36 protein-coding genes and 4 pseudogenes (2 of these 40 running past the window's edge) are annotated in these 57,671 nt (G+C 42.6%); 19 read left to right on the top strand and 21 right to left on the bottom strand.

Annotated elements, in window-relative coordinates:
- The 13 genes and pseudogenes from DXA05_RS01045 to DXA05_RS00990 all read right to left on the bottom strand — a co-directional run.
- Positions 1-16, bottom strand: the beginning of a protein-coding gene (locus DXA05_RS01045) for a RagB/SusD family nutrient uptake outer membrane protein (RefSeq protein ID WP_004313827.1). The gene continues 1,520 nt to the left of window position 1, outside the view; 16 of the gene's 1,536 nt are visible here — the first part of the coding sequence; the start codon lies at positions 14-16; the stop codon falls past the left edge of the window.
- On the bottom strand, positions 16-3,021 hold the full coding sequence (locus tag DXA05_RS01040; RefSeq protein WP_049701557.1) for a TonB-dependent receptor: 3,006 nt from the start codon (positions 3,019-3,021) through the stop codon (positions 16-18). The genes DXA05_RS01045 and DXA05_RS01040 overlap by 1 nt, the downstream gene beginning before the upstream one ends.
- A gap of 210 nt (positions 3,022-3,231) precedes the next feature.
- On the bottom strand, positions 3,232-4,875 hold the full coding sequence (locus DXA05_RS01035; protein WP_128858653.1) for a DUF6377 domain-containing protein: 1,644 nt from the start codon (positions 4,873-4,875) through the stop codon (positions 3,232-3,234).
- Between the two features lie 123 nt (positions 4,876-4,998).
- Positions 4,999-7,506, bottom strand: coding sequence for a family 20 glycosylhydrolase (locus DXA05_RS01030; RefSeq protein ID WP_128858652.1), 2,508 nt, complete (start codon positions 7,504-7,506; stop codon positions 4,999-5,001).
- A gap of 17 nt (positions 7,507-7,523) precedes the next feature.
- The gene (locus DXA05_RS01025; RefSeq protein WP_165861458.1) at positions 7,524-8,426 is read right to left on the bottom strand and encodes a glycerophosphodiester phosphodiesterase family protein; all 903 of its coding nucleotides are present in this window, start codon (positions 8,424-8,426) and stop codon (positions 7,524-7,526) included.
- 57 nt (positions 8,427-8,483) lie between these two features.
- Positions 8,484-9,392, bottom strand: coding sequence for a hypothetical protein (locus DXA05_RS26785; protein ID WP_284515335.1), 909 nt, complete (start codon positions 9,390-9,392; stop codon positions 8,484-8,486).
- Positions 9,311-10,633: a fimbrillin family protein gene (locus tag DXA05_RS26780; RefSeq protein WP_284515334.1), complete on the bottom strand. Its 1,323-nt coding sequence runs from the start codon at positions 10,631-10,633 to the stop codon at positions 9,311-9,313. The genes DXA05_RS26785 and DXA05_RS26780 overlap by 82 nt, the downstream gene beginning before the upstream one ends.
- A gap of 18 nt (positions 10,634-10,651) precedes the next feature.
- Positions 10,652-11,545, bottom strand: a complete 894-nt coding sequence (locus tag DXA05_RS01015) for a fimbrillin family protein (protein ID WP_128858650.1) — start codon at positions 11,543-11,545, stop codon at positions 10,652-10,654.
- Between the two features lie 19 nt (positions 11,546-11,564).
- A pseudogene (locus tag DXA05_RS01010) lies at positions 11,565-13,015 on the bottom strand (right-handed parallel beta-helix repeat-containing protein).
- 55 nt (positions 13,016-13,070) lie between these two features.
- Entirely contained in the window at positions 13,071-14,846 is a 1,776-nt protein-coding gene (locus DXA05_RS01005; RefSeq protein WP_128858649.1) for a RagB/SusD family nutrient uptake outer membrane protein, read from the bottom strand.
- Positions 14,847-14,859: 13 nt separating this feature from the next.
- Positions 14,860-17,854: pseudogene (locus DXA05_RS01000) on the bottom strand (SusC/RagA family TonB-linked outer membrane protein).
- Positions 17,855-17,885: 31 nt separating this feature from the next.
- Positions 17,886-19,058: a glycerophosphodiester phosphodiesterase family protein gene (locus DXA05_RS00995; protein WP_118195100.1), complete on the bottom strand. Its 1,173-nt coding sequence runs from the start codon at positions 19,056-19,058 to the stop codon at positions 17,886-17,888.
- 219 nt (positions 19,059-19,277) lie between these two features.
- Positions 19,278-20,926 (bottom strand): annotated as a pseudogene (locus DXA05_RS00990) (DUF6377 domain-containing protein).
- A gap of 278 nt (positions 20,927-21,204) precedes the next feature.
- Between DXA05_RS00990 and DXA05_RS00985 the strand changes: the two are divergent.
- The gene (locus tag DXA05_RS00985) at positions 21,205-21,993 is read left to right on the top strand and encodes an aspartate dehydrogenase domain-containing protein (RefSeq protein WP_128858648.1); all 789 of its coding nucleotides are present in this window, start codon (positions 21,205-21,207) and stop codon (positions 21,991-21,993) included.
- On the opposite strand, the gene DXA05_RS00980 is transcribed toward DXA05_RS00985, so the two are convergent.
- Positions 21,976-22,860, bottom strand: a complete 885-nt coding sequence (locus DXA05_RS00980) for a D-isomer specific 2-hydroxyacid dehydrogenase family protein (RefSeq protein WP_118218523.1) — start codon at positions 22,858-22,860, stop codon at positions 21,976-21,978. The two genes, DXA05_RS00985 and DXA05_RS00980, sit on opposite strands and share 18 nt — an antisense overlap.
- A 170-nt stretch (positions 22,861-23,030) precedes the next feature.
- Positions 23,031-23,654: an HU family DNA-binding protein gene (locus DXA05_RS00975; RefSeq protein ID WP_118218525.1), complete on the bottom strand. Its 624-nt coding sequence runs from the start codon at positions 23,652-23,654 to the stop codon at positions 23,031-23,033.
- Between the two features lie 393 nt (positions 23,655-24,047).
- Between DXA05_RS00975 and DXA05_RS00970 the strand changes: the two genes are divergently transcribed.
- From DXA05_RS00970 to DXA05_RS00935, 8 genes are all read left to right on the top strand, one after another.
- The gene (locus DXA05_RS00970; RefSeq protein WP_118218526.1) at positions 24,048-24,614 is read left to right on the top strand and encodes a sigma-70 family RNA polymerase sigma factor; all 567 of its coding nucleotides are present in this window, start codon (positions 24,048-24,050) and stop codon (positions 24,612-24,614) included.
- Positions 24,615-24,762: 148 nt separating this feature from the next.
- Positions 24,763-25,710, top strand: coding sequence for a FecR domain-containing protein (locus DXA05_RS00965; RefSeq protein WP_118218528.1), 948 nt, complete (start codon positions 24,763-24,765; stop codon positions 25,708-25,710).
- A 222-nt stretch (positions 25,711-25,932) separates the two neighbouring features.
- Positions 25,933-29,187, top strand: coding sequence for a TonB-dependent receptor (locus DXA05_RS00960; RefSeq protein WP_182019548.1), 3,255 nt, complete (start codon positions 25,933-25,935; stop codon positions 29,185-29,187).
- 5 nt (positions 29,188-29,192) lie between these two features.
- Positions 29,193-30,479: a RagB/SusD family nutrient uptake outer membrane protein gene (locus DXA05_RS00955; protein ID WP_004313820.1), complete on the top strand. Its 1,287-nt coding sequence runs from the start codon at positions 29,193-29,195 to the stop codon at positions 30,477-30,479.
- 10 nt (positions 30,480-30,489) lie between these two features.
- Positions 30,490-31,431, top strand: a complete 942-nt coding sequence (locus DXA05_RS00950; RefSeq protein WP_225450118.1) for a phosphodiester glycosidase family protein — start codon at positions 30,490-30,492, stop codon at positions 31,429-31,431.
- Positions 31,432-31,443: 12 nt separating this feature from the next.
- A complete protein-coding gene (locus DXA05_RS00945; protein WP_008023853.1) occupies positions 31,444-33,225 on the top strand; it encodes an IPT/TIG domain-containing protein in 1,782 nt (593 codons plus the stop codon).
- A 6-nt stretch (positions 33,226-33,231) separates the two neighbouring features.
- Positions 33,232-34,491: an IPT/TIG domain-containing protein gene (locus DXA05_RS00940; RefSeq protein WP_008023851.1), complete on the top strand. Its 1,260-nt coding sequence runs from the start codon at positions 33,232-33,234 to the stop codon at positions 34,489-34,491.
- A 63-nt stretch (positions 34,492-34,554) separates the two neighbouring features.
- Positions 34,555-35,457, top strand: coding sequence for a glycerophosphodiester phosphodiesterase family protein (locus tag DXA05_RS00935; RefSeq protein ID WP_008641676.1), 903 nt, complete (start codon positions 34,555-34,557; stop codon positions 35,455-35,457).
- Positions 35,458-35,598: 141 nt separating this feature from the next.
- Here DXA05_RS00935 and DXA05_RS00930 read toward each other — a convergent pair.
- Both DXA05_RS00930 and DXA05_RS00925 read right to left on the bottom strand, forming a co-directional pair.
- Positions 35,599-36,695, bottom strand: a pseudogene (locus DXA05_RS00930) (SGNH/GDSL hydrolase family protein).
- Positions 36,696-36,753: 58 nt separating this feature from the next.
- Positions 36,754-37,974 (bottom strand): pitrilysin family protein, encoded by a 1,221-nt coding sequence (locus DXA05_RS00925; RefSeq protein ID WP_009040953.1) that lies wholly within the window; start codon positions 37,972-37,974, stop codon positions 36,754-36,756.
- 105 nt (positions 37,975-38,079) lie between these two features.
- Here DXA05_RS00925 and DXA05_RS00920 point away from each other — a divergent pair, with 105 nt between their 5' ends.
- The 4 genes from DXA05_RS00920 (at position 38,080) to DXA05_RS00905 (ending at position 41,932) form a co-directional block, all read left to right on the top strand.
- Positions 38,080-38,613, top strand: a complete 534-nt coding sequence (locus tag DXA05_RS00920) for a TIGR00730 family Rossman fold protein (protein ID WP_004313813.1) — start codon at positions 38,080-38,082, stop codon at positions 38,611-38,613.
- Positions 38,614-38,617: 4 nt separating this feature from the next.
- Positions 38,618-39,223 (top strand): SIS domain-containing protein, encoded by a 606-nt coding sequence (locus DXA05_RS00915; protein WP_004313812.1) that lies wholly within the window; start codon positions 38,618-38,620, stop codon positions 39,221-39,223.
- Positions 39,211-40,131: a carbohydrate kinase gene (locus tag DXA05_RS00910; protein ID WP_008023844.1), complete on the top strand. Its 921-nt coding sequence runs from the start codon at positions 39,211-39,213 to the stop codon at positions 40,129-40,131. The genes DXA05_RS00915 and DXA05_RS00910 overlap by 13 nt, the downstream gene beginning before the upstream one ends.
- A gap of 199 nt (positions 40,132-40,330) precedes the next feature.
- Complete coding sequence (locus tag DXA05_RS00905) at positions 40,331-41,932, top strand: DUF6377 domain-containing protein (RefSeq protein ID WP_008023843.1); 1,602 nt, start codon at positions 40,331-40,333, stop codon at positions 41,930-41,932.
- Positions 41,933-42,034: 102 nt separating this feature from the next.
- On the opposite strand, the gene DXA05_RS00900 is transcribed toward DXA05_RS00905, so the two are convergent.
- The 4 genes from DXA05_RS00900 to DXA05_RS26765 are packed head-to-tail and all read right to left on the bottom strand — an operon-like array spanning position 42,035 to position 46,352.
- Positions 42,035-43,564 (bottom strand): sulfatase-like hydrolase/transferase, encoded by a 1,530-nt coding sequence (locus DXA05_RS00900; protein ID WP_008023842.1) that lies wholly within the window; start codon positions 43,562-43,564, stop codon positions 42,035-42,037.
- Between the two features lie 27 nt (positions 43,565-43,591).
- Entirely contained in the window at positions 43,592-43,729 is a 138-nt protein-coding gene (locus DXA05_RS26775; RefSeq protein ID WP_284515332.1) for a hypothetical protein, read from the bottom strand.
- 50 nt (positions 43,730-43,779) lie between these two features.
- Positions 43,780-44,046 (bottom strand): hypothetical protein, encoded by a 267-nt coding sequence (locus DXA05_RS26770; RefSeq protein ID WP_284515331.1) that lies wholly within the window; start codon positions 44,044-44,046, stop codon positions 43,780-43,782.
- A complete protein-coding gene (locus DXA05_RS26765) occupies positions 44,010-46,352 on the bottom strand; it encodes a sulfatase-like hydrolase/transferase (protein ID WP_284515330.1) in 2,343 nt (780 codons plus the stop codon). Before DXA05_RS26765 ends, DXA05_RS26770 begins: the two co-directional genes overlap by 37 nt.
- 409 nt (positions 46,353-46,761) lie before the next feature.
- Between DXA05_RS26765 and DXA05_RS00885 the strand changes: the two genes are divergently transcribed.
- The 6 genes from DXA05_RS00885 to DXA05_RS00860 all read left to right on the top strand — a co-directional run.
- Positions 46,762-49,917 (top strand): TonB-dependent receptor, encoded by a 3,156-nt coding sequence (locus DXA05_RS00885; RefSeq protein WP_008023837.1) that lies wholly within the window; start codon positions 46,762-46,764, stop codon positions 49,915-49,917.
- A gap of 21 nt (positions 49,918-49,938) precedes the next feature.
- Positions 49,939-51,792, top strand: a complete 1,854-nt coding sequence (locus DXA05_RS00880; protein ID WP_008023835.1) for a RagB/SusD family nutrient uptake outer membrane protein — start codon at positions 49,939-49,941, stop codon at positions 51,790-51,792.
- Positions 51,793-51,824: 32 nt separating this feature from the next.
- Entirely contained in the window at positions 51,825-53,492 is a 1,668-nt protein-coding gene (locus DXA05_RS00875; RefSeq protein WP_225450114.1) for a hypothetical protein, read from the top strand.
- Positions 53,493-53,606: 114 nt separating this feature from the next.
- On the top strand, positions 53,607-55,115 hold the full coding sequence (locus DXA05_RS00870) for a sulfatase-like hydrolase/transferase (RefSeq protein WP_118218534.1): 1,509 nt from the start codon (positions 53,607-53,609) through the stop codon (positions 55,113-55,115).
- A gap of 44 nt (positions 55,116-55,159) precedes the next feature.
- Positions 55,160-56,548, top strand: a complete 1,389-nt coding sequence (locus DXA05_RS00865) for a sulfatase-like hydrolase/transferase (RefSeq protein ID WP_118218536.1) — start codon at positions 55,160-55,162, stop codon at positions 56,546-56,548.
- Between the two features lie 8 nt (positions 56,549-56,556).
- Positions 56,557-57,671: the 5' portion of an arylsulfatase gene (locus DXA05_RS00860; protein ID WP_008023830.1), read on the top strand. It continues 391 nt past the right edge of the window; the window shows 1,115 of its 1,506 coding nt (coding positions 1-1,115); the start codon lies at positions 56,557-56,559; the stop codon falls past the right edge of the window.

Raw genomic sequence — 57,671 nt, 5'->3', positions numbered from 1 at the left:
TAATCTTTCCTTTCATTAGAATTCAACATTAATACCAAACACGTATGATCTGCAATGCGGGTAAGTACCCCAATCGATACCTTGTACCGTACCGCTGTTACCCCATTGGTTTACTTCCGGGTCCATTCCCGAATAGCTGGTCCATGTCAGCAGGTTAGTAGCCGTGAAGTAAGGTTGCAAACGGGTAATTCCCCATTTCTTCAATAGTTTACCTTTAACGTTGTAGGACAAGGAAACATCCTTCAATCTTAGATAACTGCCATCTTCTACAAAATAGGTAGAATTGAGCAATTTGAAATTAGCCTTAGGCACGTCTGTTATCTGTCCGGGTATTTTCCAACGATTCAGTACACGGGCCGACTGATTCTTACCATCATACATGCCTTCCGTTTCAATACGTGAAGCATTATAAATATCGTTTCCATAAGAACCTTGGATAAAGATACTCAAATTAAAGCCTTTCCATGAAAAGGTATTAGTCATACCATAGGTGAAATCCGGATTCGGATCACCGATATAGGTACGGTCGGAAGATGATATTTTACCGTCATTGTTCAAATCACGATACATCAATTCACCGGTTTCAGGATCTACCCCATCACTTATATAACCGTAGAAACCTCCCAAAGCACGGCCCGGCTCATTACGTACCACATAGTCATTCACCACATCCGCAGTTTTAGCATCGTAATAAACTTTCTGTAATTCCAGTTTTGTCAATTTATTCCGGTTAAAAGAGATATTGAAGTCTGTATCCCATGTAAATGCTCCTCCACGAAGATTTTTCGAACTAATAGAAAGCTCAAAACCCTTATTTACCATTTCACCCTCGTTACGGGCAATAGACGTAGCAGCTGCGGCACCGGCAGGTAATGACACATTCATCAACATGTTTTTGGTCTTCTTATAATAATAGTCGGCATTAAACGTCAACCGTCCATTCAATATGGTCAGATCCAGACCTATATTGGTCTGTGTCGTGGTTTCCCATGTTAAATCAGATGTACGCAAGTTGGCCTGGCTAATGGTAGGAACAGCATTTGCATAATCAGTAGAATCACCTTCGCCGCCTTTCTTAAACCATTCGATACGACCGATATTGTAACGCTGCAAATATGCATAGTCACCAATACCCGACTGGTTACCGGTTTGTCCCCAGCCACCGCGCAATTTTAAATCGTCAATCCATGTCAGGTTCTCCATGAACTTCTCCGAAGAAATACGCCAGGCTGCAGAGAATGAAGGAAATACGCCCCAACGATGATCGGGATGCAATTTAGAAGAACCATCGGCACGAAGATTAGCCGTTACCAGGTATTTACTGTCGAAGTTATAAGCTACACGTCCGAAGAATGACATAATCCCCCATTGAGATGCACCCGTACCTGTATTATCCCAAGATATTTTATTGGCAGCATTCAATGTTTGAATCTGATCGCTACGATAGTGTGAACCGTTGATCCAGCTATTTGAATAGTCTGAATCCGTCCATGACGAACCGGCCATTACTTCCAAGCCATGTTTCTTGAAGTTTTTATTATAAGTCAATACATTATCAAATGTCAGCACCGTGTTCATATTCCGATTGTCCGAAGCCTCACCGTACTGATTGCGGCCCCAAGCAGTAGAAATCGGATCAAGAAAAGTGGTATTAACGGCGTTGCGACGGTCAAGAGTAAGAGTAGACTTAAACTTCAGTTCCGGAAATGGAGTCAGCAATATATTACCCGATGCCAACAAGCGGTTTTCTTTGTCTTTGTTATTTTTCGCGCGGGCCATATTTTCTAATGGATTGGTGATATTACCCACTCCATAGAAGTTATTGTAATACTGATTAGGGTTCAAAGCATCCCACACCGGTGCATAAGTCGGTGTATTGATAACAGCCAGAATAACACCACCCCGATTCGAGCCTGTTCCCATTGCTCCGCCTCCATTGCTTGTATAATCTGAATAAGAGATATTAGCACTTACTGTCAGCCATTTACGAACCTGATTTTCCAAATTCACCCGGAAATTGTAACGCTTGTAATAAGAGATGTCTAACACTCCCTGTTCTTTGAGGTAACCCGCAGAAAGGTAATATTTCATTTTCTCATTACCATTGGATACAGCTACCTGATAATTTTGAGTCTTTCCGGTCGTATACGTTTCATCAAACCAGTCGGTGCGATCGGGTAATCCGTCCGGCAAAGACACTAGTCCGATTTCATCCTGCAATTCTTTATATTGTGCTGCATTCAGGGATTCTACTTTATCGGCCACTTTGTTCAAACCGAACTGGGCTGTCAAAGAAACTTTGGCATTACCGGCTGCACCGGCCTTCGTAGTAATTAGAATGACTCCGTTAGCAGCACGCGAACCGTAGATAGATGCCGATGAAGCATCTTTCAATATCTGCATACTCTCAATATCATTCGGAGAAAGGAACTTGATATTGTCTACAGGCACTCCATCTACTACATACAACGGATCATTACTACCATTCATTGAAGTAGTACCACGAACACGGATAGACATTTCACCGCCCGGCGTACCGTTAGGCTGAATCACCGAGACACCGGCTGCCTTACCTTGAATGGCCTGCCCTGCCGAAACGATAGGCCGCATATCCAAATCCTTGGTAGATACGGAAGAGATAGCGGTAGTCACATCTTTCCGTTTCACCGAACCATAACCGATGACCACCACTTCATCAAGCACTTCATTATCTTCCTGAAGTGTGATCTTCATCTGGTGGGCTGCCTTTACCTCCTGCGACTTATAACCCACATAAGAGAATATCAAAATGGCGTTTTGCTTAACGTTTAATGTGAAGTTGCCATCTAAATCGGTAATTGCTCCGTTAGACGTACCTTTCTCTTGTACACTAACACCGATTAGCGGTTCTTTTTGAGCATCCAGGACCTGACCGGATGCAGTAATTTGCTGTGCGGATGCACTCAAAGATAAAAACATTGCCAAGATAGCAAAGAAAATCTTGCGACTCCCCGAAAGGATTTTTCGCCTGTTTTTTTTCATGCGTACTAAGTTTTAAAGTTAATAATAAGACGCTCGTCAGCAATGGGCTACTCTCATTACTTTCGAAGCACAGGTCAAAAGTATAAAGAAATTAAAGTGAGCTAACAAGGAGGGGGCAATAAGTGGATCATACAAAACGATAATCCGCTAATTACCATGCATTTACATTCAGAACGTATACCTAAAAAAGTGGTTGTTTTACAGTCCGAATTAGCGAATTTTTCGCACTAAATCGTCAAAATCCTCTCTCGATCCACGGGCTTTATTCCTTACTTTCGCCCGATAATTATAAATTGTATTCACCGAATAACGAAGAAACTCCGCAATTTGTGAACTATCTTCAATACCCAGACGTATCAAAGCAAAGATGCGCAGTTCAGTATTCAATAACTCGCCTTTCTTCGGCAAAATCTGTTCATTTTCCTGTAATAAGTCATTGAATTTTCCCACGAAGTTAGGGAAGAGATGCAAAAAGGCTGTATCAAAGTTTGCATACAATTCTTCCAGTTCTTCATCAAGAGCATCTTGGGAACGCGTTATCTTTAATAACTCCGCAATTTGTCCGGCAGACACTTTCTTATTCACCATCCGCCGGTAAGCATCTAAACGGTTGATATAAGTAGAACACAACTTGATGAAACGGGCAATATACTCTTCCTTGATCTGATTGGACTCCGAGAGTTCGATATTGGTAGAAGACAGGCAACTATTCATTTGCCTCAACTCCTCATTCAATCCGTTTAACTGCTTATTAGCTACCTGAAGATGATTTCTTGCATCTGCCAGCTTTTTCATCTGACGGTAGATATATCCCAAAGCTACAATCAACAACACCAACAGTGCAGTGATAAGCAGCAGGTTCTGTTGAAGACGGTCGTTCTGCTTTTCAATCATTGCCTGATAGGTTTTATCAATCAATGAAAGCACGTCAGCACTCTGCCAACTACGCAGACGAGCATTGTAGAACTTGGTCGCATTCCACGAAAAGCGCATATATTGGTACGCACGTTCCATATCACCATCTTCGTAAAGTAGCTGGGCAAGCATCCACAACGAAGCATGGTCCTTAATGGCAGAACGAATATCCGATATAGCAGAAAGACAAAGATTCCGTTTCTCTCCCAGACTATCATTACTGTACTTGTAAATCAAAGAACGATGATAAGTAGCCATCGCATATTGGGGAGTATATGGTGCTATTTTCATCAACCGGAGATCATTCACTTTCAGGGCATCCTCATACTGGCGTTGATCGCGAAATGATGCTTCTCGCATCAGTAGGTATTCTTCCGATTCCGGAGGCAATATAGCATATAATGAATCTCTATATGCCTGTGAAATACTCCAATAACGTCCCGAAAGGGTTTTATCCTGTGTATAAACGCCCAACTCGCCATACACATGGTCAAAGCAGGTGTAATAATCGGCTATTAAACGAGGAATGATTTTCCGACGGTCTACCGATTCCAGCACATCAAGAGACTCTTTATACATTCCAGTTGATGATAATAATAGCGAAAGCTGCAACTGACTTTCTATCTTCCGGTCCGTATCACGCAAGCGCTCTGCAATCTGGATATTTTCATTCAAGTAGTGAATTGCAGAGTCGCAGATAAAGGCTTTATATTCTTTGTATATCTGACTGTTCAGATTGTACTGTTCCGCGGAATTAGCTTCTATTCCGTGTGTCAGTTCTTTAAGGTGCTTGATACGTGATTCACGTTGAACCACATAAATTTCATGTTCTTGAATCGTCAAATCAAGCACATTCAACAGTGAGTCCAAGGTCTTATCAGCCCGGGTATATAGTGAAAAAGAGAGAAGTAGGAGAAACAACAAATACCTTTTTTTCATCGGAGTATTAAACTTTAATAGAAGATTACAAGACTAATAAAGACAAATGTAGAGAAAATCTTCGTATTTTAAAGAATAAAACGGCTAGAAATTAAAAGTACATCTATTCTACTATTCCACTAATTACTGCCAATAACAGCTGGTTACACTTTGCTTATCCCTATAAAACAACTTTGCTTTTACAACAGCAGCCTGACAGGCTACGGGAGTCTCCCATAGCTCCGAATCAACCGTCGGTTCAGTCCCATCCGTCGTATAGCGTATCTGTGCTCCTTCGATAGAAGTATTCGCATACAGAAGTCCATCCCGTATGGTGAGTCCGGGATGAGATAAACGGAAGTTTACTCCCATCCGGCTCCAGCAAGGCATTTCCTTTACACTGATTTTTTCATAGAACAGTGCCAGATCCCGGTCAAAGGCTTGCTGCTCGGCCACACCGAAAAGGGTTTCCCAATCCGGATGCGCATTCCAGCCACGCTCAACCAGTCCCATCACTTTAGGGAACATATAATATTCTACCCATTGAAATCCTCGAATTGTTTCGGCAAACAGTTGTGCCTGTACCCCTTTTATTTGTTTCCTGCCGGATGCGGTCAATGTCGTTTTTCCTTTTCCTGCGGAACCAATTTCCACCGGATTGCCCGCCATATCCGTACGTGAAGAACGATAGACATCGAACGGAAGCATGGAGAATGCTTTGGATTCATCCACATATCCTCCCCAGAAATGTCCCGGTTCATCGGGATGAGCATCATAAGCCAAATCCAGATAGAAGTTATTCACATTACAGAGGATGACCGGATAACCGTTATTGGCTATCTGATAAGGTATTTCATCCTCTTTCCATTCCGGAACAGTTTTCCACGAATTGATACCGGCTGCCCGCTGGGATAAATAAGTATGCGTATCTCTCTTATGCCCCAAAGCTACTTCCTGCCAGCCATTAAAAAATAAATGATGCTGTTGCAGGCAATCAACTACCCGGGTGATGAAATATTCGGCCAGGTCATGCGCTTTTTCCATGCCTTGCTCTTCCATTAACGCCCTGCATAAAGGGGAACCCATCCATGCGCCCTTAGCCACTTCATCACCTCCCAAATGGATGGTAGTCAGCGGTACACCGGCTTCCTTATACATAGCCACTATTTCCTGAATCACCTTTTCCATAAAACGATAAGTGGAGGGCAAGGCTACATTCATAACATTATCCGTATAGGCTTGTGCCGAAACATACCGGGAAGTATCCTGCAAATCACTCAAAAGATATTCTTTCGCTTTCTCCGGATCGGTATCGATGTATTTCTTATAACGTACATTCATTGCCACAATCGCCGCACGTGCATGGCCAGGAGATTCTATTTCCGGGATGACCTGCACATGTCTGTCCGCCGCATATCGTAATAAATCAATGAATTCCTCCCGGGTATAATAACCATTTCCCGATGTTGCGGCATACGGATCATATCCGCCATCATAAGCCGGATACAACCAGTCCTTTTCATCGGTTGTATGTCCCCGCTGCGAACCGATTGCAGTCAGCTCCTCCAATCCCGGAATTTCCAGCCGCCAGCCTTCATCATCCGAGAAATGGAACTGGAGCACATTCAGTTTGTAAGAAGAGAGTATATCAATCAGCTTCTTTAAGTGATCCACCGTTGTATAATTCCGGGCAATATCAAGCATCTGTCCCCGGTATAATAAGTCAGGATAATCCTGTATAGACATTGCTTCCAACCGGAACGGGCTTTCCTGCCCTTTCAGCAATCCTAACAGGGTCTGTGTACCGTTAAAAACTCCATGTGGAGTAGCGGCACTAATCCTTATTTGCTGACCGTCAATGCACAGTTCATAATATTCCTCATTGACTGCTTTTTTCCTGTCAGAGAGATAATCCAAGACAATGGTTACCGAGGCTTCCGGCACAACTTCCAATCCATGCCATGCGGTGAGCTTCTCTTTCAACAGTTTTCCTTCATTGGCAAAATCCTCATGGAAAGTCAAAGCAAGTTGTTTCTCCAACACCGTTTCCCCTCCGGTAACAAATACCTTTTTTACGGAAGGTATGATATCCGTCGTCCGGAACTCCGGAGTATCTGCATTTAGTAAACGAAGGTTGGTTTCGTACGTCTTCCGTGCAGCCGTCCTTTGCCATTCCGTAACAGGCAATGGAACGGTATGCAGCGTCACAGGCAGCGGTTTACCTTTTGATACCCCCGACTGACTTACCCAATAGCTCCCTTCGGGCGCATGTGAATTCTTCGGCACCTCCCCGTCACACTGGAATATCACTTTCAATGAATCTCCCGGAGCCAGTGAAAGAAATCCTTCTCCCGGATATATTTTAAATAGAGTCGCATTTACTTCCTCTACCCTAACCGGCGACGAAGCATCCTGCCGGATCGAACGGGGAAACTGCGAATAATAAATCTCCCAGTCCTTTCCAATAGGAGCATCCGAAACATTCTTCAGTACAAAAGAATTCTCATAATATTTACCATTTCCATCGTAGCTTCCCATTTCCCAGGTTAAAGCAACCGGAGCTCTCGACTCATTCGCCGACTTACAACTGCCTGCAAGGAGCAGGATGAACAACCATCCCGCTGCCCATAAAGAAAACTTTATATCATTCATAAATTTAGTCTTAGTGATTAGTCATGCCATCCTTTACTTCTCAAATAATCGAGCATAAAAGCCGGACTGTCTGTTTGGAGGATTCTTGCCCCCAACTTGTTTATCAGATACCCATAACTTGCATCCGGATCTTTCCTAGCAGCCTCATCATCATGTCCTCCTGCCAGAGAAGCCCACAAAGTGTTATACCAAATCAGACTTTTCCCTGCCAGCCTGCGTTCCATCTGGGCAGGCACCGGACTTGCAACATTCCGGTAACACAACTCAAAAGCAACCGGATGCAACTGTTCCATATAGTCCTCGACCACCTTCATCGATTTCTCCTCATCAATCGTTACGACGGGCATATAGATTACCTTATCCAGATAAGAACCGAACTCCCGCTTCACCGTCTCCACCGGTTGGGCACCTTTCATTATCACTAAATCGGCAGTATCGGTTTTCTTCAATATCACATATACATCATCAAAAATGCTGTAAGCCTTATCCAGATTAACCATTATCTGGCCTTTGGCAGCCAGCAAAGCTTCTTCCAAAGTAGGGACAGTATGTTCCGTGAGCCGGCCGTCTTTATCTTTCAACCGAAGTTGCTTTATTTCAGCCAATGTCTTATCTTTCACTTTTCCTGTACCATTGGTGGTGCGATCTACCGTATCATCATGCATCAGCACCAGCTGACCATCTTTCGTCTTACGGATGTCAATCTCTACAATGTCCACTTTCATCCGAATCGCACTATCGATAGCCGCCAGGGAGTTTTCGGGGGCAATACTCCAATTTCCACGGTGCGCCACCACCAATACTTTGTCCAGGTGCGGATTCAATACATCCTTGCGGATGGCCTCCGCCCGTTGTGCAGCCAGGAAACCTGGCTGCAAACAGAAAAGTAACAAAAGCACTATAAACCTGCTTTTCTTCATATCTTTCATTAGTTAATCTTTCTACTCAATTATATTCAACTACCTATTGCTTCACTGTTACAACCCGGCATCATAAGCACCAGCCTGCATCTTGTTGACATTACGGGCAACTCCCCGTTGGTCTACTGCAAAGCCGTTTTCACCCACCCAATTGATAAATTGCTGTCCCACAGTTGCATCGAAAGATTTCACCGCATCAATTACAGCCTGTTTCGTTGCAAATTCATCAATAGTACCGGTTACCGTCCATTGGTAAACACCATCGGTCAAAATTGCGGCGGGAAGAGTTTGGGATGAATAGTCCGTGTCCGTAGCAATAGCTCCCCAGCCTGCATCCGCAGCCTGATATACATTATATCCGCCGGAAGTGATATTACCTGCATAAATCGTCCTGTTTCCGGCTCCTTTAGCAAACAATGAATTTACCACTGTAGAAGCCCTGCCCCCTGCACGGAAGACTCCATTTGGGTTGCCGGCATTACCGACAATGGTAGTATTGGCAAGCATAAAGTAGGCATCTCCATTGACTGTTACACTGGTTCCAGCCGTACCCGGCGTGCCAAGCACAGTTACATTATTCATACAGACATATCCGTTTCCGGCATGAATGGCAGTTCCCCAGGCTGCCGGTGCATAATTTTCATGCAATAAGCAATTATTCATGAATAGTAGTGGAGCATTGTTATTACTGACTAAGATGGCTCCCCCCCGATTAGCTGCTCGGTTATTCACAAGTTCTACACGTTCCAAGAAAACATTCCCTTTGGTTATCTTAATAGCCGGACCTGCGTCAGAAGCACTTTCACGATTAAAGTTCTTCACAACACAATTCTTCAACTGCAAAATGGCATTACCCGATTGACCTGCCGCTACATAAAATCCATTTACATTTCCTTTTTCACCTTGTCCATATTGTCCGTCGAAAGTACAACCTCGAAAGTTATATTTATCTGATTTCCAAGGCAAAACATTCCATCTGTTGTAGCAGATGCATTACTGTCAGTATTCCGAACCAAAGCAGTCGTATATTTACCAATGTCACGCTTCGTCAAGTCCGTTCCCGTGCTTGAAGGATCATATCCGCCTTCAATCGTTATTTCCACTTGCTTGCTATAACCGCTATATTCTATCTTCACGCCGGAATTTTCTTTCGCCATCTCATAAGAGCCTGCAGCTACATAAATCTTCTTGCCATCCAGTTTGACTGCATTGGCGTTGGAGATGTCACTGTTACCGTTCGTCTGTAACAAGTTGCGTAGCGCATCCACTCCCATAGCATTATCCCAATCCATACCGGTTGCGTTTCCGGCGGGCTGTTCTTTTACGTAGTAAGCTGCAAGCTGCAGTTCTTCCGCATCTCCTCCCGGCAAAGTACCGCTATCCCACGGAGACACAATGGGTTCACTAATACTTATAATCGAACCTTCCACTTTCAGCGTGAATTCATAACACTTTGCGGGCTTCAATTCCGGAATACCGGGTAATACCAAATCTTCTCCCAAATAATTCAAAGAGACAAAGGTAGCGGTGGTTCCGGCTTTTCCGGGAGCTACGATGGCAGTATAAGTGCAACCGTTCTGTCCTGCCTTACCACCTTCGGGAACTGTAATGAACGGTGATATCAAAGAAGTGCCCGATACCACTTCGCCATTTGTGTATCCCTGGTAAGAACCGATCTTTACTCCCTGCACCTTGCCTTGTCCGCCTACATCTGCAAGCGTCATAATCACTTTTGCCATTTTCCGGTTCATACCCAAACGAAGAATACGGGAACCATCATCCGTTGCATTCTCCACAGTGCATGTCATATAGTCGGCTTTAGCCAGGTTTTCCAGACGTTGCTGGTTGGTGGGAAGTGTAAAGTTGGCCGTACTGGCTCCGCTCACCACCGGATAGAAAGCCGAGTAAGTCACCGGCTCCACACCCCACCTTAAATAATAGTTATCCGTCGGTATCCATTTTCCTTCCGAGAGTACATAGCTCAAATACCCATCCTCACAACTTAACTGAATCTCATCACCCTCATTAAATTGTTTCTGCTGATCTCCCGCCGCACCGGGATTACTGCGGGTAAAGGCAGTATTAATAGCGGCTTCAATCCGGATAGCACCGGAATCTTCACCGTACATAGCTATATTCTTATCTGTATCACAGGCCGCCATACTCGTCAGTAAATACGCAGCCAATATCAGTTTTGTAATCTTCATCGTTTATCTCCTCCTTCTTTAATTCCGGTCGATAAGTTGCCCGGTTGCCCAATTTCTGGCCATTTTAGCAGCCAGTCGGACTGTTGTGTTTACATTGAGAGTTAAGGTATGTTCCACTCCTTTTTCCAGTTCAATGGCCTCTTTTGCAGTCCAGATATACAGTTTCCCGTCATAACTGAAATTGACAGAGAAGCCCTCTGCTATTTTTTGAGGAGGCAGGATACATTCGCAAGATTCCGTCCCTTTATAGGGAGCCACAGTTGCCACTACCGCATCCGCCGCAGGAACAACTGCCGGAGCCGCTGCCGACAAATCACAAGTGGCATTGACAACAGCCCCATTGATAGCCATATCTCCTAACTTACTCATAGAAGCATCCGTCGTACCATTGACCGTGATTTTTATAATCAACTTACTCATGGCATGATTCAAAGAGATTTTCAGTTTCCCATCTGCCGTTAAATCCTGCTCCGGGTCAACTGTTGCTTTCATCAACAGGAAATCGGAGGATTTCACATTTTCTTCGGTAGACTGATTGGTTAACGCATTGACGGTCAACGAAGCATCCGGAGTGGCTTCACTCATAAATGGCGCATACGCTATCATCGTCACAGGTGTTCTTTCTGCATCCCAAAGCATCTGTTGACCGTCAGACGTACTCCATGCACTGCCGGAACCAACCATTTGTTTATGATAGTTATAAGCAGCATTTTCGCTGTTCCGGATCATTAATCCGAAACGTTCCAGATTCATGGCGTCATACCCTGCACGCGACAGAGGTTCATTCACTTCGGTAATGACGCGGATGACATGATCTTCGGGGAAACTGCCCGTTGATAATAACTCATCCTCGTTATTTGAGCATCCGGCTAGTGCGATACCCAAAGCTATTATATAAAATATCTTCTTCATGTTACAGTCGTTTTAGAGTTTAATTTGTCAGAACCGCATCATAAGCACCGGCTTGCATCTTGTTCGCATTACGAGTCACTCCGCGTTGGTCTATACCGAAAGCATCTTCACCGATCCACTCCACAAACACTTCTCCCAAATCAGCAATAGGTGAAGCCACCGGATAAAACTTTTCGCAACTTCTATCACCGCCTGTTTGGTAGCATATCCTTTTACCGAACCAATCTGATTGAGATCCCACACATATACTCCCTTTTCATTCAGCGTGCCATTCACCGGATTGGGATAAGCCGTATCGGAGGCGCTCATCGTTATTCCCGTCACGCGCTGATACACATTATATCCTTTCGAAAAGGCTTCAAAGTTACTGCCATTCAGATTAAAGCTCGGAGCCGAAGGATTTTCAGAGATCAACAGGTTATTAATAAACTTCGTATCACCACCGGCACCTGTCTCACAACGTACCGCTCCATGAGTATCGCTCGCATTTCCAATGATTGTATTATTGGTCATCAGGATGCTTCCTCCTCCGTTCAAAGCGGCACCTGTCCCCATATTATCTATCAGCGTGGTATTGTTAATACAGATATGTCCTTCCGACATCTGAATACCATTTCCCCACGAACCGTTATGAGAATTGCCTTTCAACAGACAACCATTCATAAACACCACCGCTGTCTTGCTACTACAACGAACAGCGCCTCCACGACCGACAGCCTTATTATCCAGCAAGTTCACCTTATTCAGCCGCACCTGTCCCGACAAGACAAAGACTGCCGGACCACCCTGCTTGGCAGAAGTCGTTACTGCTGACGTACAATCTCTAATCACGCAATCGGTCAACTCGATGGAAGTATCACCAACACCGCCGCTCACGTAAATTCCACTACCACATTCGGTTGTACTGGCATCCGCTTCAGACACATATCCATATTGGAAAGTAACTCCCTCAATGGCAATATGCCCTTTCTTCACCAATAGCAAACCACAGTCACCGGCATCCGCCTGTTTATTTCCGTTCACATCGCCGCTGATAACAGTCACATACGCATCTATATCACGTGCCGAAACATCGGTCCCTTCGCTAAACTGACTATATCCGCCCTTAATCGCCTTTACATTCTTACGAACGATTACACCAAGTCCACTTTCTTCGGACATGACATATTTCCCCTGACTCATGTAAATCGTACTCTTGGACAGATCGACAGAACCGCTCAACAACTTACGGAAGCCAGCCACATCCAACGCCTGTTCCCAGGAACTACCATCCATTTCCCCTTCACCGAATTGAGTCACGAAGTAACTCTCCAGTCCTTTCTGCATAATCACTTCTTCGTCCAGATCATCGTCGTAGTCGGTCATCATCGGCGGATCTATCATCTCATAGTCTTCCTGGCATCCCTGTGCCAACAGGAGAATGAAAGCCAGCATACATAGCTTCGATATTATGAATAAACTATTTTTCATTTTCTTTCTTTTTTAACTTGTACATTAGATAAGAATAATCACAAATTCACCGATTTCACCGGGCAATATCCGGATAACCGGGATTCTGTTTCAGGTATTCATTCTGTTCCAGTTGTGTCTGCGACAAGGGGAACAGTTCATAATGATTGTCCGCATCCCGTGGTTTGTCCCACCATGCTTCCTGATACCTGCCGAAACGAATCAAGTCTGTACGACGACGGCTTTCCGCCAGAAATTCCCGTCCCCACTCATCCAGCATTTCTTTCTGATCGAGTACTACGTTGCCTTCCGGCTGGTAAGCGATATTCGCTGTAAAATTTTCGTAGTTACGCTTACGCACGCTGTTCAGCAATTTGCCAGCCTCACCTGCTTGTCCGAGACGGAGAAGGGCTTCAGCTTGAGAATAAATAATCTCTGCCAAACGAATCTCTGTATAGTCGGACTCGATATAATAACCTCCGGTAAACGGATAGAAAGGATACTTCACACAGTAAAGTCCGGAATTGAAGTCACCATTACCCAATTTAGATTCCTTATAAGCCGGATTAGAGATATAACCTGACTCTGCATTTCCCTCAAATCGTCCGACCTGGTCACGCAAATAAATCACATATTGATTATCCGGGTTCTTGGCATATCCTCCACTGACAGCGGAGTTGGCAATCTTACCTTCGAGAAAAAACATACCTTCGCGGGTATTGTTACCGGTGTTTACATATTGCTTATAACGTATGTCTCCCTGATATTTGGCAAACTTCCGGGTAACCATTCCTAATCCATAGTCGAACAGTTCGCGTGGCTGCTGATTGTCATAGCTCGGTGAAAGCGCGTATTTCGGATTCCGTTCGCCGTTTCCCTCTATTTTCAGGTAATACGCACTACCATAAGGCAAACCACGTCCGTAAACCGTTCTTCTGTCATTTTGCAGATGCCAGCTGGTCAGCCCGTAAGAACCGGGAAAACCGAAGATCACCTCATTGCACATTTCATTGTTCCAGTCGAAAGGTTCATACCAGTTATCCGCAATCGCATAATATCCGAACTCTCCTCCCGTGATACGTTTACACATATCGATACATTCCTGCCATTTAGCCTGGCCGATCCATACCTCCGCATTTAGATAGAGACGCACCAATAAGGATGCCGCAGCAGCTTTCGTGAACTGTCCCTGTTGGCTACCATTCCCGGATTGTCCACTCTTGGAGGGCAAGGCCGCCAGACAGTAGTCTTTCAATTCACTCTCGATGAAATCGAACATTATCTGCGGAGAGACTTGTTTCCGGTTTTCCGGCAGTTCGTTCACAGCCTGGTCTGATGTGGTGGTGAGAATACAGTTGCGATGGGTATTCAACAGACGGAGATAACCCCAGGCACGCATACAACGCAACTGTGCTTTAAAACTTTCAAACTCACTGTCACTCAAACCAAAATTGGACGGATTCAATTGGTTCAAGTCGTCCAATACCATATTGCATTGGCCGATACCTACATAAAAGTTTTCCCATTCGCTCAACCAGTCGCCCTGATTGATATCATCATATTGATGACGGTGATACATTTCCCACAAACCTCCATCGTACCACCAAGTGCCACGAGTGGGAGTAATCAACTGATCTGCCGGAAGTTCCTCGTTCTCATGGCGTATCCAGATACAGCAATACATGTGCTCAAAGGGACGGAAAACGGCGTTGATAACATCCTGTTTCGTGTTATAATAGTTCTTGGACATCACCTGGTCATACACCGTTTCCGACAGATCCGTACAAGACGGTAAGCCTAACACTGTGCCCGCCATCATACTCAATCCTATGATATATTTTGTTATTTTCATAATGGTTCTTTTTTTAAAAACTAACTTGTAAACCTAAAATAAACTGGAAGGCAGACGGATAATAGTTGTATCCTCCTCCAAAAGTACCCGGTGTCAGTCCGTTCACTTCGTATGTAGAAGGGTCTACACCGGTGAACTTCGTGAATGTATAAAGATTGTTGGCCGTACCGAACAAACGGATCTTTTCAATATACTTCTTATTCAGGTTCATGGTATATCCTAAAGTGATGTTGTCTATCTTCAGGTAATCACCCGGTTCGATGAAATAGTCGGTAATCACATTCTTACCTGTCGTGATATGCGCATTCTTCGAATAGGCGGTAGTCAATTGGTTGGTACTCATACTCTGCAAGCCGAAATAGAAATCGTGCACATTGAATATATCAAACCCGGCAGCACCACGAAGGGCAACAGTCAAGTCGAAGTTCTTGTAAGTGAAGTTGTGCGTCATAGAACCGGTGAATTTCGGCAAACCGTTTCCGGTCACTGCCTTGTCTTCTTCCGTACCCTGCGCAACAGGAATCACATTTCCTTTCTTGTCATAAATCAGCCAGTCACCCTTTTTGTCCACTCCCGCATAACGGTAGGTGAAGTAGTTACCGATACGTTCGCCTTCTTCAATCCGCTGCAAATATCCAGGATTGTTGGGATTCGCCATGTTGCAGGTGGAATAATATTTCTGTCCCTTGTATACATCATTGGAGAAGCTGACAAACTTATTGTTATTAGTGGCTCCCACTAAAGTGAAACTATAAGTGAAATCCTTTGTCCGGACAGCATTTACGGTTATATCAAGCTCGAAACCGGTATTGCGCAATGTACCCACATTGGCATAGATGGTAGAGAACAAATTGGGCGGAACCGATACGGAATAACTACCGAGCAAATCGCTTTGTTTACGGTGGAAATAGTTAAATGAACCAGTCACTTTGTGTTTAAAGAGCGAGAAGTCCAAACCGATATTCTGATTGTGCCTTTCTCCCAACGAAGTTCCGAATTGACATTCTTACTCGGTCCCCATACATGGAAGTTGTTGCCGCCATACTGATACCAGCCATAGGCTCTATAGGTTGCCAAAGACTGGTAGTTACCTATTTCCTGATTACCTGTCACCCCATAGTCATAACGCACTTTCAAGTCGTCAATCCATGAGAGTCCTTTCATAAACTTCTCATCTGAGATACGCCAGCCGACAGACACCGCCGGGAAATTACCCCATTTATGATTCTCACCAAAGCGGGAGGAACCTCGTGGCGTAAAGAGAAAGTGAACAGATAGCGCTCTTTCCAATCGTAATTGACACGTCCGAAGAAGCTGATTAATTTATGGTCATTTTTATAAGAACTCATCATGGTTTTTCCTTCTTTGGCTGCTTCCAGACCGGAGCCCAGATTATTGTACGTCAATCCGTCGGAAGAGAAGTCCCAGTTTTCGGCTCCCATACCCGAACTTACCCCATAATTGTAGCTATAACCTACCATTGCACGGATTTGATGATCCTTGATGCGTGTAGAGAAGTTGGTCACCCATTCGAGATTGTTGTTAGTGTTTTTATCAAAGTCACGGCTCGCTTTTCCGGCAACGCCCGAATTGACATTGGGACCATAAGTAGACGGAATGAACCATCCGTTGAACTTATCCACCTGATACTGTGAAACAGTAACCTGTGATTTCAAGACCATGTTCGGATTATTAGGATTGAACAACGGCAACAAATTAACGGCAGCAGTAGCATTCCATTCCAGCAATTTAATCTCTGTGCCATTCTCTTCCTCATTCAATTGTTCGACAATATTCGAGCTGTCGCCTCCAGACGGAAAACGATAATATCCGTTAGCTGATTCAGGATCATAAACCGGCATTGTCGGATTATTCTTGATGACACTGCCATAGACACTGGCTGACTTGTTCCGGTCGATGACACGGGGAGTCATGTTAGCTGCAAAGGTAAACAGGCCGTCTTTCGTTGTGTGGCTGATGGTAGCACGCGCACCATATTCCCTACGGTCGGAACGCAAGTCAATTCCCTGCGCTTTGCGATAATCGGCTGTTACACGATAATTGGTTCTCGCATTACCTCCGGAGAAGGTCAACGTGTGCATGTGTGTCACTCCCAAACGGGTAACGGCATCAAACCAGTCCGTACTGGCTCCCATATCGGAAAGTGGATTGGAAACCGTGCGGTAAGCACGATATTCTTCCGCATTCATAATGTCGAGCTCTTTCTTTGCTTTATTGAAGGTGACGGCAGCACTGTAAGTCGTATGCACTTCCCCGTCACGGGTTCCTTTTTTCAGATTCACAAGGATCACACCGTTGCTACCCCGTGTACCGTAGATAGCGGAAGCGGCACCGTCTTTCAACACATCGATCGATTCAATATCGGCGGGATTGATATTCGTCATATCGCCTCCTGGCACTCCGTCTACAACAATCAACGGGCCCAGCCCGGCATTACGCGAAGATATGCCACGAATCTGGATACTTCCCGTACTGTTCGGATCGGCCAAAGCCGTATTGGAAACAGATACACTGGATACTTTCCCCTGCAACAGCATGGAAGCATCGAGACTGGAGATTTGATTCAGGTCTTTCGCACCGACATGGGAAATAGCCGAGGTCATTTCTTTCCGTTTCATCGTACCATAACCCACCACTACCACTTCATTCAACGCTGTGGATTCTTCTTTCAACACGATTTTCAGTAATTGCCGGTCTTTGATAGCCACCTCTTGTGTCTCATAACCGATATAGGATATTTTCAGGCGACCGTTCTGCGGAGCATTCACCTGAAATTTACCGTCGATATTGGTGATGGTGCCTTGTTTCGTCTCTACAACTACCACCGAAGCTCCGATGACAGGTTCCCCCTTTTCGTCGATCACCGTACCGGATATTTTACGTTCCTGCTGCACTTCTAAAGAAGCTCCTCTTGCCTGAATACCGGAAAACAGCATCAGCAATATACCTAACAGACAGGTACACGTTTTGAAATGAATATTTCTCATAAATAGATGATTTTTATATTAGATGATAAAGTTAACGAAGCCCTCTTGCCTGTAATGCCGGAATCAACAAGTCCGGTAAGTCCGTCTGTATCATACATACCATCGGATAGATTTGCAAGAGTTCATTCAGATAATCCTCGTTCAGTGTCCATTCGGATACGCTACTGCCACTTGTCGGAAGCATATTTACCGTAGCAAGCATTCCGTCATTGATTGAACTTCCCAAAGGAGTGCTTTTCCCGTTTGTCAGGTAACTGTATTGCACAAAGTAATTGCCCGGCAGCCCTATCATCGGTTTATGACTTCCTGTCCATGTATACACATGTGCTTTAGGAGTAATGCCCAATACTTCTTCCGCTTTCTGCGCACTGTTACAATAGAAGAATACAGATTCCATCATATCCAGCTTCATCACGATATCCACCACCTGCTGGGAAGTAGCCGTGCGCGGAGAGTAGTCGAGGTTGTAATAGATTCTACCGCGTCCTGCTTTCAGAAACTCTTCCAGAGTAGGCATTTTTTCATCAGTCACCCGGCCATTCCGGTCTTTCAGGTTGTACTTCTGTAATTCTGCATAGGTCATTTTTGTGATGTCGCCTGTGCCATCCGTAGTGGCATTAATGGTTTGGTCATGGCATACCACTACCACTCCGTCGCTTGTCACATGAGTATCACACTCGATCACTTCCGCGCCCGAATCAATGGCATCTTCTACGGAAGAGACTGAATTTTCGGGAACAGTCCTGTCCGACGTGTGCGCCCGGTGTGTCATGACCCATACTTTTTTGTTGTCCGGCTCTCTGAATTGCTTCATCGCCTCCGTCAGTGCCAACAGATTATAGATACGGATTCTCTTCTGCACCTCATACTGACCTGCTGTAACATGCAATGTGTAGTCGCCACTTTGGGTATAGGCATAAGTGATAGGGGTAGCAGCTTTTCCTTCCTTGACCGTCCCGTCACCAAAATCGACAGTAATATCGGTATTTCCATCAATGTTGTTGAATTTGACCTCCACCACTTCTTTCAGCAGGGCACGGGTACTTACTTGCAGGTAAGGATTCTTTTTCACAGGATCATCGTCAGAGCAAGCGTTGCAGACTATTCCCAATAGAATAGCCCAACAGCATAACCAGCTTATCGGCTGGCGTTTTGTTCTTCTTCCTTTTTCCGGAACAAAAAAATGCAGTAATTCATTTTTCATTTGTATTTCTATAAAGGTTAATAAAAAAAGGAACTCCCGAAGGCGGAACCTGTTCGTTCCGTTCGGTTATGACAAAAATAGAGGGAAATGCCCCGATAAAAAATAGCAAAGGGAATATAAGTGGAAATCTACAATTCTCTCAAAGAAATAACCACCTGATTATTAATATCTTATTTCTAAGCAAGCTCACATTAAAAGGTAGATTGGGCACAGATTTTATTAACGGATTTTTGCCACCAAATCTTCAAAATCGTCTCGTGAAACACGTGCTTTTGTTTTTACTCTCGAACGGTAATTATAGATTGTATTCACCGAGTAATGCAGAAGTTCCGCAATCTGCGAACTGTCTTTTATTCCCAAACGTATCAAAGCAAAAATACGCAGTTCGGTATTCAGTAATTCATCCGGTTTCAAAACGATTTGTTCTTCCGGCAATAATAAGGCATTGAGAGATTCCACGAAATTAGGAAAGAGATGCAGAAAAGCGGAATCAAAGTTCGCATATAATTCTTGTACTTCAACGGTTACAATGTCATTGCTAAGATGTGTCATCTTGAGCAATTCTGCCACTTGCCCGCGTTGCAGTTTCTTGTTTACCAGCTTTCTGTACGCTTGCAAACGGTCTACATATACAGAGCACAGTTTGAAGAAACGGGCAATATAGGCTTCTTTAATGAGATTGGACTCGGAAAGCTCGAGATTGGTGGAACGAAGATGACGGTTCACTTCTTCGAGTTCTTCATTTAACGAGAAAAGCCGTTCGTTTACTTCCTGCAATCCTTTTTTCGCGATGGAAAGGCTTTCATCTGCCGGTAGATATAGATTAATGCGATCACCAACAGTAATGCCAACAAGGCTACGCACGTAATATAGATCAGTAATTCCCGGTTCTGCTGCTTGATAATATCCTGATAATTCCCGTTTATCATAGAAAGCGGGGTGATATTCATCCAGCTCCGCAACCGCGTTTTATAGAATTGTGATATTTCCCATGAGAAATTGATATAGTCATAGGCACGTTTCAAATCTCCTTTTCTATTCAGTTCTTGTGCCAGTACCATCAAAGAAGATTGCTCCTTAATGGCGGAACGCACATCTGAAATGGCTGAAAGCACCAGATAATACAAATGCTCGTCTTTCTTGCCCATGCTCTCAAAAAGGCGGAAACGCTGATAGGCTACCAGTGCATATTGAGGTGTGCCGAAAGAAGCCTCCGCAAGCCGGCGGTCACTGAATTCAAGAGCCTCATCGTATTTTCCGGCTTCTCTTAATTGCGTCTCACGCAACCACAGGTATGTAGCCGAGGACGGATCTAAAGTGACCTGCATCGAATCACGGTATGCATGGCTCAATTTTGCATAACGGGAAGCAAACATCTTATATCGGGGTTGTGCCGCTCCTGCTTCGAAATATACATGCTCGTAACAAGTATAGTAATATCCCAAAAGGGACGATGGCAATGTCTGACGATCAATCGAGTTAAGTATATCCGCTGCTTCCATATACATTCCGATGGAGGATAACAGATAGGATAGCTCCAATTGAATTTTAAGTTCCCTCTCTTTGTCATTCAACTGGCGGGCCAGCAGCATATTTTCATTCAGATAGTGGAGTGCGGAATCGGAACTGTATACTTTATATTCAAGATAAATATCATTATTCAGATGATAGCGTTCGACAGAAACGGGAGGTGTCTTTCGTGCTTCTTTTTTCAGTTCATGGAGTTTGTTCTCTTTGATCTGTACATAAGTATCGGCTTCCTTAATCGTTTTATCAAGCACATTCAACAATGAATCCAGGCTTTCACCAGCAAAAGCCGAATAACAGGAAAAGAAGAGCAAAAAGCAGAGTAGACAGTTCTTTTTCATTGGGCGGATAGACTTTAGTGAGTATGAGATGATAGAGATTAACCGGACAAATGTAGAGAAAATCTTCGTAACCTAACTATAAATGGCTCATAAATTAAAGGAACAAACAGACTATTATAAAGAAAAAACAGAAGCCAGACAGAGTATATGTTACATTATTATTAATAAAAATGAGTCTTACTCTATCAGACAAATCCATTCCCAGATACAGACCTGATGAAAATAAATACCATATTACCAATCCAAGCTCTTACCAATAAAAGTATTATCTTTGTTGCATGAAAAAGTTAGTCATTGTAGGATGTGGACGACTTGCAGGAATCGTTGCGGATGCAGTTGTCAAAGGCTTATTACCAGATTATGACTTGGTAGGTGTCTATTCGCGTACGGCTTCAAAAGCAGCGCACATCGTTCATAAAATGCAGCAACATGGCAAGCCTTGCATTGCTTGCGCCACATTGGAAGAGTTATTAGCATTAAAACCAAATTATTTGGTGGAATCGGCCTCTCCTGCCGCTATGCGGGAATTGGCTTTGCCGGCATTGAGAAACGGAACCTCTGTCATTACCTTGTCTATCGGTGCCTTGGCAGACGAGACATTCTATCAGGAAGTGGCAGAAACAGCCAAGGCAAATGGTACACGAATCTATATCGCATCCGGAGCTACCGGTGGATTCGATGTTTTAAGAACTGCCTCTCTGATGGGAAATACGACGGCCCGCTTCTTCAATGAAAAAGGTCCTAACGGACTCAAAGGGACTCCCGCTTATGATGATTCTTTGCAAACGGAGCAACGTACCGTCTTCTCCGGAAGTGCTGCGGAAGCTATTCGCCTCTTTCCAACCAAAGTGAATGTTACAGTTGCCGCCTCACGAGCTTCTGTCGGTCCGGAGAACATGCAGGTATCCATACAATCTACCCCCGGATTTGTGGGAGATACGCAAAAGGTAGAAATCAAAAATGACCAGGTGCATGCCGTAGTAGACATTTATAGCGCTACATCAGATATTGCAGGGTGGTCAGTAGTGAGCACCCTGATTAATATCACATCACCCATTGTATTCTGACAGATTGGCCAATACTTTTGCGCTCAGGCGGTCAAACGCCTGACGCGTGCGGCCAGTAGACACCTGCATACAACGTACATGCGGATGATTGAGCAGTTGCTCACTCCCCAACGCGCCTATCGTGTCACAAAAACAAAGGTTGTCACCTTCCAGCCATTCAGTGAAAGCAGCCTCATCCCATGCCGGTGACAAACCGGTATTGAATAATATCTTCCGGTTACCCATCTGCCTGAATTCCTCTTCATGCAGCAGAACCGTGTTTTTATTAAGGCAACAACAAATGACTTCACTCTCTGCAAGAAGTTTCTCCAATGGCAAAAAGCAATATCCTTTGGCAGTTGCCGCTTCTTTCTCACTGCGGGCATAATATGAAATATCAGCACCAAAGAACTTCAAAGCATCCGCTATCATGCCGCCCGACTTACCCAGTCCGACTATTCCGACTTTCAATCCGGTAATCTCACGAGGCAACTCCTCCCACGATTCCTGCCCGAAGCCATGCAAACAGCGCACCAATTCACTGACTACATATTCCACTACTCCCTCGTCACCATAATCCCGGATACCTGTTACCGTGATCCCCCGTTCATTGGCATAACGAATATCGACATTGGCACTTTCGGGGGAATAGAGCGAGCAACACATTCCAATGTATTTCACATTCGGACAACATTCAAGTACATACCGGTTGATACGGGAGGTATAACTCAAAAGCACCGCATCAGCATCTCCGATACGGGCAATGATTTCATCATCACTCGCGGGTATATCAGGATACATCACCACCTGACCGGCAAATGAATACAACGCTTTTTCGGCCGACGGAACCAGACTGACCGGTTCTATAGCTACAAGTTTCTGAAACATCGTTTTTTATTTTAGAAGTATTATAAAAACAAACATACACGGTTACCGGATTAGCAACCCAACATGGGCGCTAAGATACAAATTTCTAGCCATAATATCATTTAATGATAGACGATAACAGTATGTTTTAGACATACGAGCGCAAGTTAAACATATCCAATCAGAGTTCACTACTCGCCATCCGGTTCCTTTCGTGGCGGTGCTATAAAATGCATCTGATTGCCCCGTCCCTCCCGCTTGATAATGCCTTCGGCCGCAAAAGATTTAAGATCGCCCAATGCAGTATTCTTTAAACGCCCGGTAAGTTCTGTATAAGTGGTTCTTGTGATGAAGCCATGCTCTCTGATATATTGCAGGACGAGTTTCTTCAGGTTCTCCCTGTCCCACTTACGCGAAGTGTTGAAATCGACACACTTTCTGCGCTCCAAATCTCCGCGAATACCTACACGCATACTCTTAGAGGCACGGAAATTCACCCCGTTGAAAGCTACGGATTCAGAACGAATATCATTTTTATTTGCTACCAATCGGGAAGCTTTCACTTTGGCTGAAAAAAAACCGAACTCTCCCAATTCGACGCGGTATCCTTCACCCAGATATTGCAATACATCCTCTTTCAGTTCCATAAGGATACCTTCTATCACTCCTTCCTTAAATCCGGTTCTCTTAGCAACGCCACGGATCAATCGTTCTGCCGGAATCGTTCCACTGTAGACAATGTCGGCATACATTGTTTCCGTTTCTCCTTCCTTAGTAGTCAAGGCAGGCTTTTTCTTTAAATTGTAAAAGGCCATAATCTTATTGTTATATTTAAGACTTTTCAGTGCAGAGAATAAAGATTTTCAGTGCAGAGATTTATCATAGTTTATGCACTCGGGTAGTTGTCCAGTTGTAACGGGACAATAGTCACCTTATAGAAAAACAAATATCACCTTATAAAGTGATATTTATCACTGCATAAGATGACCACTTGTCTTTACAAGGGTAAAAAACAGTAAAGATACAAAATTAATTAGCGGAAAGCAAGAGACGGTACAATAAAGCTCAATATATGATTGTAATATGATTGCAAAATAAAATTCATCTACCAACTACCGGACATCGGTTTCTCTTTATTTATTCACATAGATTTGTTTATTTCTAAATTATTTCAGTACATTTGCCTGACCTACTTCTATTACAGAAGGATGAAAATAGACGAAATACAGTGCATAAAAGAACTACGCAACGGCTCTTACCAGGCTTTTACCCAGATTTATGAAGCCTACGCCGACCGACTTTACAGCTTTGTTCTTAAACAACTAAAAAATCGTTCCCTGACACAAGATATTGTTCAGGATACCTTTTTACGCCTATGGGACAACCGTAGCCAACTGAATAGCTTTGGCAACCTGCAAGCCTTTATTTTCACTATTGCCAAACATCAGGTAATCGATTATTTCCGCAAACAAGTCAACGAACTACAATTCGAAGACTTTATGGAGTATTGCGAGAACCAAGAGAGCGATGTATCTCCGGAAGACCTATTATTGTATGATGAATTCCTGCAACAACTGAAGAAATCAAAGAATATTCTGTCACAGCGGGAACGAGAGATTTATGAACTAAGCAGAGAAAAACATATTCCAGTCAAACAGATTGCCGAGCAACTGGAGCTTTCCGAGCAAACAGTAAAGAACTATCTGACTTCCGCTCTGAAGATCCTTCGCAGCGAAATGCTAAAATACAACATTATCTTCCTATTCTTTTTATAATATCGTCACTGCAACACATCACAAGGGGGGGGCAATAATATCTTCTCCCACAAAAAAGATCTCTATCTGATTTTTATGTTATAAAACACAAAGAAATCATAGTACTCTCTTATTCCATTCACGTATAACCAATAGAAACACCTATAATATGGCTACACATTTTAAAGATTTATACCGCCGATATATGGAGAAGGGCCTACCTTCTTCTGACTTGAGAGAGTTCAAAAAAGAACTTGAACACATACCGGATGAAGAACTTTGGAATACCATGATAAACATGGAAAAAGATTCTGCACCGGAAATCGGGATGCCCCCCATGATGAAAAAGCAGATACGTAAGGAACTTCATCAAATCATCTGGAGAAGACGCTGGTATCAATTTGCGAAATATGCCGCTGTCATCGCTCTACTCGTCACCTCTTCCTTCGGCATATATTCCTTATTCGATACTCCAAGTTCGCAACAAATGATAACTGCCAATGTAAAACCCGGCAGCAAATCAGAGATCATATTGCCGGACGGAACAAAAGTGCAACTGAATGGTGCCACTACCATCAGATATGACATCAATGATACAGAACAACGACTCGTACATCTATCAGGAGAAGCTTTCTTCGATGTAGCCAAAAAACCGGACTGTCCTTTCAGAGTCATGGTAAATGACTTCCAGATCGAAGTATTGGGAACTTCTTTCAATGTGAATACATATAAGAAAGATGTCATCGAAACCTCTCTGCTTACCGGAAAAATTAAAATATCCGGCGGCTCTCTCCCGCACGAATATACGCTTACTCCCGGTGAAAAAGCAACCTACTCCGGTGTAGACAAAGCCCTCAAAATTACAAAAGCTGATGTGCATGTAGAAACAGGCTGGTGTAATGATTATCTAATTTTCGACTCCGAGCCTTTAATTGATGTTATAGAGCAAATAGAACGGTGGTATGGAGTAGAAATAGAACTAAAATATCCACAGATTGCACAAGATTTACTGTCCGGTTCTTTCCGCCATGAAAATATACAGAATGTTATCCATTCATTGAGCCTTCAGTATAAATTCAAATATGAGATACATAAAGATAAAATCATTATTTATTAACCTCAAAAGAAAGGAGCCTATGAAAGATATAATATAAGCTATTTAAAGAAAAACAACCAAAGAATCGCCCAATCCTTTGGTTGTATGAAAGTCGATAAAATTAATCCATTAAAACATGAAAAAATAGTATCAACTATGAATTACACAAAGTTAATTTTTTCCTTTAAAAAGAGGAGACATAATCTCCTTATTTTTAGAAACTTTACCATTTTGCTCACTGGAATGATTTTACTATCCACAACAGGAGCATTGGCACAAAAAGGAAATGTGTCGGTAAACATCAATAATGGTACGGTGAAAACATTCATAAAGGAGATCGAGAAACAAACCCGGTATACATTCGTTTATCGGAACAATGTCCTCAACGACCAAGCGAAAGTGACCGTCAACTGTAAAAATAAGCCTCTCGATCAAGTCCTATCACAAGTATTCACCCCATTAAATGTTTCTTATTCGCTTAATAACAATACCATAGTATTAGTGAAACAAGAAGTGCAACAACAGAAAAAAAACGAAAAGAAAACCATCAAAGGTACTGTGACAGATGGAAAAGGCGAACCGATTATCGGAGCCAATGTAATACAGGAAGGTGGCATCGGGACAATTACAGATGTTGAAGGAAATTTCACCGTCACAGCAGACCTATCCAAGCCGTTAGAAATATCCTACATCGGATACAAAAAGAAATCTATCCGCATCGGTGCTTCACCGACAATCAACATAGCGCTGGAAGAAGATGCACACGTCATGGATGAAGTTATCGTCATCGGATATGGCTCCAAAACCAAGCGGGATGTTACCTCTTCCATTGGAACTTATAAACCGGGAGAAGTCAATGTCCGCCAGGTATTAGGTGTTGACGAACTGCTGCAGGGACGCGTATCCGGAGTGAATATAACGTCAGCATCCGGTGTACCGGGAAGTAAAAATCGGGTCAGTATCCGTGGAATCGGTTCAATTACCGCAGGTAACGAACCACTATATGTAATTGACGGAGTACCTATCAACAATACGTCAGGAGATACTGGTGCCTGGGGAGCACAATCAATGAACGGTCTGAATGATTTCAATCCCTCCGACGTAGAATCTATACAGATCTTGAAGGATGCAGCTTCCGCTGCTATTTACGGCTCACGTGCAACAAATGGTGTTATCCTGATAACAACTAAAAAAGGAAGCAAGGGACAGGCCAAAGTAAACATTGACACGAATGTTAGTTTCTCCAACCTGACCAGAACAGACAAACTGGATATGACCGACACTGATCTGTTTCTGGAAGTTCTGAACGAAGCTATCGACAACTATAATCTGCAAACCAACAGTACGCAGGCACGTATTGATAACCCTGCACCGGGAAAAGCACAGACAAACTGGCTCGATCTGGTACTTCGTACGGCTGTTACCTACACGACTACCGCGTCTGTGTCAGGCGGAACAGATAAAACGAATTATTACTTGTCCGCCAATTACAAACACAACGAAGGTGTAATTATCAACAATCAGCTCAAACGTTACAATTTGAAGGTTAATCTGGACACGGAAATCAAAAAGTGGCTCAAGGTAGGAACCGCCCTGAATTTAAGTTACTCGCGTAATAACCGCGTTCCCACTGGCTATAATATAGGAACCAGTGTCATTACCCGCGCCATCGAACAACGTCCATGGGATTCTCCTTATCGTCCCGACGGAGAATATGCTGTCGGAGGACAGGAGTTGGCCAACCATAACCCGATACAGGCTCTTAACGAAGAAGATGTATATATCGATAATTACCGTGCCCTCGGTTCACTCTATATGCTGTTTAACATAACGAAAGACTTGAACTTCAAAACCACACTCGGAGAGGATTTCAACTATACGGAAGAACACATTTATTACACAGCCGATCACCCCTATGGCAATAAAGTAGGAAAGCTTATTGACGGACGAAAATCTTATGCGAGTACTTTATGGGAAAACGTGCTCACTTATAAACACTCCTTTGAAGAAGATTTCTCTCTGGACGTCATGCTGGGGCATTCTATACAAAAGGATGTAACTTCCTCGGCCGCACAAACGGGTATCGGATTCCCCTCTCCTTCTTTTGACGTCAACTCTGTTGCTGCCGAATTCTCGGATATAAGTACAGGACTTTCTTCATTCCTGCTCCAATCATTCTTCGGCCGTTTAAGTCTGAACTACAAGAACCGCTATTTACTAACGGGAACCATGCGTGCTGACGGTTCTTCCAAATTCATATCCAGCAATCGCTACGGATATTTCCCGTCTGTCAGCGCCGGTTGGAATTTGGGAGAAGAATCTTGGTGGAAATATCCACAAACCGATGTAAAGTTCCGCGCAAGCTGGGGTTGCACCGGTAATCAGGGAGGTATCGGCTCTTATGCTTATCAAGCATTAGCCGGTGGAGGATACAACTATAACGGTGAGAACGGTTTAGGACTGACTACTGCAGGCAACCGCGATCTTAAATGGGAAAAAGCCCAACAAGCTGACATCGGAGTAGACCTTTCTTTTTTCAGAGGTGCGATCACATTCACAGCAGATGCATTTATCAAAGATACCAAGGACTTGCTTTACCAAAAGCCAACTCCTGCTACATCGGGTTATACCAGCCAGGTATGTAATATCGGATCAATGCGTAATAAAGGACTCGAATTTACCTTAGGAGCCAACCTTAGCAAAGGTTCATTCTCATGGCATTCGGATTTCAATATCTCCTTTATCAGAAATAAACTGACTGCGCTTCTCGACAATAATGAGATATTGACAACCAGCTCGATGCACGCCCTTAAAGTCGGCGAACCGATAGGGTCCTTCTATATGATTAAGTGGAAAGGTATTTACCAGTCGGATGATGAAATTCCTGCCAAGATTTACGATCAGGGCGTAAGAGCAGGAGACTGTATTTACGAAGATGTGGATGGCAACGATGTCATAGACGAAAACGACAAACAGTTTGTCGGCTCGGCTAATCCAAAGTTCACCGGTGGTTTCAATAACACATTCAAGTACAAAGGCGTTGACTTGAGCCTGTTCTTTACATTTTCGTCAGGCAACAAGCTCTATGAACTGTGGACCGGAGGTTTACGAATGGGTAACGGTACATGGCCGATACTAAAATCAGCTGCAGAATCCCGTTGGACGGGACCGGGCAGTACTAACGAAAATCCGCGTGCCATTTATGGTTATACGTGGAACTCAACCAAGTTTGTCAATACCCGAATGTTACACGATGCATCTTATATCCGTTGCCGTACAGCTTCTATTGGATATACCCTCCCAAAAAGTTGGATTAACCGGATACATATCGATAATCTACGCATATATTTCCAGGCAGATAACCTCTTCATATTAACGAAGTGGCCGTATCTGGATCCGGAAGTAAATGTAAGCCTCTCTGCAACCAATATGGGATATGATTATCTCTACCCATCCCAACCGCGTACGTTTACAATAGGTGTCAATCTTAAATTCTAACAGATATGAAGAATTTTATTATATCGTTATTAACAGTATTATTGGTGTTTGCCACTAGTTGCAACGAAATGGACCAATATCCGCATAATGCCGTATCCAGTGATAACCTCACCGAGGAGGATGCTCAATTACTGCTTACCGGACTCTACTTTTATATACAAAACAAACCAACAGTCAATGGTTATCTTACACAAGACATTGTCGGCGGAGATCTTGTCCGCGGCGGAGCGACAGGACTGAAAGATCCGGTATTATTGGTAAAAGACCTGGTTACCCCTGAAAGCGGTTTCGTCAGCGGACCGTGGGATGGATTTTATACTGCTCTCTACCAAGTGAATTCACTGATTGTCGCAGTTGACAAATTAGCAGCCAGCCAGTCACGAAACGAGATACTGGGAGTAGCCAGTTTCTTCCGTGGTCTGATTTATTATCACCTGGTTACCCGCTATGGAGAAGTTCCCATTCTCGAAGCTCCTTTTTCGGGAGATATCGCAGCATCTACCGAAACAGAAGGATGGAGTTTTGTAGAAAAGAATTTTCAGGTAGCAATAGATTATGCTCCTACTTTTTCCGACAAGTATTACGTCTCAAAACAAGCGGCAAAGGCTTTAATGGCAAGAACCAAACTTGCACAAGGCAAAATGACTGAAGCTGCCAAACTTGCTGAAGAAGTGATAGGTGATGCCAATTTCTCACTTGCCGACTTCGACCAGATCTTCCGTGGAAAAGCAAACCGAGAAGAAATATTCTCGTTTGTCAATCTGCTCAATGAATCAAGCGTAAACTTGAGTGCTTCCCTTTATTCACGTGCTTCTGCCAATGGAGGTAGCTATACATATGCGCCGACGACAAAAGTGATGAATATGTTCGAACCGGATGATAAACGAACCGCCATATCAATTGATATGCAGGAAACAAATGAAGTCATTAATAAATATCCCGGTGGAGAGGTGACTACCGATCCGATCATTATTACCCGTTTGGGGGAAATGTACCTGATTAGTGCTGAAGCACAAGGACTTTCCAAAGGGCTTACCCGTTTGAATGAGCTTCGGAATTTCCGTGGTCTTCCTTCTGTACACCCTGCCACTGAAGAAGACTTCATAGATGCAATTCTCAATGAGAGACATACAGAACTACTGGCGGAAGGTTTCCGTTGGTTCGACCTTGTCCGCCTCAACCGCCTGGAAAGTGATCTCGGCTTTGAGCGCAAGTATAACAAATTACCTATTCCTGCCAAAGAAAGGTCTCTCAATAAACTTTTAAATCAAAATTCATATTGGGCTAACTAAAACAATGAAAATGATGAACTTATTAAAATACATGCAGATTCTGTCATTTGTATTACCAGTGGCTTTCTTAAGTTGCTCAAACGATACAATTGAAGACGTACATTATACCCCGCAAACAAAAATCGGTCAAAAACTATTAGCGGGTAGTGAAACAGTGGCACGTGTATATACCGATACCAGCTTTGTTGTTGCATTGGGAGTTACGGAAACAGATGTCCACTTTCAAAAGGCAGACAGCCGCTCTACTCATATATTTATAATCGACATTGATTTGAATGAACCGGGGGTTTCATTAGAAGTAGGTATGCCGTATGATGCGGATGTACGCAACAACTTCCAGCGGCAGACACTAACAGAAATGGCAGATTACGCCGACCGTCCGTGGCACCGGGTAGCTGCCATGATTAATGCTGATTTTTGGGATGTCAGTACAATGGATATCAGGGGGCCCATTCATCGCAATGGAGTGATCTTAAAAAACTCATTCATCTTTAAAGAAACACTTCCCCAACAAGCTTTGAGTTTTATCGCGCTGACGAAAGACAACAAAATGGTAATTGCCGACTCTGTGGAGTATCGTGGGATGCAGTACAACCTCAAAGAAGTGACCGGGAGCGGAGTTATCGTGCTACGGGATGGAGAAATATCCGGCGCAACTTATCCAGGTATTGATCCGCGTGCTTGTCTTGGATATTCAGATGATGGTCATGTCTACTTCATGGTGGCTGACGGACGTGTAGAGTTCTATTCATACGGACTTACTTATCCGGAAATGGGTTCAATAATGAAAGCGTTAGGGTGCTCATGGGCTGTGAACCTGGACAGTGGCGGTTCTGCCCAAATGCTTATACGACATCCGATAGCGGATATATTCCAAATACGGAACCGGCCTTCTGATGGACAGGAGCGGCCTGTGGTAAATACGTGGATGGTAACAGTCAATGAACCTTAAAAAACAGAAAATATGAAGAACTCAATATTTATTTTATCTATCCTATTTTGTTGTAACTTGTTCTGTGGATGTTCGGAATCGGACGAATCCGATTCCCGACAATTTCCTCCGAAACTCATTTCCATTATTCCGAAAGCTGGATCGACAGGAGGTACCGCAATTATTTCAGGAGTTCATTTTTCTGAAACAGCAATTGATAATGAGGTATTTATTAACGGAGTACAAGCGGAAATTATCGATGCAACCCAGAATCGTTTAGTGATTGCTCTTCCCAATAATCCGGAAGGTACTTATTCAATCAAAGTTAGTGTGAAAGGGGAAGTTGTAGAAGGACTCAAATTTACTTATGCAACACCTCAAGCTCCACCTGAACTTGCTGTATTACAGGTTATGCCCTCCTCTGCCTATGCAGGAGATTTAGTGACACTGATCGGTCAGTGTTTCAGCACAGTGGTATCAGAAAATCAGGTGACAATCAACGGAGTGACTGCTGAAGTTAAAGAGGCGACTTCCAGCCAACTCAAAATTATCATTCCCGACACCGAGGAAGGCAGTTACCCTATCCGTGTGAGAATTGGTACTAAAGAAGCTGAAAGCCCCCTATTTACTTACCTTCACACAGTGACATTAACGACCTCTTCTCTAACCCCCGCACGTGGAAAAGCCGGAGAGGAAGTGGTGATTTCAGGAGAAGGATTTGGAACAACGGTCGAAGAGAACATGGTTTCTATAAACGGAAAGCAGGCAACCGTAAAAGTTGTAACCGCAACAACGCTAACCATTATTGCTCCGGAGAACCCTTCCGGTACATATCCAGTCAAAGTTACTGTCGCAGATAAAACGATAGAGAATCTAAGTTTCACCTACGAAGATTTATCTTACACAGTTGCAACAGTAGCAGGTAACTCCGCAACTACCTCTACTGACGGTAAGGGAACGGCTGCCTCTTTCAAATTCCCGCAGGGACTAGCTCTCGCACCCAATGGTGACATATGGATTGCCGAAAGAGGAAATAACGTCATCAGAAAAATGGATCAGGAATATAATGTTTCAACTGTTGCCAAAAGTGGCACCGTTACATTTAATGCTCCCTGGCAAGGTGGTTTCGATCTCTCGGGTATATATTATGTAGCCAATAAAGCTTTGAATAATATTATTAAGATTACACAGGAAGGCACTTGCTCTGTGTTCTCCACCGAAACGACCTTTAAAAGTCCGATGAGCGTCACTTTTGATAGTAACGGTAATATGTATATTGCGGACCGCGATAATAAGGCAGTAAAGAAAATAACGTCTGGCGGTACTGTAACTAACTACGATATGTCTTCACTCAAAGCCGGTCCCAATTGTATGGCGGTAGATAAGAAGGGAAGAATTTTTGTAGGTACCGGCGGTACTTATCAGCTGCATATGTTCGATACGGACGGTACACTAAAAACTGTATTCGGAACTGGCGTAGTACCCACTGCCGCGACTTATTCTGATGGTGAACAGAACGACCTGTCAAAAGCAACCATGGGGGCAACATTCGGCATTGCATTCGGCCCGGATGAGGTACTTTATATCACCGATTATACAATGCATACCATACGTACGCTAACACCGGATGCAGAAGGCGACTATACGAAAGGAACATTAAAAACAATAGCCGGTATTCCGGGAACGAAAGGTAAAATTGATGGTTCTGCCCTGACAGCTACATTCAATTGCCCTGCAAGCGTACTGGTTTCGGATAAAGTATATATCGCTGATGAGCAAAACCATTTGATTCGTACCATAACAGTAAATAAATAAAAGACTATGAGAAAGATATACATACTACTGCTCGCCTGCTCACTCTTATCATTGTTTGTAGCCTGCAATGATAATGACTACAAAGCGTCAGTGACAGAGCTTAGGCTGGTCCTCGTGAAACCCACCAATGTTTATTCCGGTGAAATAGCTACAATACTGGGACGTAATTTCAGCACGGTGCCGGAAGAAAATGCTGTTTTCATCAACGACCAGCAGGCAACCGTTATAGAAGCCTTCAAGGACGAACTGAAAATAATATTACCTGAAATGGCTCCGGGAAAATATTCCATCCGCGTCAAATCCCCCTCGGGTGAATTGACAGGCCTCGAGCTCAATTATCTGAAAACACCGGATCAGGAATATATCGTTCAAACAATCGTTGGACAGAAGGGAGTATTCGAAATGACAGACGGAGTCGGTACGGAAGCCACAACCAAGCTTCCCACTGGTATCGCTTTTGCTCCGGATGGCAGTTTATGGTTTACAGAACGAGGATACAACTATATACGACGTATCTCTCCGGACTTCCTGGTCACTTCACTCCTCGATGTGGCAGTAGACGGTAGCAGTGCTATCTGGCAAGGTGGATTCGATTCGAAAGGAAACTATTATTTCATCGACAAAGGAAAAGGAATGTTACGGAAAATAGAAACCGGCAGTATGTCTGTTTCAACCATAGCATCCGAAATGAAGAGTCCAATGAATGTTACATTCGATGATGAAGATAACATATATGTATCGGCACGCGACAATAAGGCGATTTATAAATTCACACCTTCAGGTACAAAAACAACTTTCGCCACTCTTAACGTATCTCCCAACTATATTGTGTTCGACAAAAACAAGAATATGATTGTTGGTACTTCTAATGGGTATGTGTTGATTCAAATCAGTCCGGATGGCACGCAAAAAACAATTGCAGGAGACGGAGTAAAAGGACAAGAGTATTATGACGGAGAACCCGGTAATCCGCTTAGTGCAAAAGTGGGTGCTACTTTCGGGGTAGCCGCCGGTTCAGATGGATGCCTGTATCTTTCGGATAACACGTACAACTGCATCCGCAAACTAACTCCTGACGCAAATGGAGACTACTCGAAAGGAACGCTGGAAACCATCGCTGGTTCTGGGAAAGCAGGTTTCTCCGACGGAAAAGGACTGAAGGCTACCTTCAACCAACCGTATGAAATCATAATTACGGAGGACTGTAAAACAATGTATGTGGCAGGCGCCGTCAATTACCTGATTCGCCGCATTACTGTCAAATAATAGCGAGTACCCGGGGCGATGCCCCGGGTGACTTTTATCATCATTAATGAATTCTATTAAGTTATGACGAAAAAACTTTTTTTCTTACTACCTATTCTGCTAACCGCATTTTCCATCAGCGCACAAACAAGAACTGATAAACTTTTGAAAAATCTACATGATAATGAATCGAAGTATATCTTTGTTATCGCTCATAGAGGAGACTGGCGCAATGCGCCGGAAAACTCCCTGCAAAGTATCGAAAAAGCAATTGCAATGAAAGTTGATATGATAGAACTTGACATACAACCGACTAAAGATGGCAACTTTATTTGTATGCACGACGAAACTCTCGACCGTACTTCTACGGGAAAGGGACCGATAAAAGATTATACGACCGAGGAACTGAAAAAGTTCGTCCTACGCAGCGGCAACGGAATCAAAACCCGCCAACCAATCCCCACACTGAAAGAAGCATTAAATGTCTGTAAAGGCCGTATTCTTGTCAATATAGACAAAGGAGGTACTTACATAAAAGAAATTATGCCTATCATCCAGGAATGTGGAATGGAGAAACAGGTCATCATCAAAGGATACTATCCTGTAGAGAAAGTGAAAAAAGAGTATGGCTCCAATGAAAGCATGCTTTATATGCCTATCGTTAATTTATGGGATAAAGAAGCAGTTGCCACTATACAAACTTTTATCAAAAACTTTACCCCAATTGCTTACGAACTATGCTTCAAAGATGATGCAAATCCGAATCTAAAAATAATAGATGAAATCGCTAAATCAGGTAGTCGGGTATGGATGAATACTTTATGGGATAGTCTATGTGGCGGACATGATGATGAGAATGCTCTATTGGAAAGTAAAGATAAACATTGGGGTTGGATGTTAAAGCATAAAGCAACAATGATACAAACAGACCGTCCACAAGAACTTATTCATTATTTGGAGGAAAAAGGATTGAGAGATTTGGAATGATCTTCTCTATAAGTCATTCGAAACATCTTATTAAAGAAGTAGTGGGCTTCTTGTTTTCAGGAACAACTTAACACATTTGCAAAAGAAAAAAGGTCAATTCACCCCCATGAATTGACCTTTATTTCTTCTTATTTCTTTCCGTTATTCGTCTCTAAACTTAATTTTCAGAATCTTGCTGATAGCAGGTTTATACTTCTTTAGCATCCGGTCGAATCCCAAATCGTTCGGATGAGTTCCGTCGATGGTTCCCTCGTGATCTGTTCCCAAGAAACGGTCTTCTTTAATGAAATACAGGTTCTTTACGCCTTTTTTACGCAGTACTTCTACTTGCTCGGCGATAGCCTCATTCTGTTGCTTTACATTCTCACGGGCTTTCTGATTAAAGTTTCCCGTTTCGCGTATCAATGTCTGTATGATAATAATAGGTGTATCCGGATGTTTCTCCCGCAAGGTCATTACAAAGCCTACAGCCCGTTCGGTAATCTCTTTTGGAGAAGGATTGGGAATACAATCCAAGATAAAAGCGTCTGCATCAATATTCGCTAACATCCCGGCAACTTCTTTCTCCATTTTTCCATTACCACTCAATCCCAAATTAATGAAATTATATCCACTGCTACGGGATAAGCGGGCCGGATAGGCCATACCCGGACGGCTGGCAGAAGCTCCCTGCAAAATGCTGGATCCGTAGACTACTATTTTCTTTTTGAACGGATTTTCTCCTTTATATATGTGAGCATCAGAAGAGACGCCTATCTCCAGACTCTTCAACTCATCGTATAAGGGCAGATACAACAAACATTCTTTCTCTTCGGTTCCCATATTATCGACAATCACTCTTTCCGTAGTCACGCCACCCGGCATCCCTACTCCGGCAAATTGCCATTTCCCATCCCGTTTGATATACAAATCCAAGCCTTTTTGGGCTATTCTGGTCAAGTTTGGCAGTTGGTAATTGTCAGGAACAGTCCATTTAGCTTTTATCACCGGACTGTTCGTTGTGAAGGAAATAGCCAAACCTGCAGAGTTGGTGAATAGCTTCTTTACTGCGGGAGGCATCGTACAATACTTTGCTGTATCTACCCGATGGAAATATTCACCTCGGTAGTCGCTTTTCCTACCAATAAAAGCTCTTGGGCGGGCACATAGGTAAAATTGTTCTTCTGCTGCCCGAATGTTGTAAGGGGAAACATTATCAGACCCAGGCAAATCCAGAAATTTCGTGTTAAGTTTCTCATGGTCAGTTTAATATTAACAGTTTATTAATTGTCAGTATATCGCAGCAGTATCAAAAAGCTACTTATAAATCAGCGTTGATAAATACTCTTCTGCAAACATTTCATTGGCAACCTCCAGTAGTTGCTCTGCCGTTAACTCTTCAATACGCTTAAAAACAAGCTCGGATGATTCATATTTATGATAATGAAGGTATGTTTTCGCCATTCCCAATGCATTATTCTCAAAGTTATCAGATGCCACTCCGATTTGTCCGATCAACTGCTTTTTCGCTGCTGCCAATTGGGAGGAAGTCATTTTCACATCACGCATCCGCTTCAGTTCCTTATAGGTCAGTTTCAAACAGGTATCCATGTCATCCACATCCGTCCCGAAATAAATACAGAAAGCCCCTGTATCCGTGTAAGAGGTCAGATTGGATTCGACATTATAAACCAGTCCTCTACGCTCACGAAGGGATACATTGAGTTTGCTATTCATTCCGGGACCTCCGAGGACATTGTTCAATAAATAGAGAGCCGTGCGTTTGTCGTCATACGCATTATAGCCACGGCTACCCATCATTACATGTGCCTGGTGTGTGTCTCTAGAAACCGTCAAATGTTCCGGCATATAAAGAGGCGGAGGTGTGCGACGATTCTCTACTCTTACATCAGGAATATCCGAAAGGTATTTTTCTACCAAGCGGATGATTTTCTTGAAATCATATTGTCCCTGAACAAAAAACACCATATTCCCCGGTTGGTAAAACCGGCGGGTAAACGATAGAACATCCTCTGTGCGAAAACTCCGCAGCAGTTCCGGTTTACCAAGAATGTTTCTTCCCAATGGATGATTGCGGAAGATCATATCTTCAAAATCATCGAAGATCAGTTCCGACGGAGTATCTTCATACGACTGGATTTCATCGATAATGACCTCCGTTTCTTTTTCTATTTCATGCTGCGGAAAAGTTGAATGAAATACAATATCCCCCAACAGTTCAAGCGCCCGTTCCAGATGTTCTTTCAGGAAAGCGGCATAGACCACCGTTTCTTCCTTATTAGTGTAAGCATTCAGGTCGCCCCCCACATTCTCCATCCGGTTGAGGATATGCCAGGCTTTCCGCTTCTCCGTTCCCTTAAAAATCAGGTGTTCTACAAAATGGGCCATTCCCTGCTCATTCTCCGCCTCATCGCGCGTTCCGGCATCGATCGCAAAACCACAATAAGCTACTTTTGAGAGGGTCGGTTCATGGATAATACGTAAGCCATTTGGCAATGTATATTCGTTGCAATGCATTGTTTTCTACTTCCTTATTGAATTAATGCCGCAAAAATACAATAAAACTTATTGCTGTTTATAGAAAATTGCAGATATTTGTGGACTATAACAGCAACAACGTATATGGAAAAGATAGGAATATTCTGTTCCGCTTCCGAAAACATTGACAAAGTGTACTTCGAAAGTGCCCGCCAAATAGGAGAATGGATGGGGCAGAAAGGCAAAACCTTGATATATGGAGGTGCCAGCCTCGGACTGATGGAATGTATCGCCCGCGCCGTGAAAGAAAACGGCGGCAAGGTCATCGGAGTTGTTCCCGCCAAACTGGAGGAGAACGGCAAAGTAAGCACTCTGTTAGACGAAGAAATTCACACCCGCAATTTGAGTGACCGCAAAGATATCATAACGGAGAAGTCGGAGGTGCTAGTCGCACTACCCGGAGGCGTTGGTACGCTCGATGAGATCTTCCATGTAATAGCCGCTGCTTCTATCGGTTATCACCGGAAAAAGGTCATCTTCTACAATGAATATGGTTTCTATGACGAACTATTGAAAGCACTCCACACGTTGGAGGATAAAGGTTTTGCACGGCAACCATTCTCAACCTATTACGAAGTAGCAAACACATTGAACGAATTAAAAGAAAAAATAAACTGATTATATGATAGACTCCATCAAACAACTTTTGCAACAGGAAGCACAAGCTGTGCTCAACATCCCAATAACAGACGCTTATGAAAAAGCAGTAAAACTGATTGTAGAACAAATACATCAGAAAAAGGGAAAACTGGTAACTTCCGGTATGGGAAAAGCCGGACAGATTGCCATGAACATTGCTACAACTTTTTGTTCCACCGGTATTCCATCTGTCTTTCTGCATCCCAGCGAAGCGCAACACGGGGATTTGGGTATTTTACAAAAGAATGATTTACTCCTGTTGATCTCCAACTCGGGCAAGACACGGGAGATTGTGGAATTAACCCGTCTGGCTCATAATCTGGATCCGGATTTGAAGTTTATTGTTATTACTGGTAATCCGGACAGTCCGTTGGCAAAAGAGTCGGATGTTTGTCTTAGTACCGGTAAGCCGGCTGAAGTCTGTGTGTTAGGCATGACTCCTACTACCTCTACCACTGCCATGACAGTGATCGGAGATATATTGGTGGTACAAACCATGAAAGAAACCGGATTTACGATCGCCGAATATTCAAAACGCCATCATGGTGGTTATCTGGGAGAAAAATCAAGATCACTATGCGAAAAGTAATCGGTATCGGAGAGACAATCCTCGATATCATCTTTCGAGGTGACCAGCCTTCCGCAGCCGTACCGGGAGGCTCTGTATTCAACGGCATCGTCTCATTGGGACGAATGGGAATAAACGTCGGCTTCATCAGTGAAACCGGGAATGACCGTGTAGGCAATATTATCCTACAGTTTATGCGTGAGAATAATATCCCAACCGATCATGTCAACGTATTCCCGGACGGAAAATCACCAGTATCTCTGGCTTTTCTCAACGAGCAAAGCGATGCAGAATATATATTTTACAAGGATTATCCCAAACAACGCTTGGACGTCCTATTCCCTAAATTAGAGGAAGATGACATTGTGATGGTCGGTTCGTATTATGCATTGAATCCGGTACTGCGGGAAAAGGTTCTCGAATTACTCGATCAGGCACGGGAAAAGAAAGCCATCATCTATTACGACCCGAATTTCCGCTCTTCTCATAAAAACGAAGCCATGAAACTGGCTCCAACCATTATTGAGAATCTTGAATATGCAGATATCGTACGCGGTTCATTAGAGGATTTCCTCTATATGTACAACATGCAGGATATAGACAAGATATACAAGGATAAAATCAAGTTCTATTGCCCACAATTCATCTGTACTGCAGGCGGGCAAAAGGTAGCATTGCGCACCAATCTAGTCAACAAAGATTACCCGGTAGAACCGTTACAAGCAGTCAGCACCATTGGAGCCGGCGACAATTTTAATGCAGGACTCATTTATGGATTACTCAAATATGATGTTCGATACCGCGATCTAAATAACTTGAATGAAGAAATCTGGGATAAAATAATTCAATGCGGAAAAGACTTCGCAGCGGAAGTTTGCGGAAGTTTCAGCAATTCTGTTTCGGTAGAGTTTGCAAAAAAATACAAATAACAATTATTCTTTAATTATACATAGACATTTCTGAAAAAGATTTCATATCATAAATTCCATATCAAACTGGTATTCTTTTACGGTTTGGTATGGAATTATAAATCTCAGACATGAGAATTAAATCACAAGCTAGCATTTATCAAATATTATATTTACCTTTATCCCAAATTCAGCTTTAGCGATAAAATCTAATATAATCATGAGAAAGTTTATTTTACCTGTGTTACTCTGCTTTATTTTTATCAATCCGGCTACAGCTAACGATGAAATCAAATCATTACTAAAAACATTAGATAAAGCCCTAAAGTATAAATTAGATTATGCAGAACAAAAGCAAGAGCAAATAGATAGTCTCAAAATAGAACTGAAGTTACACCATAAAATACACAAAAAAGTACAAATAGCCGAATTATTATGTTTCGCCTATTCTTCCTTTCAAAAAGATTCCGCTTTAACCTATGCTATTCATATGAATGAATTAGCTCAAGAAAGTGGAGATGGAGAGCTTATCATTGAAGCCAAGTTAGACTATGCACGTATTTTATCTTCCATGGGATTTTTCAAAGAAGCATTGTCCATTGTCAATCCCATACAACATGAATTATTGTCTCCCAAACTTAAAGTGGAATACTTCCTCGGGCAAGCCACTATCTACAATCACCAAAAGAATTTTGCTTCCAGTGAAATAGAATCACGCAAGAATGATTTGATAGAACAAACTTATCGTGACTCTTTACTTCAATGCGCAGAAGTCCCTTCCAATATACGGGCTTTCACAATTGCTCCTATCCTGCTACACAAAAAGAAATATAATGATGCCATCTATATGCTGGATAGTGCTTATTTAAGCTATCCCCAATATTCACGGAATGCCGGCATATTAGCTTATTCATTAGCCTCTGCCTATCAAGGCAAAGGTGACTCTAAGAATGCAATCAAGTACTTTGCCATATCTGCCATATCCGATGCAATAAGCGGAACTAGAGAGAACCGTTCTTTGCGAATATTGGCAAAACTTATTTTTGAGAGTGGAGACATAGATCGGGCATACACATACATGAAAAATGCAATGGAAGATGCCATCTTATGTAATGCCAGAATCAATACAATTGAAGCCTCGGATATGTACCTCTTCATCGACAAGGCTTTTCAAGAGAAAGAAAAACGCAAATTTGTTATTATTAGTAGCCTACTCAGTTCGCTGTGCCTTGTCTGTATCCTATTATTTATACTTTTCACCCAACTAAAAAAGCAAAAGAAAAAAGTGGAACAAGCCAATAAAAGCCTGTCATATCATTTGGATGAAATACAAAACATAAACTCTGCACTGGCTGATAGCAGTAAAATTAAGGAAGAATATGTGGGATTATATATGGAACAATACACCAACTATATCACTCAGATAGACAGTTTCAAAAAAAGAGCCCTTAAAATAGCAAAGAGTGAAGATATCAATAAAGTGGTTTCTTTCCTCAAATCTTCGTTGAACACGGAAGAAGACTTGGCCGAGTTCTACAATAATTTCGACAAAGCTATTCTCAACTTATTCCCCAACTTCGTAGCGGACTTTAACGCGCTCTTATCACCCGAAAATGCCATAATACCTGGTACTGGTAAACTACTGACTCCCGAACTGAGAATCTTTGCACTGATTCGGTTAGGAATCACAGATAGTGTGAAAATAGCCCATTTCCTGCAATACTCACTATCGACCATTTACAACTACCGCTCAAAAATGAGAAGCAAAGCCATTGGTGATCGTAACGATTTCGAGGAAAGAGTGGGACGTATCGGACAATAAAAAAACACCCACTGCAATAAGCTGTTTTTTTCTTATTGCAGTGGGAATGATTATTTTTCTCATATCGAGCTATACAAGCCCCCGAACACACATTCTTCTACATCAAGGATTGACTTTAACAACTTGTTCCCATTTCAGTTTCGTCGGATAGCCCCAATCCGGTTTAGTAGGATCACAGAAATCGCCAACAGACGCCATTCGAGCATAAAGTAATTTAGTAAGCTCTTCACGTTTTTTACTATACTTCGGATTGTCATAAAGATTATTCATTTCCATTGGATCCGCCTTAAGGTCAAAAAGCTGTGGATGACGCTGACCGTCCACATTGTAAAGTATAAGTTTGAAGCCATCCTTCTTGATGGCTCTTTGGAGGTTAATATATGTCAGCAATATGTCCTTGCGCTTTTTCACTTTCGGGTTCTGTATGGTTTGCGCTAATGAAATACCCTTAACAGTAGTTGGCGCCTTTATATTCGAAAGATCACAGAGAGTGGGGTAAAGGTCATAAAGATAACAGTAGGCATCGCTCATGACATTTTGCGGGATATTAGGTCCGCATATCACTAAAGGCACTCTCACCGCTGCTTCATATAAGTTCTGTTTCCCCAACAGTCCGTGTTCTCCGACACAAAGGCCGTTGTCCGCAGCAAATACGATGATGGTGTTATCGGCTTTGCCGCTTTTTTCAAGCATATCAAGGATACGTCCTATCTGAACATCTACCTCGTTCACCATACTGTAATAGCGGGCCCTTTCAGCAAGCACCTGTTCTGGTACACGCGGAGTAGGCAACAGTTTTTCATCACGTTCATTAAGATCACCATTATCAAACGGATGCTGTGTGACAAAATTCTTTGGCATCGTAATTTCCTTGCTGCCGTATTTGCGTCCGTAATCGGGTAATACGTTACGCGGATCATGCGGCGAAGTAAATGCGACATACATCAGAAACGGGTTATCATTCGATGCATTTGTTTCAATGAACTTGATGGCGGCATCGGCATACAACTCAGATGAGAAAGTATTGAGTGATGCATTTACCCATTGACCATTTTTGTATTTCCCTGTCGGGTCATACTCATGCAGATAAGGGCATCGGTGTCCCTTTTCTTCCTTTTCATTTCCATAGGGATGCATTCCTCCGAAAAAAATATTTGCACCCGTAGAGAACGAACGGTTGAATGCAGCTTTGTCACTATGCCATTTGCCGGTTCCGAAGGTTGTATAGCCGTTCTCGCGGAACAGTTCGGGAAATGTTTTCTCATTCTTGGGGATGATTTGTCCGTTGCGGTGTACATCCATCAGACCGCGCCCGGTAAGGAGCATCGCACGACTGGGCTGCGAGATGGCGCCATTGAGCCCGCCCATTACGTGAGTTTGGGTGAATGACATACCCTGATTGACAAGCCTATCCATATTCGGAGTCTGAATTTCGTTATTACCCCAGGCATGGATAGTGCTGAATGTCTGGTCATCCGTTAGTAATACAAGTACATTAGGACGTTTCGGGCTATTTTCTTTATTGACTTTTTCTGGATTTGCTCCGAATACGGAAGAGCCTCCAAAAGGGACATTTAATATAGCTGGAAGGCATAGGAACAGAGTCTTGTTTTTCATTTTTAAATTCATCATACTAGTTTTATTTTATGATTTAAGTTTCTATTTAGACGGTGCCTGGCAAGGGACTGCCCCCCAAGCACGGTAATGTTTAGTCATTGCATTGTTCAATTTCCGAAACATATCCCCTTGCAAAGGTAGCGGAGTAGTTTCCAAAGAGTCCTCTTCCAAATTGAACATCTGCGACTTTTCAAAGGGAAGATTCTGTAAAAGTTTATACTCATTATACCTCACAGCACTCTGTGACTTGCCACAAAACTGCGCGCCACCTCATTTCGGAGCCAGAAGACAAAGCGGTCTTCTGTGTTCTGGGTCTTTCCCTTAATGGCATCCAGTACGGAAATACCGTCTATCTCATGCTTGACTGGTACATTTACAAAGTCACATATAGTAGGCATAAGGTCCATCATCACCACGAAGTGATTGTCACGTCGGCCACCTTCGAAAACTCCCGGCATATTCAATGCGCAAGCGACATGAATACCACCCTCAAACATATCGCCTTTGGCACCCCGGTAGGACCATTGTTCGCCATACTTCCCCGGTCTCCTCCATTATCAGAAGCAAATATCACCAACGTATTATTCAATTGACCACTTTCCTCAAGAGATTGTATCACCTTACCTATATTATAATCCAAATGTTCAATCAGGGCTATCAGCCTTGCACGCTTAACCGGCAGAGACTTGTCTCTCTCTTGCACCTTGTTCACCCATTCTACCGGAGGTTGCAAAGGAGAATGGGGAGCATTGTAGGCAAGATAAAGAAAAAAGGGATTCTTCTCTTTTGCTTCTTTCTTGATATAATCCACACTCCATGAAGTAAACAATTCGGTAGCATGGCCTTTAGGATCGATTTCCTTGTCATTCAGGTACATATAATTTCCTCCCTGTCGCCGATGCGTGTAATAGTCATCCATCATATCCGCAAGAAAGCCATGAAAATGATCAAATCCTCTTTCATTAGGAAGATTCGGACTTTCCCAACCCAAATGCCATTTACCAATCAGCGCGGTTCTATAACCACCATTCTTGAGCACCTCGGGCATAGTGACGGCAGACGGATCGAAATAGCCCCAATTTTGGTCAACGGAGGGACGTATGACTCCGGGCACTCCTACCATAGCCGGGAAACGCCCGGTCAACAGTGCGGCACGCGAAGGAGAAGATACCGATGAATTGGCATAAAAATTATCCAAACGTACTCCCGTTTCAAAGATGCGATCAATATTGGGAGTACTCAAATCTTTGGCATATTGGCAGGACAAATCGCCCAATCCAAGATCATCTACAAGAATCAGCAAGACATTAGGAGTCGATTTATCAACCGTATTCGAGGCCAAAGCCGCACCGGAAGTCATAGCAGCTCCCAATGCCAACAAGGCTGTTTTTTCTATCTTCATAGTTACTATGTATGTTAACGTGTTATTTTTTATTCGTGCGCTGTACTTTTCGAGCAAACTGATCAGGAACTTCCGAATAGACGGACTCAGCCAGTGGGTAATCTCTTTGTCCAGTCTTTCAACCAATTCAGGTTCCTGCTTGCTCAAATTGTTTTTCTCGTATGGGTCATTGTTCAAATCAAACAAATGCAGCGTAATGTCCCCCTTTTGATTGTAACGAACCAGTTTCCATTTACCGTCTCTCACTGATATAGTCTTATTACCATTACCCCAAAATAAAAGCCTTGGAGCAAGATTTTCTCCTTTGAACAAAGGCACCAGAGAGGTTCCATCCAGTTTCTTCTTTGAATCGTTATAATGAATGTCAGCCATATCCAACATAGTTGGAAAAAGGTCGAAACTCATCACTGTTTGTTCGCATGTTGTGCCCTCTTTAATAGTACCGGGCATATAACAAATGCCAGGAACACGATGAGCACCTTCCCATGGACTTCCTTTAGCACCTTTATATCCTCCGGCAGAACCTCCATTATTTATTACCGGACCATTGTCGGAGAAAAAGACAACGAAAGTATTCTCATCCAGTTTATATTTCTTCAGTGTCTCCAGAATCCGCCCTACACTCCAGTCTAATTCCTCTACCATATCTTTATAGATTTCTTTATTCGATCTATCAGAGTTTTTATCCCCTTCCGGAGTGGCCTCTGTACGAATCGCTTTCTCATGAGGGCCCTGCATGGGAGAATGAGGAGCCGCATGTGCTATATATAGACAAAACGGCTTATCTTTATTTTCCTTTATATAATCTTCAGAGAGCGTTGTTAATAGGGTTGTTGTGTATCCCGGCATATCTTTCACTTCCAGTCCATCCCACCAATCCATATCACCATAACGGTTGCGGTGGCTCTGATAGTCGACATTTCCGGACTTAAAACCTACAAACTTCTGAAAGCCGAAATTCATCGGATGATGTTTCTGTAAATATCCTAAATGCCATTTGCCAATCAAAGCTGTCCGGTATCCATTGTCTCCCATGACTTTTGCAAAGGTTATTTCTTCCGACGGAAGTCCCACCTCCTTATCTTTATCATTCCGGGGTACTAAAAGAACTCTCTCCAAACCAGCTCTCTGTTGATAACGTCCGGTTAATAGCCCGCAACGCGTCGGACTACTAACTGAACCGTTCGAGTGGAAGTCTGTGAACATCATCCCCTTTCGCGCCATTTGATCAATATTCGGGGTCCTTATATACTCATTACCATATATGCCCACATCACCATATCCCATATCATCTGCAACGATAATAACAAAGTTAGGTTGTTTCTGAGCCATCATTTCAACAGGAGAAAATGCTGCTAAAGCACAAGTAGCGGCTACAAAATGTCTTGAGTGATTCTTCATATTTTATGCGATTTTAGTTGTTGAAAGGGAAAACAAATACTTTTATATTTATGCAAATATACGAAATGCTAATACCATTGAGTCACATCTGGTTCCATTTTAAGATAAAAGTAAGTCTACCAACAGATAAAACTCTATAAATCAAATAAATACATTGGAAATAAAGACAATTTATGTAGTTATGGTAAAAATGAATATAAAATCCGATATCTCCATATTCAACACCTTCCTCAACTATAAACAGTTCACACACCTATTACATTTTCCCCATCACTCACGGCACATAAACAGCTATTATTCAATATATTATATATTATACTGTTTTACAAATTCTCTTTGGCGGCTTTACATCCTATAAAAAATTAGTATATTGATTGTATTTTTGTGGCATAACTAAATTTATTACTATATGAGAAATATTATTTCTATCCGCATTCTTTTCCTAATTATTGTATTCTCCATATTTGCAGTTTCTTCATATACAGATGGAAATACATACGCCCAGAATGCCCGAACATTTGCAACAGGAACTGTTGTTGACGAGCAAGGACAGCCTATACCCGGCGTGAATGTCCTTTGCCAAAATTCCAATTATGGGACCACCACTACTATTGATGGCACTTTCAAAATTCAAACGAAAGGTAAAAATCCAATTCTTGAATTTTCGTTCATCGGATTTCAAAAACAAGAGATCACAATCAAAGATCCAAAGAAACTTATTAAGGTAGTCATGATTGAAGACGGCTATATGTTGGATGAAACCGTAGTCATTGGCTATGGAACCCAGACCAAAAGAACAATAACGTCTGCCATGACCTCCATCAAATCCGAAGAATTATCTGGATATGTAGGTTCTTCCATCGAACAGACCATCTCGGGTTTAGTGCCAGGAGTTCGTATACAGACTTCCGATGCAACTCCCGGTGGTGATATTAATGTAGAAGTTCGTGGTATCGGTACCGTTACTGCTGGCTCGGAACCTTTATACATTGTCGACGGAATACCGATGGAAGGCGGCCTGTCAGCAGTCAATCCTGATGATGTATCCAACATTCAGATTCTGAAAGATGCCGCTTCAACCGCTGTATATGGCTCGCGCGGTGCCAATGGTGTAATACTTATTACCACAAAGCGCGGTGAAAGTGCAAAACCAACAATAACCATTAATGCCGCAACCACCATAGCCCAAATACAACATAAGTTTGAATTGATGAACACAGCCCAATTGCTGGAATATTATAAAGATAAGAATCTGAATGAAAGATTCCGTTACACAACAAATCAAAATCAAGACTATTTTCCTTTCGACGAGAATCTCAATACAGACTGGCAAGATGCCATCTTCCAAAATGCCATTCAACAGAAATACAACTTATCTATTGCAGGAGGAAGTAAAAATATGCGTTACCGAATTTCCGGCGAATACTTCGACCAGGAAGGTATTCTGATATGTACTGGAATGAAAAGATTCGCTTTCCGTTCCAACTTCGACATCGAATTAAATAAATGGGCCAAAGTAACTGTGAACTTTGCTCCTACGTTTATCAATCAGAGAAGGACCAGAGAAGGCGGAGAAGGCTCGAACAGTGTAATCCGAACCGCAATTTCCATGTATCCCTTTTTCCCGGTCAAACTCCCGAATGGAGAATATTTTTCCACATTAGAGTACAACCTGGCACCGACTAAGGCAACCGATTCAAGAGATCCCGAAACCGGTGCATTCCCCACTCTTACCGATTCGCCATTAGCTGACAACCAAGACAACCCAGTCAGAATCGCTCATGAGTACAAAAACGAAACGAGTCAGAATCGCATTGTTGGCGGTCTTAACTTCGAATTAAAGTTGGCCAAGGGATTAACGTTCAAACCATCATTGGCTATCGATATCATGTCATCCGAAAACTCAATATGGTATCCGGCTTCCATTGGCAAAAACCGTACTGACTCTGAGGCTTCCACCACAATGACCCGCAAGCTCATGTGGATTAACGAAAACATACTGACCTATCAGAAAGAGTTCGGAGACCATAACATCAGTGCCGTAGGAGGTATGACTATACAAAGCAACCAACTCAACAAGCTCTACACATCCGCCTATCATTTTGCGACAGAATCTCTACCTTCCATCAACGGAGGTGTAGTCAACGGAGGATATTATAATAAAACCGAAGACCGTATGCTATCCTACATAGCCCGACTGACCTACGACTACAAAAGAAAATATATGGTTCAAGGAGTATTCCGTGCAGATGGCTCAAGCCGCTTCGGAAAGAACAACAAATATGGTTATTTCCCCTCCATTTCTGCAGGATGGGCTATGACAGAAGAAAAGTTCATGAAACCACTCAGGAAAGTACTTAGTGAACTCAAATTGCGAGGTAGCTTCGGCTTGTCCGGCAACAATGCTATCGGAGACTACAACTATGAGACCAAAATGTCACAGCAATCGTATATAGTAGATGGTTCTGTTGTAAATGGCTGGGCTCCATCGAACATTGCTAATCCAGATTTGAAATGGGAAGTGTCCAAACAGACAAACTTAGGTATAGATATAGGTCTTTTCCACAACCGAATATTCATGCAACTTGATTTGTACAAGTCTATCACCTCCGATATGCTTCTCAATACAATCGTTCCAAGCACTTTAGGAGTTTCACGCATGCTACAAAACGTCGGTTCCGTTGAAAACAAGGGTATCGAGTTCAATATCGTATCACGTAACTTGACCGGCAAATTCAAATGGACAACTACGTTCAACATCTCCGCCAACCGAAACAAGGTATTGGCACTAGGACTCGATTCTGAAGCCATCACTGATGGAGTAGCAGAATCAAACATCACGAAAGTAGGCTATCCGATAGGTATGTTCTACGGAAATGTATTCGGCGGTATCTATCAGTCAATGGAGGAGATTCAAGCACTGCGGAACGACCCCTATTCAGGACTAGCTTTCGACCCGAACGTTCGTCCAGGAGACTGTAAATGGTATGATCTCAACGGTGACGGACTTTATGATGATAATGACCGTACTATTATAGGAAATCCTTATCCACGTTTCAATGCCGGTATGGTCAACACATTCTCATACAAAAACTTCTCATTTAGTTTTCAGTTGAACGGACAATACGGAAATCAGATTTACAACTATACATTACGTGAAACACTCCGCGGAAACAACAATAACAACCTTTCCATCAAAGTAGTAGACAGATGGCGTTCGCCCGAATCGCCGGGTAATGGTTTAGCGGACCGTACTTACACCTCCAATGATGTACGTCCAACTACGGAAATGAGTAAATTTACCAACCGATATCTCGAAGATGGTTCTTATCTGTCCATCCGTAATATCCAACTTTCGTACACATTCGACAAAAAGATGCTTCGGAAAACCTTTTTAAACGGATTAGTACTAAGTTTCAATATCGACAACTTGCATACTTTCACCAAATATACCGGTATGAACCCCGAAGCCAACACATTCCGTTCGGCCACCGCACCGGGCATCGACCGTACCGGATATCCTTTATCCAGAAATTTCACCATGGGACTGAAAGTTACATTATAAATCTAAAGCATGAAAAAGAATATGAAAAATTTGAAGAATATATTTACAATGGCATTGGTTACTACCTGTATGTCCGCTTGTACTGGTTTTCTAGACATTGAGCCGGAAACCACTTTAACGGGTAAAAATTTCTACAAGTCACCCGATGATATACGTTCGGCATTGTATTCAACTTACTCTTCATTGAGAGACAACGGACTGTATTCGGCCAGCATCTATCTCTTCGGTGATGTGCGTTCGGATGTCGCATTCCCGAATCAGACCAATTATTATGCCAATACTTTCCGACATGAAATTGAAAAATTTACCATATCTGCCAACAACAGCGGAAACCAAAACTACTGGGCTCATCACTACAAAGGAATCATAAGAGCCAACACGGTCATTGAGAAAGGAAAAGAACTTTTCGGAAATGATGAAGCCGTTCAGAAATACATTGCAGAGGCCGAAGTACTACGTGCCCTTTTCTATTTCAACTTAGTTCGCGCTTACGGCGGAGTACCCATCATTATGGATATCCCGCAAGAATACACAGATTCCAGAGGTCATCTGCGTGCATCCACAGAAGAGGTGTATATACGAATTCTCACCGATTTGACCACCGCCATCGAATCTAACAATCTTTATCGCTCAACAAATAACGGAGAGAAAACTCCAACAGGAAGAGTCAACAAATATGCGGCAGAGGCTTTACTGGGAAAAGTACTTCTATCCATGCCGAACGACATCACAGAAGCTGCTTATCCCAACGTAGAAGCATGGAAAGATATATCTGCCAATCCAAACATTACCGTATTTTATCCGGAAACGACCACTACGCAATACGAAGCCGCCAAGTATTATCTAGAAGATGTGATAAACAATGGAGGATACGAATTGTACCCGAATTTCAGTGAATTATTCAAGCCCACAAACAAACATTCAAGTGAGTCTATATGGGAAGTGGAATATAAAACAGGTCAGGCAGAAGGATTGGGCAGCCCGTTCTACACTCTTTTCTCACCCGCATCCTATGCACCCCGCAATAAAGCCAACTCAAACGGATATATCCCATCTCCCATTTCAAATCAAGGAAATGGCGCATGCGCACCGACCGGATATTTTATGGACATGGCAAAGAAATGGGATTCCATGTATCCCGATTATCAATATGAAGTACGCAAATTCGATGATGTTATCTACACCGATACACGCATCAGCGACGGTAATATCAAATTAGACACAGATGGTATTTCTTATCTTCCGGTTAATGAAAATAAAGATTATACACAAAACGTCGCATATCCTTACGACCCTTATACTGGTACCTCTTTCCGGACTTCTGTCAAAGGCTTTAGCGCAGACGACCAGTGGATGTGCGGCAAATACATGGGTTCATCAGAATATAAAGTAAATGATTCTGATGACAATTGGTATATCCTCCGTTTTGCGGACGTACTGCTGTTATTGGCAGAAGCGGAAGCACATATAAGTGACGGAGTTCTGTCACAAAGCGTTTTGAATAATACAATCAACCTTGTACGGGAAAGGGCCGGTATTGTTCCGTACCTTGCATCTGGAGACTCTAATAAAGAATGGGTTCTAGATACTCCAGAAAAGGTTTACCAAGCAATCTATGACGAACGAACATTGGAATTGGCGTTCGAAGGACATCGCTGGTTCGATCTCGTACGCTCAGGGAAAGCAGTAGAAGTAATGAACCAACACTTCACCAATTTCTATAATGCTTATACTTCCAACAGCTCTCCTAATGTGAACAACTACTATATGAAGAGCGAAAAATTTGAGATTGACCAATACTGTACCTTATTTCCTATTCCGTCACAAGAGATACGTTCCAATCCTAAGCTGACACAAAATTATGGTGCAAGATAACAAATGTTATATAAACGAAAGGAAACATGATTATGAATAAGATTACCGCATTACTATCCATATTGTTTATTTCAAGTCTGTTCTGTTCTTGCGAACACCCCGGAATAGAATATATTGTACAAGAAAAGGGGTTAAACGTACAAGAATCAACCATTTATGTAGACGGATTCCTAGCTAAAGGTACCCCCGCTTTTGCTGGTGATGAAAACGAACCGGGTGACCGCTTGGGTATTCCGTTCGTCAACGGGTTTGGTCGGAAACTACTCGTCAAGTTTGTCGATCGGTCATCCGAAACAGGATTGAAAATAGAAGACGGAGAGGTACAACTCTCCTTTCAGGGAGATAAACAATATGCTTATTTCCCAATAAGCGGAACCCCAACGCAAGACGGGTCGGTACCCATCTCATTTGATATTTTTGAAGATGGAGAAAAAATTGGCACTACTGTCACTAAAACAATTCCAATTTGGGCTGAGGGCACTCAACGTCCTGCACGTGAACTCATTCCTACCAGTGAGAAACCTTTTGTTCTTCTCGGTGGAGAAATTAACTGGGTAAATCAATCTGCTCCAGTGACCGGAGCACAAAACGAACAAATATTTTGGTATGCGCGAATGTCCAGTCCCTCCACAGAAATCAAAACTGCAGGACTTACATACAACTGTGTTGCTAACCTACGTTACAATTCCATTATGATTGCCAATAATGCCATTCGCCCCAGTTTTACCGAAGAAAATGGCGTAAAAGCACTTACCTTGTTTATTCCCACCCAAGAAAACATCGAACAATACCCCGAAGCTTTTACATTAAAAGACGGCGCTCTAAGCCACGTTTGGGGAGAAAATGACATATTCTTTCATGGGACAAACTCAAAACCAATTTCTGTAGGCATGTGGGACGAAAACACATCTGATATACTCTATGGCGGAAACCGCACACGCCCCATGTCATCTGCATCTTGGACTATCAGTGCTTCAACGCCCAAGTCTTATATCGAAAAGCCTGGTAACTATAAGATATATATCAAATATGCAAATACAGATGCCGGTAATGACATCGTGCAGTATTTTCCCAAACATCCTGTCACAGGAGAAACAGGATGGGTGCCTTTTGAATTTACAATTACTGAAAATCCGGTATCCGGATTTGTTGTCAATCCAAACCTTACTACTGATACTAACATACCGACCTTCAATGAAGATTGGGAACCTACAGAAAGTAATCCCGTAAAAGCAGTACGAGGAGAATTGGTATACAAAAGTAACCAGCAAACAAAAATTCTAACCAAAGGAGAGGCACTTGGAGGTAATATTGCTTTGCGCATTTGGTTTGCAACATACAAGTCAGAAGGAGCTACAGCACCAATAGGCTATAACTTCAAAGCGCATGATGACGGTAAGAACAATTGGTTTAGAGGATTCTACACACCAGATGTTGTAAAAGTAGCCGGTAACAAATCCAAAATTGGAGCTGGAACAGCCAACAAGAAAAGTAATGAGACCGTTCATTTCTTTGATGATCCAAAATTAAATGAAAAGTACTTCATATCGTATGTCGATTTTAATGCGGATGCAAGTACCTTATTAAATAAAGCGGGAACATTCACTTTCATATTCGATTCACTGCCTAACTCAGGCACGGCAACCCCCAAATTTGAGAATGGATTCACCTGTCCTATAAATGTTATAGTACAAGAATAAACAACAAATGTGAGTTCAATGATTTTTCACGTTATATTACTCTGAAAATTCATTGGACTCACATAGACTAATTGATAAAGATATAGAATTCACAAAAAGATTTAATCAAAAGTGATGAACAAACTAATAACAATCTCATCCGCACTCCTTGCGGCAACTGCCATAAAGGCGCAATCGCCCAATGTGATATTTATATTAGCAGATGATTTAGGCTATGGGGACATTTCGGCATTCAATCCGGAATCCAAAATCCATACTCCGAACATCGATAACTTGACACACTCCGGAATTTCCTTTACGGATGCCCATTCATCTTCCGCACTCTCCACTCCCTCGCGCTACTCCATTATCACCGGAAGGTATCCTTGGCGGACAACCATGAAAAGTGGAGTGCTGAATGGGTTCTCTCCAGCCATGATTACTCCCGACCGCCGGACAATTGCCCAAATGTTTTCTGAAAACGGCTACAGCACTGCCTGCATCGGGAAATGGCATCTTGGTTGGGACTGGGCATACATACAAAATAGTCAGAGAAAGCAGAAAGATGTAGACTTCTCACAACCCATCAAAAACGGACCTACAGAGAGAGGATTTGACTATTTCTACGGCATACCAGCATCGCTGGGCACAGCTCCACACGTTTATATAGAAAACAACAAAGTGACCGCTCTTCCCAACCGTACCATCGGTCCACAGAAAGGAATCAAACTGATACGCAACGGAGTGGCAGGCGCCGATTTTGAGCCGCAAGACTGCCTGCCTAATATCATACGCCACAGCGTGGATTATATCAACAAACAACGCAACAGTCAGAAACCGTTCTTCCTCTATCTCCCCATCACCGCACCACATACGCCCGTATTACCGGCAGAGAAATATAAAGGTCAAACAATTATAGGAGATTATGGCGATTTCGTAGTCATGATAGATGACATGGTGCAACAAATTGTGGAAACATTAAAGAAAAATAACCAACTGGAAAATACCATCATCATCTTTACATCGGATAACGGATGCGCTCCTTATATAGGTGTAAAAGAAATGGAAGAGAAAGGACATCACCCAAGTTACATCTACAGAGGTTATAAAAATGATATTTACGAAGGTGGACACCGTATACCGCTCATCGTATCCTGGAAGGGAAAATACGCAAACGAAATCAATGGATCACTGGTCTCACTTGCCGACTTCTACGCTACCTTTGCCCAAATGATGAACTATCGGCTAAAGGATAAAGAAGCAGAGGATAGTTATAGTATATGGCCAATACTAAACAAAAAAGGGACGTCTGCGCGTAAGAACCTTATTTATGCATCGGGCAAAGGATACCTTTCTCTGCGCACTCCCAAATTGAAGCTAGTATTCCACGGTGGTTCAGGCGGATGGGGTTATCCGAACAAGCCTACCGAACTTGCCCAGTTGCCTAGTATGCAACTTTTCGATCTGGAGAAAGATCCGTCGGAAACAATGAATCTCATCGGTGACAAACGTTATAAGAAAAATGTAGAAGAAATGACACAACTAATCAGGAAGTATGTAGAAGAAGGACGTTCCACACCCGGAAAGAAGAGCGCGAATGATACAGGCAATAGCTGGGAGCAAATCGAAATTTTCATGCAATAGCAGATTTCTAAAGTTAAAATATTAATATCTCAAAATATCGACAAATGAAAGCAATTAATTGTCTCTTATGGGAATGTCTCGCAATAGTTCCTTCGGCACTGATGGCTCAAACAACCAACAGTCAGCCTAATATCGTGTTAATCTTAGCCGATGATATGGGGCGCGAATGTTTAGGATGTTACGGTAGTACCTATCATACCCCAAACCTTGACAGACTTTCGGAAATAGGAGTGAGATTCGACAATTGTTTCTCCCAACCCCTAAGCACACCATCACGTGTACAACTAATGACAGGTAAATACAACAATAAGAATTACTCACGCTTTGGACACTTGAATCAAACGGAAAAAACATTTGCCCATTTGGCAAAAGATGCCGGATATACTACTATGATAGCCGGCAAATGGCAATTAGGCAGAAACAAAAACTTACCTCATCATTTTGGTTTTGATCGCTATTGCCTTTGGCAGTTAAGCTATGACAGGATGATAAAAGAAAGATATGCTGCTCCATTAATAGAACAAGATGGAGGTATAAAACTTTATTCAAACGATGAATATGGACCGGATATATTCGCTCAATATGTGACCGACTTTATTGAAGAAAACAAAGCTAAACCTTTCTTCGTGTATTATCCTATGGTACTGGTGCACGACCCATTTTACCCCACTCCACAAAGTGACGTATGGGAAGACCCCTCTATGCGCGAGGTACGCAATAACGCCAATTTTCCAAAGATGGTAGAACATGTAGACAAAAACGTGGGCATGATATTCAACAAGTTGGAAAATTTGAACTTATTGAGTAATACCATTATCATTTTTATAGGAGATAACGGAACAAATCGTAAAATTAGAACAACCATGAAAGATGGATCGGTAGTGAGGGGTGGAAAGGGACTGACAAGCGACACCGGAGTACGTGTACCCATGATAGTTTACTGGGGAAAGAGTGTCTATACAGAACATGAATGTACAGATATGATAGATTTTACCGATTTTATGCCTACTTTTGCCGAAGCCATGAATACTAAAGTGCCTAAAGAATGGGATATAGACGGACAAAGCTTTTTACCTCAAATAAAGGGGAAGAAAGGTAAGGCTCGCGAATGGGTGTTCTGCCATTACGATTCGAGATTCGGCACATCAGGAAGTAAAAATGCAAAACAATTTTTCAGAGATGTACGATATAAGCTCTATTCTGATGGCAATTTTTATGACACGATAAACGATCCCGAGGAAACAAATCCGATCAAAAAGGGTAGAGGAAGTGCAGAAGCGGAAAAGTCAAGAAAAAAGCTAGAAAAGCTCTTCTTAACTATACCAGCTTGGAAAGTGGGAGATCCTGCAGTGCCTATGTGCATATTACCAGAATTTCCTTTATTAGAAACTCCTAAAGACATGGGATTAGACCAGATATTACACTCATACTAAAAAATTATATGAATAAACTAATAACATTCTCATCGGCACTATTTACAACAACAGCCATAAACGCCCAATCTCCCAATATAATATTTATATTAGCGGATGATTTAGGTTATGGAGATATCTCAGCATTCAACCCAGAATCTAAGATTTCCACTCCCAACATTGATAATCTGACTCAAGATGGGATTACTTTTACGGATGCCCATTCGTCCTCCGCTTTGTCAACACCTTCACGATATTCCATTCTCACTGGAAGATATCCATGGCGCACTAAATTAAAAGAAGGAGTACTTGATGGATACTCTCCTGCCATGATTACTCCTGATCGTCGAACAATAGCCCAAATGTTATCTGAAAATGGCTATAACACTGCTTGTATTGGCAAATGGCATCTAGGCTGGGACTGGGGATATCCTCAAAATGCCCAGAATAAAAAAGATGTAGATTTTTCACTTCCTATCAAAAATGGTCCTACAGAAAGAGGGTTCGACTATTTTTACGGCATACCTTCTTCTCTTGACATAGCACCTTATGTCTATGTAGAAAATAACAAAGTGACTGCCCTTCCTAATCATATAATCGAACCTCAAAAAGGACTTAAACTGATGCATGGGGGAGTAGCAGGAGCTGACTTTGATCCACAAGATTGCCTTCCTAATATCATTCGTCACAGCATAAGCTATATCAGCAAACAAAAAAACAGCAAGAAACCCTTTTTCTTGTATTTGCCCATCACAGCTCCTCATACACCGGTATTACCTGCAAATAAATATAAGGGAAAAACCACAATAGGAGATTATGGTGATTTTGTCGTGATGATAGACGATATGATACAACAAATCATAAAAGCACTACAAAAAAATGGTCAACTAGATAATACCATTGTGATCTTTACATCTGATAATGGTTGTGCACCCTATGTTGGTGTAAAAGAGATGGAAAAACAAGGACATTTTCCAAGTTATATTTACAGAGGTTATAAAACAGATATTTATGAAGGAGGACATAGAATTCCCCTAATAGTATCTTGGAAAGGAAAATTCTCCAACGAAACAAATAATTCTCTTGTCTCTCTTACCGACTTCTATGCAACTTTTGCACAAATGGTCAATCACAAACTAAAAGA

It is taken from the genome of Bacteroides sp. AM54-2NS, assembly GCF_003602935.1.
Taxonomy (GTDB): domain Bacteria; phylum Bacteroidota; class Bacteroidia; order Bacteroidales; family Bacteroidaceae; genus Bacteroides; species Bacteroides xylanisolvens.
Note: the sequence above shows the minus strand (reverse complement) of the source record. Positions and strands in the feature narration are given on the sequence as shown.

Coding starts and splice junctions, on each gene's coding strand:
- DXA05_RS01040 (WP_049701557.1), bottom strand. CDS start 3,021: ATGAAAAAAAACAGGCGAAAAATCCTTTCGGGGAGTCGCAAGATTTTC.
- DXA05_RS01035 (WP_128858653.1), bottom strand. CDS start 4,875: ATGAAAAAAAGGTATTTGTTGTTTCTCCTACTTCTCTCTTTTTCACTA.
- DXA05_RS01030 (WP_128858652.1), bottom strand. CDS start 7,506: ATGAATGATATAAAGTTTTCTTTATGGGCAGCGGGATGGTTGTTCATC.
- DXA05_RS01025 (WP_165861458.1), bottom strand. CDS start 8,426: ATGAAGAAAAGCAGGTTTATAGTGCTTTTGTTACTTTTCTGTTTGCAG.
- DXA05_RS26780 (WP_284515334.1), bottom strand. CDS start 10,633: ATGAAGATTACAAAACTGATATTGGCTGCGTATTTACTGACGAGTATG.
- DXA05_RS01015 (WP_128858650.1), bottom strand. CDS start 11,545: ATGAAGAAGATATTTTATATAATAGCTTTGGGTATCGCACTAGCCGGA.
- DXA05_RS01005 (WP_128858649.1), bottom strand. CDS start 14,846: ATGAAAATAACAAAATATATCATAGGATTGAGTATGATGGCGGGCACA.
- DXA05_RS00995 (WP_118195100.1), bottom strand. CDS start 19,058: ATGAAAAATGAATTACTGCATTTTTTTGTTCCGGAAAAAGGAAGAAGA.
- DXA05_RS00985 (WP_128858648.1), top strand. CDS start 21,205: ATGAAAAAGTTAGTCATTGTAGGATGTGGACGACTTGCAGGAATCGTT.
- DXA05_RS00980 (WP_118218523.1), bottom strand. CDS start 22,860: ATGTTTCAGAAACTTGTAGCTATAGAACCGGTCAGTCTGGTTCCGTCG.
- DXA05_RS00975 (WP_118218525.1), bottom strand. CDS start 23,654: ATGGCCTTTTACAATTTAAAGAAAAAGCCTGCCTTGACTACTAAGGAA.
- DXA05_RS00970 (WP_118218526.1), top strand. CDS start 24,048: ATGAAAATAGACGAAATACAGTGCATAAAAGAACTACGCAACGGCTCT.
- DXA05_RS00965 (WP_118218528.1), top strand. CDS start 24,763: ATGGCTACACATTTTAAAGATTTATACCGCCGATATATGGAGAAGGGC.
- DXA05_RS00960 (WP_182019548.1), top strand. CDS start 25,933: ATGATTTTACTATCCACAACAGGAGCATTGGCACAAAAAGGAAATGTG.
- DXA05_RS00955 (WP_004313820.1), top strand. CDS start 29,193: ATGAAGAATTTTATTATATCGTTATTAACAGTATTATTGGTGTTTGCC.
- DXA05_RS00950 (WP_225450118.1), top strand. CDS start 30,490: ATGATGAACTTATTAAAATACATGCAGATTCTGTCATTTGTATTACCA.
- DXA05_RS00945 (WP_008023853.1), top strand. CDS start 31,444: ATGAAGAACTCAATATTTATTTTATCTATCCTATTTTGTTGTAACTTG.
- DXA05_RS00940 (WP_008023851.1), top strand. CDS start 33,232: ATGAGAAAGATATACATACTACTGCTCGCCTGCTCACTCTTATCATTG.
- DXA05_RS00935 (WP_008641676.1), top strand. CDS start 34,555: ATGACGAAAAAACTTTTTTTCTTACTACCTATTCTGCTAACCGCATTT.
- DXA05_RS00925 (WP_009040953.1), bottom strand. CDS start 37,974: ATGCATTGCAACGAATATACATTGCCAAATGGCTTACGTATTATCCAT.
- DXA05_RS00920 (WP_004313813.1), top strand. CDS start 38,080: ATGGAAAAGATAGGAATATTCTGTTCCGCTTCCGAAAACATTGACAAA.
- DXA05_RS00915 (WP_004313812.1), top strand. CDS start 38,618: ATGATAGACTCCATCAAACAACTTTTGCAACAGGAAGCACAAGCTGTG.
- DXA05_RS00910 (WP_008023844.1), top strand. CDS start 39,211: ATGCGAAAAGTAATCGGTATCGGAGAGACAATCCTCGATATCATCTTT.
- DXA05_RS00905 (WP_008023843.1), top strand. CDS start 40,331: ATGAGAAAGTTTATTTTACCTGTGTTACTCTGCTTTATTTTTATCAAT.
- DXA05_RS00900 (WP_008023842.1), bottom strand. CDS start 43,564: ATGATGAATTTAAAAATGAAAAACAAGACTCTGTTCCTATGCCTTCCA.
- DXA05_RS26775 (WP_284515332.1), bottom strand. CDS start 43,729: ATGTTCAATTTGGAAGAGGACTCTTTGGAAACTACTCCGCTACCTTTG.
- DXA05_RS26770 (WP_284515331.1), bottom strand. CDS start 44,046: ATGTTTGAGGGTGGTATTCATGTCGCTTGCGCATTGAATATGCCGGGA.
- DXA05_RS26765 (WP_284515330.1), bottom strand. CDS start 46,352: ATGAAGAATCACTCAAGACATTTTGTAGCCGCTACTTGTGCTTTAGCA.
- DXA05_RS00885 (WP_008023837.1), top strand. CDS start 46,762: ATGAGAAATATTATTTCTATCCGCATTCTTTTCCTAATTATTGTATTC.
- DXA05_RS00880 (WP_008023835.1), top strand. CDS start 49,939: ATGAAAAATTTGAAGAATATATTTACAATGGCATTGGTTACTACCTGT.
- DXA05_RS00875 (WP_225450114.1), top strand. CDS start 51,825: ATGAATAAGATTACCGCATTACTATCCATATTGTTTATTTCAAGTCTG.
- DXA05_RS00870 (WP_118218534.1), top strand. CDS start 53,607: ATGAACAAACTAATAACAATCTCATCCGCACTCCTTGCGGCAACTGCC.
- DXA05_RS00865 (WP_118218536.1), top strand. CDS start 55,160: ATGAAAGCAATTAATTGTCTCTTATGGGAATGTCTCGCAATAGTTCCT.